General features: G+C 73.0%; 49 protein-coding genes and 1 riboswitch. Of the genes, 31 read left to right on the top strand and 18 right to left on the bottom strand.

All coding sequences use genetic code 11. The annotated features are described in order from the left end of the window. Positions 1-116: 116 nt before the first annotated feature. From ABZ340_RS27750 to ABZ340_RS27740, 3 genes are all read left to right on the top strand, one after another. The gene (locus ABZ340_RS27750) at positions 117-1,004 is read left to right on the top strand and encodes an FCD domain-containing protein (RefSeq protein WP_358784560.1); all 888 of its coding nucleotides are present in this window, start codon (positions 117-119) and stop codon (positions 1,002-1,004) included. A gap of 423 nt (positions 1,005-1,427) precedes the next feature. Then, positions 1,428-2,954, top strand: coding sequence for an RNA polymerase sigma factor (locus ABZ340_RS27745; protein WP_358784559.1), 1,527 nt, complete (start codon positions 1,428-1,430; stop codon positions 2,952-2,954). Positions 2,955-3,110: 156 nt separating this feature from the next. After that, entirely contained in the window at positions 3,111-3,968 is an 858-nt protein-coding gene (locus ABZ340_RS27740; RefSeq protein ID WP_358784558.1) for a serine protease, read from the top strand. 134 nt (positions 3,969-4,102) lie between these two features. Here the strand turns inward: ABZ340_RS27740 and ABZ340_RS27735 are convergent, their stop codons facing one another. Next, positions 4,103-4,333, bottom strand: coding sequence for a hypothetical protein (locus ABZ340_RS27735; RefSeq protein WP_358784557.1), 231 nt, complete (start codon positions 4,331-4,333; stop codon positions 4,103-4,105). Between the two features lie 440 nt (positions 4,334-4,773). Between ABZ340_RS27735 and ABZ340_RS27730 the strand changes: the two genes are divergently transcribed. Next, positions 4,774-6,897, top strand: a complete 2,124-nt coding sequence (locus ABZ340_RS27730; RefSeq protein ID WP_358784556.1) for a DNA topoisomerase IV subunit B — start codon at positions 4,774-4,776, stop codon at positions 6,895-6,897. A 205-nt stretch (positions 6,898-7,102) separates the two neighbouring features. Here the strand turns inward: ABZ340_RS27730 and ABZ340_RS27725 are convergent, their stop codons facing one another. From ABZ340_RS27725 to ABZ340_RS27710, 4 genes are all read right to left on the bottom strand, one after another. Then, positions 7,103-7,783, bottom strand: coding sequence for a response regulator (locus tag ABZ340_RS27725; protein ID WP_358784555.1), 681 nt, complete (start codon positions 7,781-7,783; stop codon positions 7,103-7,105). Further along, complete coding sequence (locus tag ABZ340_RS27720) at positions 7,780-9,456, bottom strand: sensor histidine kinase (RefSeq protein WP_358784554.1); 1,677 nt, start codon at positions 9,454-9,456, stop codon at positions 7,780-7,782. The genes ABZ340_RS27725 and ABZ340_RS27720 overlap by 4 nt, the downstream gene beginning before the upstream one ends. A 107-nt stretch (positions 9,457-9,563) precedes the next feature. Continuing rightward, the gene (locus ABZ340_RS27715; RefSeq protein ID WP_358784553.1) at positions 9,564-10,505 is read right to left on the bottom strand and encodes a sucrase ferredoxin; all 942 of its coding nucleotides are present in this window, start codon (positions 10,503-10,505) and stop codon (positions 9,564-9,566) included. A 200-nt stretch (positions 10,506-10,705) separates the two neighbouring features. After that, positions 10,706-11,989 (bottom strand): citrate synthase, encoded by a 1,284-nt coding sequence (locus ABZ340_RS27710; protein ID WP_358784552.1) that lies wholly within the window; start codon positions 11,987-11,989, stop codon positions 10,706-10,708. Positions 11,990-12,097: 108 nt separating this feature from the next. On the opposite strand from ABZ340_RS27710, the gene ABZ340_RS27705 reads away from it, so the two are divergent. Together ABZ340_RS27705 and ABZ340_RS27700 are read left to right on the top strand one after the other, a co-directional pair. Next, positions 12,098-13,264 (top strand): citrate synthase/methylcitrate synthase, encoded by a 1,167-nt coding sequence (locus ABZ340_RS27705; protein ID WP_358784551.1) that lies wholly within the window; start codon positions 12,098-12,100, stop codon positions 13,262-13,264. Between the two features lie 463 nt (positions 13,265-13,727). Continuing rightward, positions 13,728-14,915: a GTP-binding protein gene (locus ABZ340_RS27700; protein WP_358784550.1), complete on the top strand. Its 1,188-nt coding sequence runs from the start codon at positions 13,728-13,730 to the stop codon at positions 14,913-14,915. Between the two features lie 42 nt (positions 14,916-14,957). On the opposite strand, the gene ABZ340_RS27695 is transcribed toward ABZ340_RS27700, so the two are convergent. Further along, positions 14,958-17,414 (bottom strand): DNA topoisomerase IV subunit A, encoded by a 2,457-nt coding sequence (locus ABZ340_RS27695; protein ID WP_358784549.1) that lies wholly within the window; start codon positions 17,412-17,414, stop codon positions 14,958-14,960. 340 nt (positions 17,415-17,754) lie between these two features. On the opposite strand from ABZ340_RS27695, the gene ABZ340_RS27690 reads away from it, so the two are divergent. From ABZ340_RS27690 to ABZ340_RS27675, 4 genes are all read left to right on the top strand, one after another. Beyond that, positions 17,755-19,110 carry a pitrilysin family protein gene (locus ABZ340_RS27690; RefSeq protein WP_358784548.1) on the top strand — a complete coding sequence of 452 codons (1,356 nt, stop codon included), beginning with the start codon at positions 17,755-17,757 and terminating at the stop codon, positions 19,108-19,110. Continuing rightward, complete coding sequence (locus ABZ340_RS27685) at positions 19,107-20,495, top strand: pitrilysin family protein (RefSeq protein ID WP_358784547.1); 1,389 nt, start codon at positions 19,107-19,109, stop codon at positions 20,493-20,495. Before ABZ340_RS27690 ends, ABZ340_RS27685 begins: the two co-directional genes overlap by 4 nt. A gap of 215 nt (positions 20,496-20,710) precedes the next feature. Continuing rightward, positions 20,711-20,876: riboswitch (cyclic di-AMP (ydaO/yuaA leader) on the top strand. Between the two features lie 12 nt (positions 20,877-20,888). After that, complete coding sequence (locus ABZ340_RS27680) at positions 20,889-21,674, top strand: M23 family metallopeptidase (RefSeq protein ID WP_358784546.1); 786 nt, start codon at positions 20,889-20,891, stop codon at positions 21,672-21,674. Between the two features lie 264 nt (positions 21,675-21,938). Next, on the top strand, positions 21,939-22,634 hold the full coding sequence (locus ABZ340_RS27675) for a GntR family transcriptional regulator (RefSeq protein WP_358784545.1): 696 nt from the start codon (positions 21,939-21,941) through the stop codon (positions 22,632-22,634). Between the two features lie 504 nt (positions 22,635-23,138). Here ABZ340_RS27675 and ABZ340_RS27670 read toward each other — a convergent pair. After that, positions 23,139-23,420, bottom strand: coding sequence for an HPr family phosphocarrier protein (locus tag ABZ340_RS27670; protein WP_358784544.1), 282 nt, complete (start codon positions 23,418-23,420; stop codon positions 23,139-23,141). 179 nt (positions 23,421-23,599) lie between these two features. Between ABZ340_RS27670 and ABZ340_RS27665 the strand changes: the two genes are divergently transcribed. The 4 genes from ABZ340_RS27665 to ABZ340_RS27650 all read left to right on the top strand — a co-directional run bounded on the left by ABZ340_RS27665 (position 23,600) and on the right by ABZ340_RS27650 (position 29,346). Then, positions 23,600-26,644: a GNAT family N-acetyltransferase gene (locus tag ABZ340_RS27665; protein ID WP_358784543.1), complete on the top strand. Its 3,045-nt coding sequence runs from the start codon at positions 23,600-23,602 to the stop codon at positions 26,642-26,644. A gap of 105 nt (positions 26,645-26,749) precedes the next feature. Further along, the gene (locus tag ABZ340_RS27660; RefSeq protein ID WP_358784567.1) at positions 26,750-27,346 is read left to right on the top strand and encodes a DUF5998 family protein; all 597 of its coding nucleotides are present in this window, start codon (positions 26,750-26,752) and stop codon (positions 27,344-27,346) included. Then, positions 27,346-28,593 (top strand): nucleotide pyrophosphatase/phosphodiesterase family protein, encoded by a 1,248-nt coding sequence (locus ABZ340_RS27655; RefSeq protein WP_358784542.1) that lies wholly within the window; start codon positions 27,346-27,348, stop codon positions 28,591-28,593. The genes ABZ340_RS27660 and ABZ340_RS27655 overlap by 1 nt, the downstream gene beginning before the upstream one ends. A gap of 102 nt (positions 28,594-28,695) precedes the next feature. After that, positions 28,696-29,346 carry a thymidine kinase gene (locus ABZ340_RS27650; protein ID WP_358784541.1) on the top strand — a complete coding sequence of 217 codons (651 nt, stop codon included), beginning with the start codon at positions 28,696-28,698 and terminating at the stop codon, positions 29,344-29,346. 170 nt (positions 29,347-29,516) lie between these two features. Here ABZ340_RS27650 and ABZ340_RS27645 read toward each other — a convergent pair whose 3' ends face one another. The 3 genes from ABZ340_RS27645 to ABZ340_RS27635 form a co-directional block, all read right to left on the bottom strand. Next, positions 29,517-30,392: a PhzF family phenazine biosynthesis isomerase gene (locus ABZ340_RS27645; protein WP_358784540.1), complete on the bottom strand. Its 876-nt coding sequence runs from the start codon at positions 30,390-30,392 to the stop codon at positions 29,517-29,519. A gap of 329 nt (positions 30,393-30,721) precedes the next feature. Beyond that, complete coding sequence (locus tag ABZ340_RS27640; RefSeq protein ID WP_358784539.1) at positions 30,722-30,937, bottom strand: DUF397 domain-containing protein; 216 nt, start codon at positions 30,935-30,937, stop codon at positions 30,722-30,724. Further along, complete coding sequence (locus tag ABZ340_RS27635; RefSeq protein ID WP_358784566.1) at positions 30,934-31,875, bottom strand: helix-turn-helix transcriptional regulator; 942 nt, start codon at positions 31,873-31,875, stop codon at positions 30,934-30,936. The genes ABZ340_RS27640 and ABZ340_RS27635 overlap by 4 nt, the downstream gene beginning before the upstream one ends. A gap of 245 nt (positions 31,876-32,120) precedes the next feature. On the opposite strand from ABZ340_RS27635, the gene ABZ340_RS27630 reads away from it, so the two are divergent. Next, the gene (locus ABZ340_RS27630) at positions 32,121-32,627 is read left to right on the top strand and encodes an ATP-binding protein (protein ID WP_358784565.1); all 507 of its coding nucleotides are present in this window, start codon (positions 32,121-32,123) and stop codon (positions 32,625-32,627) included. A gap of 59 nt (positions 32,628-32,686) precedes the next feature. Here the strand turns inward: ABZ340_RS27630 and ABZ340_RS27625 are convergent, their stop codons facing one another. Both ABZ340_RS27625 and ABZ340_RS27620 read right to left on the bottom strand, forming a co-directional pair. Next, positions 32,687-33,385 (bottom strand): response regulator transcription factor, encoded by a 699-nt coding sequence (locus ABZ340_RS27625; RefSeq protein WP_358784538.1) that lies wholly within the window; start codon positions 33,383-33,385, stop codon positions 32,687-32,689. Between the two features lie 10 nt (positions 33,386-33,395). Then, positions 33,396-34,571, bottom strand: coding sequence for a histidine kinase (locus ABZ340_RS27620; RefSeq protein WP_358784537.1), 1,176 nt, complete (start codon positions 34,569-34,571; stop codon positions 33,396-33,398). Positions 34,572-34,707: 136 nt separating this feature from the next. Between ABZ340_RS27620 and ABZ340_RS27615 the strand changes: the two genes are divergently transcribed. Beyond that, on the top strand, positions 34,708-34,914 hold the full coding sequence (locus ABZ340_RS27615) for a hypothetical protein (protein ID WP_358784536.1): 207 nt from the start codon (positions 34,708-34,710) through the stop codon (positions 34,912-34,914). Positions 34,915-34,984: 70 nt separating this feature from the next. Here the strand turns inward: ABZ340_RS27615 and ABZ340_RS27610 are convergent, their stop codons facing one another. Then, the gene (locus ABZ340_RS27610; RefSeq protein ID WP_358784535.1) at positions 34,985-35,788 is read right to left on the bottom strand and encodes a VOC family protein; all 804 of its coding nucleotides are present in this window, start codon (positions 35,786-35,788) and stop codon (positions 34,985-34,987) included. Between the two features lie 292 nt (positions 35,789-36,080). On the opposite strand from ABZ340_RS27610, the gene ABZ340_RS27605 reads away from it, so the two are divergent. Then, a complete protein-coding gene (locus ABZ340_RS27605) occupies positions 36,081-36,932 on the top strand; it encodes a sulfurtransferase (RefSeq protein WP_358784534.1) in 852 nt (283 codons plus the stop codon). Between the two features lie 96 nt (positions 36,933-37,028). Here ABZ340_RS27605 and sepH read toward each other — a convergent pair whose 3' ends face one another. Further along, positions 37,029-38,060 carry a septation protein SepH gene (gene sepH / locus ABZ340_RS27600; protein ID WP_358784533.1) on the bottom strand — a complete coding sequence of 344 codons (1,032 nt, stop codon included), beginning with the start codon at positions 38,058-38,060 and terminating at the stop codon, positions 37,029-37,031. Positions 38,061-38,660: 600 nt separating this feature from the next. On the opposite strand from sepH, the gene ABZ340_RS27595 reads away from it, so the two are divergent. Continuing rightward, entirely contained in the window at positions 38,661-39,467 is an 807-nt protein-coding gene (locus ABZ340_RS27595) for a hypothetical protein (protein WP_358784564.1), read from the top strand. Here the strand turns inward: ABZ340_RS27595 and ABZ340_RS27590 are convergent. Beyond that, on the bottom strand, positions 39,391-40,722 hold the full coding sequence (locus tag ABZ340_RS27590; RefSeq protein WP_358784532.1) for a D-arabinono-1,4-lactone oxidase: 1,332 nt from the start codon (positions 40,720-40,722) through the stop codon (positions 39,391-39,393). The genes ABZ340_RS27595 and ABZ340_RS27590 overlap by 77 nt on opposite strands. Then, a complete protein-coding gene (locus ABZ340_RS27585; protein ID WP_358784531.1) occupies positions 40,670-41,920 on the bottom strand; it encodes an MFS transporter in 1,251 nt (416 codons plus the stop codon). Before ABZ340_RS27585 ends, ABZ340_RS27590 begins: the two co-directional genes overlap by 53 nt. 217 nt (positions 41,921-42,137) lie before the next feature. Here ABZ340_RS27585 and ABZ340_RS27580 point away from each other — a divergent pair, with 217 nt between their 5' ends. Together ABZ340_RS27580 and ABZ340_RS27575 are read left to right on the top strand one after the other, a co-directional pair. Continuing rightward, the gene (locus ABZ340_RS27580) at positions 42,138-43,265 is read left to right on the top strand and encodes a ferrochelatase (protein WP_358784530.1); all 1,128 of its coding nucleotides are present in this window, start codon (positions 42,138-42,140) and stop codon (positions 43,263-43,265) included. A gap of 8 nt (positions 43,266-43,273) precedes the next feature. Then, the gene (locus ABZ340_RS27575) at positions 43,274-44,089 is read left to right on the top strand and encodes an inositol monophosphatase family protein (protein ID WP_358784529.1); all 816 of its coding nucleotides are present in this window, start codon (positions 43,274-43,276) and stop codon (positions 44,087-44,089) included. A 174-nt stretch (positions 44,090-44,263) separates the two neighbouring features. On the opposite strand, the gene ABZ340_RS27570 is transcribed toward ABZ340_RS27575, so the two are convergent. Beyond that, positions 44,264-44,437, bottom strand: a complete 174-nt coding sequence (locus ABZ340_RS27570) for a hypothetical protein (protein WP_358784528.1) — start codon at positions 44,435-44,437, stop codon at positions 44,264-44,266. 453 nt (positions 44,438-44,890) lie between these two features. On the opposite strand from ABZ340_RS27570, the gene ABZ340_RS27565 reads away from it, so the two are divergent. The 4 genes from ABZ340_RS27565 to ABZ340_RS27550 all read left to right on the top strand — a co-directional run bounded on the left by ABZ340_RS27565 (position 44,891) and on the right by ABZ340_RS27550 (position 48,445). Then, positions 44,891-45,544 (top strand): response regulator transcription factor, encoded by a 654-nt coding sequence (locus tag ABZ340_RS27565; protein ID WP_010353034.1) that lies wholly within the window; start codon positions 44,891-44,893, stop codon positions 45,542-45,544. 6 nt (positions 45,545-45,550) lie between these two features. Next, positions 45,551-46,783 (top strand): HAMP domain-containing sensor histidine kinase, encoded by a 1,233-nt coding sequence (locus ABZ340_RS27560; protein WP_358784527.1) that lies wholly within the window; start codon positions 45,551-45,553, stop codon positions 46,781-46,783. Positions 46,784-47,199: 416 nt separating this feature from the next. Next, positions 47,200-47,496 carry a DUF4193 domain-containing protein gene (locus ABZ340_RS27555; RefSeq protein ID WP_003993510.1) on the top strand — a complete coding sequence of 99 codons (297 nt, stop codon included), beginning with the start codon at positions 47,200-47,202 and terminating at the stop codon, positions 47,494-47,496. A 13-nt stretch (positions 47,497-47,509) separates the two neighbouring features. Next, on the top strand, positions 47,510-48,445 hold the full coding sequence (locus ABZ340_RS27550) for a hypothetical protein (protein WP_358784526.1): 936 nt from the start codon (positions 47,510-47,512) through the stop codon (positions 48,443-48,445). Positions 48,446-48,874: 429 nt separating this feature from the next. Here the strand turns inward: ABZ340_RS27550 and ABZ340_RS27545 are convergent, their stop codons facing one another. Next, a complete protein-coding gene (locus ABZ340_RS27545; RefSeq protein WP_358784525.1) occupies positions 48,875-49,366 on the bottom strand; it encodes a DUF3093 domain-containing protein in 492 nt (163 codons plus the stop codon). A gap of 58 nt (positions 49,367-49,424) precedes the next feature. Between ABZ340_RS27545 and ABZ340_RS27540 the strand changes: the two genes are divergently transcribed. The 7 genes from ABZ340_RS27540 (at position 49,425) to ABZ340_RS27510 (ending at position 56,439) form a co-directional block, all read left to right on the top strand. Continuing rightward, complete coding sequence (locus tag ABZ340_RS27540; RefSeq protein WP_358784524.1) at positions 49,425-50,009, top strand: PaaI family thioesterase; 585 nt, start codon at positions 49,425-49,427, stop codon at positions 50,007-50,009. Beyond that, entirely contained in the window at positions 50,006-50,575 is a 570-nt protein-coding gene (gene dut, locus ABZ340_RS27535; RefSeq protein ID WP_358784523.1) for a dUTP diphosphatase, read from the top strand. The genes ABZ340_RS27540 and dut overlap by 4 nt, the downstream gene beginning before the upstream one ends. A gap of 1 nt (position 50,576) precedes the next feature. Further along, positions 50,577-51,338, top strand: coding sequence for a DUF3710 domain-containing protein (locus ABZ340_RS27530; protein WP_358784522.1), 762 nt, complete (start codon positions 50,577-50,579; stop codon positions 51,336-51,338). Between the two features lie 466 nt (positions 51,339-51,804). After that, on the top strand, positions 51,805-54,357 hold the full coding sequence (locus ABZ340_RS27525) for a sensor histidine kinase KdpD (RefSeq protein ID WP_358784521.1): 2,553 nt from the start codon (positions 51,805-51,807) through the stop codon (positions 54,355-54,357). Next, complete coding sequence (locus tag ABZ340_RS27520; RefSeq protein ID WP_358784520.1) at positions 54,354-55,037, top strand: response regulator; 684 nt, start codon at positions 54,354-54,356, stop codon at positions 55,035-55,037. The genes ABZ340_RS27525 and ABZ340_RS27520 overlap by 4 nt, the downstream gene beginning before the upstream one ends. Before the next feature lie 127 nt (positions 55,038-55,164). Beyond that, positions 55,165-55,563, top strand: a complete 399-nt coding sequence (locus tag ABZ340_RS27515; RefSeq protein ID WP_164395001.1) for an OB-fold nucleic acid binding domain-containing protein — start codon at positions 55,165-55,167, stop codon at positions 55,561-55,563. Between the two features lie 3 nt (positions 55,564-55,566). Continuing rightward, complete coding sequence (locus tag ABZ340_RS27510) at positions 55,567-56,439, top strand: DUF3159 domain-containing protein (protein WP_358784519.1); 873 nt, start codon at positions 55,567-55,569, stop codon at positions 56,437-56,439. The last annotated feature ends 292 nt before the right edge of the window (positions 56,440-56,731 follow it).

The raw sequence follows: 56,731 nt of genomic DNA, 5'->3' as shown, positions 1-56,731 counted from the left end.
GGAAAGTCCATTTCTTTCCGATAAGGCGTCAATTGCGACGGGGTGAGCGATCACCCTTTCGTGTGCTTTTCACCAAAGACCTCAAGGGAGTTGGGGGCACCGCCGACAAAGGATGCGTGAGTACCCTTGCGCAGACCATGATGACCGCCGCCCGCTCCGCAGACTCCGGCCTCACGAGCCCGGGCGAACTCGATCGCTACCCCTACGCCGAGACGCCCGCCGTCGACCGCGTCGGGCCCCCCGCCTGGGAGGGGGCGGATCCCGAGCTCGGCCGCGTGAGCCGGCGCGCCGCGGGCAGCCGCGGACGCGGACTGCACGGGCAACTCGTCCAGCAGCTGGGTCAGATGATCGTCTCCGGTGACCTGGGTGCCGACCGTCCGCTGGTGCCCGAGGAGATCGGGCAGCGTTTCGAGGTGTCCCGCACCGTCGTCCGCGAGTCGCTGCGCGTCCTGGAGGCCAAGGGTCTGGTCAGCGCCCGTCCGAACGTCGGTACGCGCGTGCGTCCCGTGAGCGACTGGAATCTGCTCGACCCCGACATCATCGAGTGGCGGGCGTTCGGACCGCAGCGCGACGACCAGCGCCGTGAGCTCAGCGAGCTGCGCTGGACGATCGAGCCGCTCGCCGCCCGCCTCGCCGCCGGGCACGGGCGGGAGGACGTCCAGCAGCGTCTGGCCGACATGGTCGAGATCATGGGCCACGCCATGGGGCAGGGCGACGCGCTCACCTTCTCGCGCGCCGACTCCGAGTTCCACACCCTCCTCATCCAGATCGCGGGCAACCGCATGCTGGAGCACCTGTCCGGGATCGTCTCCGCCGCCCTCCAGGTCTCCGGCGGCCCGGTCACGGGCTGTGACCGGCCGAACGAGGCGTCGCTGGCGCAGCACGGCAGGATCGTCGACGCCCTCGCCGCCGGTGACGGCGCGGCGGCCGAGGCCGCCATGCGCCAACTGCTCACGGTCCACCCCGAAGTGGAACGCGTGGTGCCCGCCCCGCGCGAGCACTGACCGCGTTCCGCGCAGCGGCGCGGCCGGGACCGCCAGCCCCTCCTCTGGCCATGCCCGGCCGGTGCGCCGTCGCCCGCGGGCCCCGCAGGATCCCCGTGATTCTGCGGGGCCCGGTGGCCTGGCGAGACGGCGACGTCCTCTCCGGCGGCGGAACAGCGCCACGGATGACCTCTTTCGTTCATATCTGGCAGCTTTTGAACGCTTACGGGGTGTGACTCGGGCCACGCGGATTGGGCGTAACACTCGTGGAAGCAGCGCGATGACCTAAGAGGTGACAGCCGCGGAGGAATACGGACGCCGTTCACGGCGCTGTGCATCTCCCGGCCCCCGCCCGCGCCGTCGGCCCATCCCCAAGCCGGCGGTCGGCTCCTGTCCGCCCGGACGGGGCCGGAAGCCGTTTTCCAACGTTCCGAGAGGTTGTTCGTGTCGGCCAGCACATCCCGTACGCTCCCGCCGGAGATCGCCGAGTCCGTCTCTGTCATGGCGCTCATTGAGCGGGGAAAGGCTGAGGGGCAGATCGCCGGCGATGACGTGCGTCGGGCCTTCGAAGCTGACCAGATTCCGGCCACTCAGTGGAAGAACGTACTGCGCAGCCTCAATCAGATCCTCGAGGAAGAGGGTGTGACGCTGATGGTCAGTGCCGCAGAGCCCAAGCGCACCCGCAAGAGCGTCGCAGCGAAGAGTCCCGCCAAGCGCACCGCCACCAAGACGGTCGCGGCCAAGGCGGTGACCACCCGGAAGGCCACCGCGACCGCCTCCCCGGCGGCGCCCGCCGGTGACCCCGCCACCGGGGAGGAGGCGCCGAAGAAGGCTGCCGCCAAGAAGACGACCGCCAAGAAGACGGCGGCGAAGAAGACCACCGCCAAGAAGACGGCGGCGAAGAAGACCACCGCCAAGAAGGACGACGTCGAGCTGCTCGACGACGAGGTGCTCGAGGACACCAAGGTCGCCGACGAGCCCGAGGGTGCCGAGAACGCGGGCTTCGTGCTGTCCGACGAGGACGAGGACGACGCGCCGGCCCAGCAGGTCGCCGCGGCCGGTGCCACCGCCGACCCGGTCAAGGACTACCTCAAGCAGATCGGCAAGGTCCCCCTGCTCAACGCCGAGCAGGAGGTCGAGCTCGCCAAGCGCATCGAGGCGGGTCTGTTCGCCGAGGACAAGCTGGCCAACTCCGACAAGCTGGCGCCGAAGCTCAAGCGCGAGCTGGAGATCATCGCCGAGGACGGCCGCCGCGCCAAGAACCACCTCCTGGAGGCCAACCTCCGTCTGGTGGTCTCCCTGGCCAAGCGCTACACGGGCCGCGGCATGCTCTTCCTGGACCTCATCCAGGAGGGCAACCTCGGTCTGATCCGCGCGGTCGAGAAGTTCGACTACACCAAGGGCTACAAGTTCTCCACGTATGCCACCTGGTGGATCCGTCAGGCGATCACCCGCGCGATGGCCGACCAGGCCCGCACCATCCGTATCCCGGTGCACATGGTCGAGGTCATCAACAAGCTCGCGCGCGTGCAGCGCCAGATGCTCCAGGACCTGGGCCGCGAGCCCACCCCGGAGGAGCTGGCCAAGGAGCTCGACATGACCCCGGAGAAGGTCATCGAGGTCCAGAAGTACGGCCGTGAGCCGATCTCGCTGCACACCCCGCTGGGCGAGGACGGCGACAGCGAGTTCGGTGACCTCATCGAGGACTCCGAGGCCGTCGTCCCGGCCGACGCGGTCAGCTTCACGCTCCTGCAGGAGCAGCTGCACTCCGTGCTCGACACCCTGTCCGAGCGCGAGGCGGGCGTCGTCTCCATGCGCTTCGGTCTCACCGACGGTCAGCCGAAGACCCTCGACGAGATCGGCAAGGTGTACGGCGTGACGCGTGAGCGCATCCGCCAGATCGAGTCCAAGACGATGTCGAAGCTGCGCCACCCGTCGCGCTCCCAGGTGCTGCGCGACTACCTCGACTAGGTCACCCGGCCCTACGGCCGGCCGGGCCCGGTTCCCCGCGGGGGGAACCGGGCCTTCGTGCTGCCGCGAGGCGGTGGCGCCGCGTGGCGCGGTGCGGGACGCGGCGAAGTCGATCACTCTGGGTGTTCCATGACCATCCCAGAGTGAGGAGACTGCATGCGTCGCCGCGTTGTCCGGGCGCTGGCCCGGTCACTGGTCCTGGCCGCCACAGCGACCGCCGTACCGCTGGGATCCACCGCCCCCGCGACCGCCGGCAGCGTCGTCGTCGGAGGCTTCCCGGTCGACGCCTCCGCCAGCCCGTGGGTCGTGGCGCTGTCCAGCCGTGAGCGGTTCGGGGGCACCCGCGCGGGCCAGTTCTGCGGGGGAGTGGCCGTGGGCCGGACCACCGTGCTCACCGCGGCCCACTGCCTGGGCGGGAAAGTCCTGGGGGTGCCGGTCGAGCGGGTGCGCGACCTGAAGATCGTGACGGGCCGCACGGACCTGCACACGGACCAGGGACGCGAGATCGCCGTCCGCGACGTCTGGGTGAACCCGGCCTACGACGACGCCGGCAACGCCGGGGACTACGCCGTGCTGACCCTCGCCGAACGTCTCCCCGCCGGGTCGTCCCTGGCGATGGCTCCCGCCGGCGACGCCGCGTACGCGCCGGACACGGACGCCCTCGTCTACGGGTGGGGGGACACCTCGGGCGCCGGGAACTATGCCGGCAGCCTGCGGGCGGCACGCGTGCGCGTGCTGCCGGACACGGTGTGCGAGAAAGCGTATCCGGGCAGTGCCGAGGGGAAGTACCACAGCGGCAGCATGCTGTGCGCGGGGGAGATGTCCGGTGGCCGCGACGCGTGCCAGGGGGACAGCGGCGGTCCGCTGGTTGCCCGCGGGAAGCTGATCGGGCTCGTCTCGTGGGGGAGCGGGTGCGGACGCTCGGGCAGCCCCGGGGTGTACACGCGGGTCTCGGCCGTCCTGCGCGCGCTGGGCTGGGAGGCCGCCGCGGCGGGACGGCGCGAGGGCGCCTGACGGGCCTCGGCGACACCGGCCGGGACACGAGCACGGGCGGCTGCCCCTGTGGTCCACAGGGGCAGCCGCCCGTTCCCCGGCCTGTGCCGGGCTGGCTCGTCGTCTAACGCGAGGTGGTCGTCTGGCGCGAGGTGTCAGCGCTCCTCGTCGGAGGCGTTTGCCGGAACGGAGGTCAGGCGCTCGGTCTCGTCCTGTATCTCAGCGGCGATCTTCTTGAGTTCCGGCTCGAACTTGCGCCCGTGGTGGGCGCAGAAGAGCAGTTCTCCGCCGCTCAGCAGGACGACGCGCAGGTATGCCTGGGCGCCGCAGCGGTCGCATCGGTCAGCGGCCGTCAGCGGGCTTGCGGAAGTCAGAACAGTAGTCACGTCGCCTCTTCTCTAGCTCGACGAGCTGTCGTACCAGGGTCAACATCCAACCAGCCCCAAACGTTCCCGCTCGTGGCTTTTCCTCGAAAAAATCTTCCGGGGAGGCTGGCTGCTGCCGGTTGGCGGCGAATGTGCCGTATTGCGTGTCAGTCGTGTCGTACGGGTTCGCGCGGTCGGTCAGGGTCGGTCCTGCCGGCTGGGTTGCCGGTTGTTCATGAGGACGTGCCCGGAGCCTAAATGGTTCATGCCTCGATGGGAACGTGATGTGTGCTTCACTCCGTCGAGGGATCGAACGTGTATGCGATCCTGGACTAGTCTGAGTTCCTGGTGAGGGTGGCGTTACAACGGCTCTACCAGGCATCGGTACCCTCTCACCGGTGACTGACGCCGTGCCCTTACCCAGAAGGGCCCCATCTGAAATTCAGCGAGGAGCGAACCGCGTGACCGCCGAGACGTCCGTGCCGTCCACAGCGCTGCTGGCAGGAGCAGACCGGGACGGTTCCAACTACACCGCGCGGCACCTGCTCGTCCTCGAGGGGCTCGAGGCCGTACGCAAGCGCCCCGGCATGTACATCGGCTCGACCGACAGCCGTGGTCTGATGCACTGCCTGTGGGAGATCATCGACAACTCCGTCGACGAGGCCCTGGGCGGGTACTGCGACCACATCGAGGTGATCCTCCACGACGACGCGTCGGTGGAGGTCCGCGACAACGGCCGCGGCATCCCGGTCGACGTCGAGCCCAAGACCGGCCTGTCCGGCGTCGAGGTCGTCATGACCAAGCTGCACGCCGGCGGAAAGTTCGGCGGCGGCTCGTACGCCGCCTCCGGCGGCCTGCACGGCGTCGGCGCCTCCGTGGTGAACGCCCTGTCCGCCCGGCTGGACGTCGAGGTCGACCGTGGCGGGCACACCCACGCCATCAGCTTCCGGCGCGGCGTCCCCGGCGCCTTCTCCGGCAACGGCCCGGAGGCGAAGTTCGAGGCCGGGAGCGGCCTGCGCAAGACCAAGAAGATCCCCAAGAGCCGCACCGGCACGCGCGTGCGCTACTGGGCCGACCGCCAGATCTTCCTCAAGGACGCCAAGCTCTCCCTGGAGAACCTGCACCAGCGCGCCCGCCAGACCGCGTTCCTGGTGCCCGGCCTGACGATCGTCGTCCGCGACGAGTTCGGCCTCGGCGAGGGCGGCAGCAAGGGTGAGGAGTCCTTCCGCTTCGACGGCGGCATCAGCGAATTCTGCGAGTTCCTGGCGAGCGACAGGCCCGTCTGCGATGTCCTCCGCTTCTCCGGGCAGGGCACGTTCAAGGAGACGGTTCCCGTCCTGGACGACCACGGCCAGATGACGCCCACCGAGGTCACGCGTGAGCTCGGCGTCGACGTCGCGCTGCGCTGGGGGACCGGCTACGACACCACGGTCAAGTCGTTCGTCAACATCATCGCCACCCCCAAGGGCGGCACCCACGTGGCCGGCTTCGAACAGGCGGTCGCGAAGACGATGAACGAGGTGCTGCGCGCCAAGAAGCTCCTGCGCGTCGCCGAGGACGACATCGTCAAGGACGACGCCCTGGAGGGCCTCACGGCGGTCGTCACGGTCCGTCTCGCCGAGCCCCAGTTCGAGGGGCAGACCAAGGAGGTCCTCGGCACCTCGGCGGCCCGCCGCATCGTGAACAACGTCGTCTCCAAGGAACTCAAGGCGTTCCTGACGTCCACCAAGCGGGACGCCGCCCAGCAGGCCCGTGTCGTCATGGAGAAGGCCGTCGCCGCGGCCCGTACCCGTATCGCCGCCCGCCAGCACAAGGACGCGCAGCGCCGCAAGACGGCCCTGGAGTCCTCCTCGCTGCCGGCGAAGCTCGCCGACTGCCGCAGCGACGACGTCGAGCGCAGCGAGCTGTTCATCGTCGAGGGGGACTCCGCGCTGGGCACGGCGAAGCTGGCCCGGAACTCCGAGTTCCAGGCGCTGCTGCCGATCCGCGGCAAGATCCTCAACGTCCAGAAGTCGTCCGTGTCGGACATGCTGAAGAACGCCGAGTGCGGCGCGATCATCCAGGTCATAGGAGCCGGTTCCGGCCGGACCTTCGACATCGACGCGGCCCGCTACGGCAAGATCATTATGATGACCGACGCCGACGTGGACGGCTCCCACATCCGCACCCTGCTCCTGACCCTGTTCCACCGCTACATGCGGCCCATGGTCGAGGCGGGCCGGGTCTTCGCCGCGGTGCCGCCGCTGCACCGCATCGAGCTGGTCCAGCCGAAGAAGGGGCAGGACAAGTACGTCTACACGTACTCGGACCGCGAGCTGCGCGACAAGCTCATGGAGTTCCAGAGCAAGGGCATCCGCTACAAGGACTCCATCCAGCGGTACAAGGGCCTCGGCGAGATGGACGCCGACCAGCTGGCCGAGACCACCATGGACCCGCGTCGCCGCACCCTGCGCCGGATCAACCTCACCGACCTGGAGGCCGCCGAGCAGGTCTTCGACCTGCTCATGGGCAACGACGTCGCGCCCCGCAAGGAGTTCATCTCCAGCTCGGCGGCGACGCTGGACCGGTCGCGCATCGACGCGTGAGGCGACGCCGTGCCCGGACCGGTCCCGGTCCGGGCACGCCCGGCCGGCCGTACGTCCCGTCGCGTTTCTCCGCCGTGCCGACCGCGCGGGGCACCACGGTCACCTCGGCGAAGGCCCCGAACGTGGCCGAGTACGCGGAGACCGGGGGTGCGGCCGCCGACGAGGGCGGACACCGCCCTGCGCGGCTCATGCGGCGGACCCGTCCTCAGGCCCGGGTCGCCCACACGTAACGGTGTTCCGGGCGGCCCGCGTCGCCGTACTTGAGGGTCAGCCGGGCCCGTCCCGTGCGTTCCAGGAGCTTCAGGTAACGCTGGGCGGTCTGACGGCTGACGCCGGTCCGTTCGGCGATCTCCTGGGCCGAGAGGGGGCCGTCGGCCTTCATCAGGGACTGCCGCACCAGCTCCGCGGTGGTGGGGGAGTGCCCCTTGGGCAATCCCGGCTCGGACGACGCCGACAACGCGCCGAAGATCCGGTCCACCTCGGCCTGTTCCGCCTCGCCGCCGCCGTCCAGGGTGCGGCGCAGCTCCGCGTACGCCTCCAGCTTGGCGCGCAGCCCCGCGAAGGCGAACGGTTTGACCAGGTACTGCAGCGCGCCGTGCCGCATCGCCGCCTGCACGGTCGACACGTCCCGCGCGGCCGTCACCATGATCACGTCGGCCTGGTGGCCGCGCCGGCGCATCTCCTGGACAACCGTCAGCCCCGTGCGGTCGGGCAGGTAGTGGTCCAGGAGGACCAGGTCGAGACGGGGCAGCGTCTCCAGGCAGCGCAACGCCTCCGCCGCGCTGTGCGCCTCGCCGGCGACGTGGAAGCCCGGCACCTTCCCGACGTAGGCGGCGTTGACCCGCGCGACCCGCGTGTCGTCGTCCACGACCAGGACCTCGATCATCGTGTCTCCTCCTCGGCGGTGGTGTCCGCGGGGGCGGTCAGGGCGGGTGCCGGGGCCCGGTCCGGCTCCGCCAGCGCCTCCGGCAGGACGACGGTGAACTCCGCGCCCCCGCCGTGCGTCTCGCCGACCGTCGCGCTGCCGCCCTGCCGTTCGGCCAGCCGGCGCACCAGGGACAGCCCGATGCCGCGCTGCCGGTGCGCCGGCGGTTCCTTGGTGGACCACCCCTCCATGAAGACCGACTCCCGGTGTTCCGGCGGGATGCCGGGCCCGGTGTCGCGCACCCTGAGGACCGCGGTACGGCCTTCCGCGCGCAGTTCGACCTCCACGCGCGCGTGCCGTGTTCCGGCGACGGCGTCGAGCGCGTTGTCCACCAGGTTGCCGACGATCGTGACGAGCCCCCGCGCGTCGACCAGGCGGTCCGGGAGCCGGGTCCGGTCCGAGACCCACAGGGCCACGCCGCGCTCCGCCGCCACGGTCGCCTTGCCGACCAGCAGGGCGGCGAGCAGGGGATCCCGGATCCGCTCGGTGACCTGCTCCGAGGTGGCCCGGTGGTTGCCGACCACCTCGCCCACGAACTCCACGGCGTCGTCGTACATCTCCAGCTCCAGCAGCCCCAGCAGCGTGTGCATGCGGTTGGCGTGCTCGTGGTCCTGGGCCCGCAGGGCGTCGATCAGGCCGCGCGTGGAGTCCAGCTCCCGGCCGAGCTGCTCCAGCTCGGTGCGGTCGCGCAGGGTGGCGACGGCGCCGCCGTCGCCGGTGGGCATCCGGTTGGCGACCAGGACCCGCCGGCCGCGCACGGTGAGCAGGTCGGTGCCGGTCACCCGGCCGGCCAGCACGTCGGCCGTACGCCCCTCGCCGAGTGCCTCGCCGGGGGAGAGGCCGACGGCTTCGCCGCCGATGCCGAGCAGGCGCTGCGCCTCGTCGTTGAGGAGGCGGATCCGGCCGGCGCGGTCCAGGGCGACGACGCCCTCGCGGATGCCGTGCAGCATGGCCTCGCGTTCCGCGAGCAGCGCCGCGATGTCCGAAAAGGCCAGGTCCCGGGTCTGCCGTTGCACACGGCGCGAGATGAGCCAGGCGGCCAGCGCGCCGACGGCCAGGGCGCCGCCGGCGTACGCGAACAGCCCCGGGATCGCGTGGAGCAGCCGGGCCCGGACGCTGTCGTACGCGATGCCGACGGAGACGGCCCCCACGATCTCGCCGCCGCTGTCGCGCAGCGGCACCTTGCCGCGGGCGGAGCGGCCGAGCGTGCCGTCGTCGATCTCCATGACCTCCCGCCCGGCGAGGGCCTGCCCCGGATCGGTGGAGACGACGCCGCCGATCCGCCGCGGATCGGTGTGCGACCAGCGCACGCCCCGCGCGTCCATGACGACGACGTACTCCGCCCCGGTGGCCTTCCGGATCCGTTCCGCCTCCCGCTGCACCGGGCCGCCCGGCGACGGGCGGGTGCCGCGCAGATCCCGCGCGATCTGCGGCTGCTGCGCCGTGGTCTGCGCGATCGCGAGCGCCCGGCGCATCGCCTGGTCGTCCAGCTGGTCCCCGAGCGGCGCCAGGAACAGCCCGGTGGCGAGCACCGCGACACCCGCCGCGATCGCCAGCTGCATGAGCAGCACCTGCGAGAACACCCGCCGAGGCAGTCCGAGGCGCAGGCGGCGTGCGGGGGGAGTGGGGCTCATACCCCGACGGTACGCGGCGGTGCGGGGCGTGCCGTAGAGGGGTGTGGCGCGGATCTCCCCGCCCCGCCGAGGGCCTGGCCTGTGCCGACGCGTGCCGCCCGGTGCGGTCAGCTCGCGAGCGCCGCCACCGTCAGCTCGCGGACCGCCCGCACGTCCATGCGGGCCGGCGCGCCCAGCACCGACGTCCCGCAGCTCTCCGGGCGCGGCGGCAGCGCGGTCCCCTGCGCCACGACGACCCGCCAGCGCCTGCCGTCGGAGTGGGCGACGGTCACCTCCCAGCGCGGTGCCGCGCCCTCGGTCCGTACGACGCTCAGCGCGTCCGCCGCGTGCTCGCCCGTCGCCGTGCGCACGGCCAGCTCGGCCGCCTGGCCGGGCCTCTCCCACGCCGAGCTCCCGCGGCAGCCGTCGACGACGATCCGCCCTTCCCGCACGCCGTGCAGGATCTCCTTGACGGCGTGGGCCCCGACCCGGCCGTACGCGTAGCCGTAGGGCAGCACCAGCAGCGTGGGCGAGAAGCGGTGGCCACCCAGATGGGTGACCTCCCAGATGCCCTCGACTCCCGAGGCGGCGAGTTCGGCGGCCAGTGGCCGGCCGAGGAGGGCGCAGCAGCGGTCGCGCTTGCCGTTGGTGCAGACCAGCGTGAGCGGGCCACCCGTGTGGGGGCGGCCGTCGAGCGCGGCGCCGAAGGTGCGGTGGTCGCCCCGGCCGAGGGCTGCGAAGTCGAGGCCGAGCAGCTGGTGCGGGTCGGTGATCGTGGCGCCGTGCACCCAGGCATTGCCCGGAACGGTGTGGGCGGCGTACACCCGTCGCTCGGCGGAGGCGTCGCAGTCCGCGTGGCGGCCGGGGCGGCGGATGAGCGCGATCCGCACTCCCGTGCCCTTGGCGGCCTTCTCCAGGGCGCGGCCGAGCGCGGGGTCCAGGTGGCTGGACGTGAGGGCCTTGGCCCCCCACGGACCGGACTGCTCCAGCAGCAGCCAGGTCCTCGCGGTGGCCGCGGTGCCCGCGAGGGGCTCCTCGAGGTCCCGGGAGACGGTTGAGCACGTACTCACAGAGGTGAGCCTAACCTGACTTGAGGGGCGGCGACTTCCAGCCGCGCCCGGGCGTGGCACCGGGAGCCGTCCCGGGCGCCGGGATGCTGTGGCACAGGGGTTCCCCGGGACCGTGCGTCCATACCTCACGGCCCCCGGGAAGCGCACCCTCCGCAAACGTCTCCGTCTGTGCCGTCCCGCGGCGGACGCCGCCGCCGTCCTCATCCGCCGTGTGCCTCTTCACCCGGTCCCGGCAGCGGCCGTGGCGGTCGCGGGCCCACGTACGTCCCGCTCGGGCGCATGCGCAGCGGGCGTTCCCCGTACTCCTCCAGGGCGTGGGCGATCCAGCCCGCCGTACGGGCGACGGCGAAGATCGTCTCCCCTGCCGCGGCCGGCATCCCGGAGGAGACCGTGAACACGGCCAGCGCCAGGTCGACGTTGGCGTGCAGCGGAGCGTGGCGGGCGGTGGTGGCGACGATGTCGCGGGCCGCGGCGAGGGCGGGCGCCGCCGCGGGGATCTCCTCCAGGAGGGCGAACAGGGCACGCGCGCGCGGGTCCTCACCGGCATAGAGCCGGTGGCCCAGTCCCGGGATACGGCGGCCGGCGCGCAGTTCGTCCGCGATCACCGGCGCGGCGCTGCCCTGGTCGAGCACCTCCAGCAGCAGCCGGTGGGCGAGCCCGCCGGCCGCACCGTGCAGCGGACCCTCGATCACGCCGAGCCCGGCGGAGACGGCGGCGTAGGCGTGTGCCCTGGCCGACGCGGCGACGCGCACGGCGAGCGTCGAGGCGGCCAGGTCGTGGTCGGCGAGCAGGGACAGCGCCCGGTCCAGGACCTTCAGCGACGCCTCGTCGGCGGGCCGCCCGCTCAGCCGCCCCCACAGGCGGCGGGCCAGCGGCCCTTCGTCGCGGTGACCGGGGGACACCGGTGGCAGGGCGGCGACCAGGGTGGGGACGAGAACGCGGGCGGTGCCGAGCACGGCGGCCTCGGAGAGGTCGAAACGCAGCGGGTCCGCGGTCGCCGCGGCCGCCGCCGCCACCCGCAGCCGGTCCACGGGGCCGGCGTGCTCGGGCAGGGCGTCGACGGCCCGGCGGGCGGCCGCGACGGAGGCGTCGGGGGCGTGGAACGCGGCGCCGGGCCGCAGCCTTCCCGTCCACAGCCACTCGGCGACCTCCTCGTAGGGGTGGCGGGCCGCCAGCTCCACCGCGTCGACGCCCCGGAAGTAGTACCGGTCCGTGTCGATGAGCGTGATGCGGGTGTGGACGGACGACTCGGTGCCGGGCACCGTCCCGGTGCCGCTCTCCCTCCTGTTGCGCCGGGCGAGCGCCTCCACCTCTGCGGCGGCGAAGGTGCTGCCCCGCCCGCCGGGCTCGCGCCTGCTGCTGAGCTGGCCGCGGCTGACGTACGCGTACACGGTCTCGGGCTTCACGCCGAGGAGTGCGGCGGCCTCCTTGGTGCTCAGGCGCCGCTCCGCGCCGACGGGCCGGCCAGATTCTCGATCACGCATGGGACCACCGTATCCATCCTGTCTTTGTATTGATTCAATCAATATTGACGGGTGTAGCGTCAAGTGTGGATAGTCGAATCAATCAGGGAAGAGTGCCGGGAGGAAGACATGCCGGACAACAGGCCCGGAGCCACGCTCGTCGACGTACCGCGGGGGCTCGCGGGCGTCGTGGTCACCGACACCGAGATCGGTGACGTCCGAGGGCACGAAGGCTTTTACCACTACCGCCAGTACTCGGCCGTGGAGCTCGCGCGGACCCGCTCCTTCGAGGACGTGTGGCACCTGCTGTTCCACGGGGAGCTGCCCAACGCGCGGCAGAGCGCCTCCTTCGCCGCGCAGGCCGCCGCGCTGCGGCGGCTGCCCGGCCAGGTGCGGGCGGCCCTGCCCGCCATCGCGGCGGCGAGCGGGCGCTCCGGCCCGCTCGCCGGAATGCGGACGGCGCTGTCGCTGCTCGGCGCCGCGCAGGGCTTTTGCCCGGTGTACGACATCGGCGCCGGCCGGCGCCGCCGGGACGGCCTCGTGGCGGCAGCGGCGGTGCCGACACTGCTCACCGCGCTGCACCGGCTGAGACGGGGACTGGAGCCGGTGGAGCCGCGCGAGGATCTGTCGTACGCCGCGAACTATCTCTACATGCTGACGGGGTCCGAACCGGACGAGGAGCGGACCCGTGCCATCGAGCAGTACCTGATCTCAACCATTGATCACGGGTTCAACGCGTCGACGTTCACGGCACGGGTGATCGCGTCGACGGGGGCGGACATGGCCGGGTGTCTCACGGGGGCGGTGGCGGCGCTGTCGGGGCCGCTGCACGGGGGAGCGCCCAGCAGGGCGCTGGACACGCTCGACGCGATCGGCACGCCGGACCGCATCGACCCCTGGATCCGTGAGCGAGTCCTCGCGGGTGAGCGCATCATGGGCTTCGGTCACGCCGTCTACCGCACCGAGGACCCTCGCTCCAGGATGCTGCGTGAGGTGGCCCGGCGGTTCGGTGGTCCGCGGGTCGAGTTCGCCGTCGAGGTCGAGCGGCGCGTCGAGGCGATCCTCGCGGAACTGAAACCCGGCCGGGAGCTCCACACCAACGTCGAGTTCTACGCGGGCGTGGTGATGGAACTGTGCGGCCTGCCACGGGAGATGTTCACTCCGACGTTCGCGGCGGCGCGGGTGGTGGGCTGGAGCGCGAACGTCCTGGAGCAGGCGGAGGACAAGAAGATCATCAGGCCGGTGGCGCGGTACGTGGGGCCGAAGGCGCCGGTGGCCGTCCCCCGGGCGACCTGACCACGGAGCCCGGCCGCCGGTGCCGGGCTCCGCCGCCGGTGCCGGGCTCCGCTCCGGCTTTCACGCGGACGGCTTTTCGCCGGTGCCGTCGCGCCCGCGGACCGCCGCAAGGCCGCGATCACCGCAGTCGTACCGCCCGGGCGTCCGCTGGAGCGCCCACCGCGGTGTCCGCTGGGGCGCCCACCGGGGTGTCCGCTGGGGCGCCCACCGGGGTGTCCGCTGGGGCGCCCACCGGGGTGTCTGCTGGGGGCACCTGCGCACCGGACCGTCTCGGGCACCGGGAACGTCCCCCTCGGGCCGTACGATCCGGCGCCTTGCCCAGGTGTCTGGCCGGCCAGAGCCGCTGACGCTCGTCCCCCTCGGAGCGATTCCCGCGGCTCGTATCCTGGGACGGCATTCCGGTTTCGTTCCCGCACCGGCGCCGTGTGCCGGTGCGCGCGGCGGCGTGAGAGAGGTCGTACACGTGGGGCAGAGCCCGAGTCCGCAGATCCCGGTCGTCGTCCTCGCCGGTTTCCTCGGCTCCGGGAAGACGACCCTCCTGAACCATCTCCTCCACCGCAGCGGAGGCAGCCGCATCGGCGCCCTCGTCAACGACTTCGGGGCGATCGAGATCGACGCGATGGCGGTGGCGGGGGCGCTCGGCGACTCCACCGTCTCCCTCGGCAACGGGTGCCTGTGCTGCGCCGTCGACGCCGGCGAGCTGGATCTCTACCTGGAGCGCCTGGCCGCGCCCGCCGCCGGCATCGACGTCATCGTCATCGAGGCCAGCGGTCTCGCCGAGCCTCAGGAGCTGGTGCGCATGGTCCTCGCCAGCGAGCACCCCCGGGTCGTCTACGGCGGGCTCGTCGAGGTCGTCGACGCCGCCGAGTTCGACGAGACCCGCGTGAGGCATCCCGAGATCGACCGGCATATCGCCCTCGCCGACCTGGTCGTGGTCAACAAGCTCGACCGGGCGGCGGACGGCGACCGGGTGCTCGGCCTGGTCCGTTCCCTCACCGACCGCGCCGCCGTCGTCCCGGCCACCTACGGCCGGATCGACCCCGAGTTCCTCTTCGACTGCAAGCCGAGCGAGGAGCGCATCGGGCAGCTCTCGTTCGACGACCTCCACGACCACTCCGGGGAGGGGGACGAGGAGCACGCCGGCCACCTGCACACCGGCTACGACAGCCTGTCCTTCGTCTCCGACGCCCCGCTCGACCCGCGCCGGCTGATGGCCTTCCTCGACAGCCGGCCCGAGGGGCTGTACCGGATCAAGGGGTACGTCGACTTCGGCCCGTACGACGTCCGCAACCGGTACGCCGTCCACGCCGTCGGACGCTTCCTGCGCTTCTATCCGGAGCCCTGGGCCCCGGGCGAGGCGCGCCGCACCCAGCTGGTGCTCATCGGCTCCGGTATCGACGCCTCCGCTCTCGGCGGGGAACTGGAGGCGTGCAAGAGCGACGCCCCGCACGCCGACGAGCACGGCATGTGGGGCGTCCTGCGGTACGTCCAGGACCCGGATGATCCGGACCCGGACGGTCCGGACTCGTACGGTCTGGACCCGGACGGTCCGGACTCGTACGGTCTGGACCCGGACGGACCGCACCCGGACGATCCGGCTCCGGGTGCGGCCCCGGAACCGGTCGCGAGCCTGGAGAGCCCGGCGCTCTAGACGGCCCCGGGCTCCGGCGCAGACGCCCCGGGCGCCGGCGCTCTAGACGACCGGCCCCGCCACCACCGCGACCGTCTTCGGCAGGGACACGCCGGACCCGTCGCGGCGCGGGTCGATCTCCGGGAGTTCGGCGGGCGAGCCGTTCTTCTGGGCGGCGCGGGCCGGGGCGGTGCCCGCCCAGGCCAGGGACAGGCAGTCCTCACCCTTCAGGAACCGCTGGCAGCGCACACCACCGGTGGCGCGGCCCTTGCGCGGGAACTGGTCGAACGGGGTCAGCTTGGCCGTGGTCTGCACGGAGTCGTCCAGCGTGCCGCGCGAGCCCGCGGCCGTGAAGACGACCGCGTCCGCCGCCGGGTCGATCACCGTGAACGAGATGACCTTCGCGCCCTCGGCGAGCTTGATGCCCGCCACACCACCCGCCGGCCGGCCCTGCGGACGCACCTGGGCGGCCTGGAAGCGCAGCAGCTGGGCGTCGTCGGTGATGAAGACCAGGTCCTCCTCGCCGGTGCGCAGCTCGGCCGCGCCGACGATCCGATCGCCCTCCTTGAGGGTGATGACCTCCAGCTCCTCCTTGTTGGCCGGGTAGTCGGGCACCACCCGCTTGACGACGCCCTGCTCCGTGCCGAGCGCCAGGCCGGGGGAGGACTCGTCGAGCGTGGTGAGGCAGACCACCGTCTCGTCGTCCTCCAGGGAGACGAACTCCGCGAGCGGCGCACCGCCCGACAGGTTCGGCGCCGCCGCCGTCTCCGGGAGCTGGGGGAGGTCGACGACGTTCAGGCGCAGCAGGCGGCCCGCCGACGTGACCACGCCGACCTCGCCGCGCGCCGTGGCCGGCACCGCCGAGACGATCACGTCGTGCTTGACGCGCCTGCCGCCGGCGTCCGCGGGGAACGGCTCGGCGTTCACCGTGCGGGCCAGCAGCCCCGTCGAGGACAGCAGCACCCGGCACGGGTCGTCCGCCACCTGGAGCGGCACGGCGGCCGGGGCGCCCGCCGACTCCAGCAGCACCGTACGGCGGTCGGTGCCGAACTTCTTGGCGACCGCGGCCAGTTCGGAGGAGACCAGCTTGCGCAGCTCCGCGTCCGACTCCAGGATCCGGGTCAGCTCCTCGATCTCGGCGTTGAGCCGGTCCTGCTCGGCCTCCAGCTCGATGCGGTCGTACTTGGTCAGCCGGCGCAGCGGCGTGTCGAGGATGTACTGGGTCTGGATCTCGCTCAGCGCGAAGCGCTCGATCAGGCGCTGCTTGGCCTGCGCGGAGTTCTCGCTGGAGCGGATGAGGCGGATGACCTCGTCGATGTCGACCAGCGCGGTGAGCAGGCCCTCGACCAGGTGGAGGCGGTCGCGCCGCTTGCCGCGGCGGAACTCGCTGCGGCGCCGCACGACGTCGAAGCGGTGGTCGAGGTAGACCTCCAGCAGCTCCTTCAGGCCCAGCGTGAGCGGCTGGCCGTCGACCAGGGCGACGTTGTTGATGCCGAAGGACTCCTCCATCGGCGTCAGCTTGTAGAGCTGCTCCAGGACCGCCTCCGGCACGAAACCGTTCTTGATCTCGATGACCAGGCGCAGGCCGTGCTCGCGGTCGGTGAGGTCCTTGACGTCGGCGATGCCCTGGAGCTTCTTCGAGCCGACCAGATCCTTGATCTTGGCGATGACCTTCTCCGGGCCGACCATGAACGGCAGCTCGGTGACGACCAGGCCCTTGCGGCGCGCTGTCACGTTCTCCACGGAGACCGTCGCGCGGATCTTGAAGGTGCCGCGGCCCGACTCGTAGGCGTCCCGGATGCCGGACAGGCCGACGATCCGGCCGCCGGTGGGCAGGTCGGGGCCCGGGACGTGCTTCATCAGCGCGTCGAGATCGGCGTTCGGGTGCCGGATCAGGTGCCGGGCGGCGGCGATCACCTCGCGCAGGTTGTGCGGCGGCATGTTGGTGGCCATGCCGACGGCGATGCCCGAGGCGCCGTTGACCAGCAGGTTCGGGAAGGCGGCGGGCAGGGCCACCGGCTCCTGCTCCTGGCCGTCGTAGTTGGGGGCGAAGTCGACGGTGTCCTCGTCGATGGACTCCGTCATCAGGCTCGTCGCCTCGGCCATCCGGCACTCGGTGTACCGCATGGCGGCCGGCGGGTCGTCGTTGCCCAGCGAGCCGAAGTTGCCGTGGCCGTCGACGAGCGGCACGCGCATGGAGAAGGGCTGGGCCATGCGCACCAGGGCGTCGTAGATCGACGCGTCGCCGTGCGGGTGCAGCTTGCCCATGACCTCGCCGACGACGCGGGCGCACTTCACGTAGCCGCGGTCGGGGCGCAGCCCCATCTCGTTCATCTGGTAGACGATGCGGCGGTGCACCGGCTTCAGGCCGTCGCGCGCGTCCGGCAGGGCACGGGAGTAGATCACCGAGTACGCGTACTCGAGGAAGGAGCCCTGCATCTCGTCGACGACGTCGATGTCGAGGATCTTCTCCTCGTACGAGTCGTCGGGCGGCGGGGTCTTCGTACTGCGGCGGGCCATCGCTGCCGGCTCCTTGCTGAAGCGTGGACGGGGATCTGACGCGGACCATTGTGGACCGAGGCACTGACAAGGGCCGACGAGGACCCGTCATGGGCTGCCCGGCCCGGTGCTGCCCGCAGGGTACGCCCTCGCCCCCGGCGGCCTCGCAACACGATCACCTTCATGCCGGGGCGGCGGGTCCCGGCGTATGCCCTCGCCCCCGGCGGCCCCGCGACCCCGTGCTCGCTCTCGGCGTACGGCGCCCGGGAACTCCACCGCCGGTCCGCACGCTTGCATACAGTGGCAGGACCGGCAGAAAGACTGCGGTTCACCCGATGATTCCGCGATCGAAGGGACGTACATGCCCATGGGTCACACGGCCACAGCCCAGGCAGGCTCCGGCGGCCTGACAGCGACCGAGCACCGCCTGGCCAACGGCCTGCGCGTGGTGCTCTCCGAGGACCACCTGACCCCGGTCGCCGCGGTGTGCCTCTGGTACGACGTCGGCTCGCGCCACGAAGTCAAGGGGCGCACCGGCCTGGCTCACCTTTTCGAGCACCTCATGTTCCAGGGCTCGGCCCAGGTCAAGGGCAACGGTCACTTCGAGCTGGTGCAGGGCGCCGGCGGTTCGCTCAACGGCACCACCAGCTTCGAGCGGACCAACTACTTCGAGACCATGCCCGCCCACCAGCTGGAGCTCGCCCTCTGGCTGGAGGCCGACCGCATGGGCTCCCTGCTGACCGCCCTCGACGACGAGTCGATGGAGAACCAGCGGGACGTCGTCAAGAACGAGCGCCGCCAGCGCTACGACAACGTGCCCTACGGCACCGCCTTCGAGAAGCTGACCGCCCTCGCCTACCCGGAGGGCCACCCCTACCACCACACGCCGATCGGCTCGATGGCCGACCTGGACGCGGCGACCCTGGAGGACGCGCGGGAGTTCTTCCGCACCTACTACGCGCCCAACAACGCGGTGCTGTCGGTCGTCGGCGACATCGACCCCGAGCAGACGCTCGCCTGGATCGAGAAGTACTTCGGCTCCATCCCGTCCCACGACGGCAAGCCCGCCCCCCGCGACGGCTCGCTGCCCGACATCATCGGCGAGCAGCTGCGCGAGGTCGTCGAGGAGGAGGTCCCGGCCCGCGCGCTGATGGCCGCCTACCGCCTCCCGCAGGACGGCACGCGCGCGTGCGACGCCGCCGACCTGGCCCTCACCGTCCTGGGCGGCGGCGAGTCCTCCCGCCTGTACAACCGGCTCGTCCGCCGGGACCGCACGGCCGTCGCGGCCGGCTTCGGCCTGCTGCGGCTCGCCGGGGCGCCCTCGATGGGCTGGCTGGACGTGAAGACCTCCGGCGACGTCGAGGTGCCGGTCATCGAGGCCGCCATCGACGAGGAGCTCGCCCGGTTCGCCGAGGAGGGCCCGACGGCCGAGGAGATGGAGCGCGCCCAGGCCCAGCTGGAGCGCGAGTGGCTGGACCGGCTCGGCACGGTCGCGGGCCGTGCCGACGAACTGTGCCGGTACGCCGTCCTGTTCGGCGATCCCCAGCTCGCCCTGACCGCCGTGCAGCGGGTGCTGGAGGTGACCGCCGAAGAGGTCCGGCAGGTCGCCGAGGACCGCCTGCGCCCCGACAACCGCGCGGTGCTCGTGTACGAGCCCACCGCCCCCGCCGACACCGGCTCCGACGCCACCGACGAGAACGAGGAGGCGGCCAAGTGACCGAGCTCGCCACGATGGACTTCCACCCGCAGCCGCAGGCCGGCGAGCCCAAGCCGTGGGCGTTCCCCGCCCCGGAGCGCGGGACGCTGGACAACGGCCTGACGGTCCTGCGCTGCCACCGCCCCGGCCAGCAGGTCGTCGCCGTGGAGGTGTCGCTGAACGCACCCCTGGACGCCGAGCCGGCCGGTCTCGACGGCGTCGCCACGATCATGGCGCGGGCCTTCTCCGAGGGCACCGACAAGCACTCCGCCGAGGAGTTCGCCGCCGAGCTGGAGCGCTGCGGCGCCACCCTCGACGCGCACGCCGACCACCCCGGCGTCCGCCTGAGCCTGGAGGTGCCGGCCTCCCGCCTGGCCAAGGCGCTCGGCCTGGTCGCCGACGCCCTCAGGGCGCCCGCCTTCGCCGACAGCGAGGTCGAGCGGCTCGTCCGCAACCGCCTCGACGAGATCCCGCACGAGCTGGCCAACCCCTCCCGCCGGGCCGCCAAGGAGCTCTCCAAGGAGCTGTTCCCGGCCGACTCGCGCATGTCGCGTCCCCGCCAGGGCACGGAGGAGACGGTCGCGGACATCGACTCCGCCGCCGTACGCGCCTTCTACGAGCGCCACGTCCGCCCGGCCACGGCCACCGCCGTGGTCGTCGGCGACCTCACCGGCATCGACCTCGACGCGCTGCTCGGCGACACGCTCGGCGCGTGGACCGGCTCCCCGGCCGAGCCGCGGCCCGTGCCCCCGGTGGTCGCCGACGACACCGGCCGGGTCGTCATCGTGGACCGGCCGGGCGCCGTGCAGACGCAGCTGCTGATCGGCCGCACCGGGCCGGACCGGCACGACCGCGTGTGGCCCGCGCAGGTGCTCGGCACGTACTGCCTCGGCGGCACCCTCACCTCCCGTCTGGACCGCGTCCTGCGCGAGGAGAAGGGCTACACCTACGGCGTGCGGGCGTTCGGCCAGGTCCTCAGGTCCGCGCCGGACGGCACGGGCGCCGCGATGCTCGCCATCAGCGGCTCCGTCGACACCCCGAACACCGGCCCCGCCCTGCAGGACCTGTGGACGGTGCTGCGCACCCTCGCCGCCGAGGGGCTGACCGACGCCGAGCGCGACGTCGCCGTGCAGAACCTGGTCGGCGTGGCGCCGCTGAAGTACGAGACCGCGGCGGCCGTGGCGAGCACGCTGGCCGACCAGGTCGAACAGCACCTCCCCGACGACTACCAGGCCGAGCTGTACCGGCAGCTCGCCGCGACCGGCACCGTGGAGGCCACCGCGGCGGTCGTGAACGCCTTCCCGGTGGACCGCCTGGTGACCGTCCTCGTCGGTGACGCCGCGCAGATCAAGGCGCCCGTCGAGGCCCTCGGCATCGGCGAAGTCACCGTCGTCGCGGCCGAGTAGACCGCCCGTCGGGCGAACCGGCGGCACCACGCGCGCGTGGGGGCCCTGGTGACACGTACGTCACCAGGGCCCCCTTATGCCCGAATTGGGGCGGAGGTTGCCTGTCTGGCCTGTGGGATGCGCAACAAAATCCGTCTTCCGTTTGGGGATTGAAAGCCGCCCCCCTTAGCGTCGTCCAGGCTGTTCGTCAGGCAGTGCGCCGCACCCGCGGCACCGGACAGTCATCGCCGAGTCCCCGTACGGCGCGAGCCAGGGGAGCCGGGGACCCAACCGCAGTCCCTGGGGTGAATCGGACGCCCGCGCGTGCAGCGAGGGGGTCCGTAGGAGACCTTCCTGCTCCGAACCCGTCAGCTAACCCGGTAGGCGAGAGGGAAGGAAAGGACCAGTCTGTCCATGGCGTTCACGCGCGCCACCGGGAAGCACCGTCGTCCCAGCCGGATGCAGCGCACCACCGCCCGCGCGGCGGGTGTCGCGGCGCTCACCACCACCGGTGTCGTCGGCACCGTCGCGGCTCCGGCGTTCGCCGCCGAGCCGGCTCCCGAGCAGACCGGCCTCACCCCGGTCGTCACGATCGGCGACTCCATAGCCGACGAGATAGACGCCCAGGCCGCCGCGCAGGAGCAGGCGGCCGAGGAAGCCGCCCTGCGCAAGATGGCCGAGGAGGCCGCGCGCGAGCGGGCCGCCGAGGCCGCCAAGGAGGCGCAGGCGGCCGCCGAGAAGGCCCGCGAGGCCAAGGACCGCGCCGCCCGCGAGGCCGAGCGCAAGCGCCTGAACACCTTCGTGATGCCGATCGCCGGGTCCTACGTCTCCACCGGTTACCAGGCCGGCAGCTCCCTGTGGTCCTCCGGCAGCCACACCGGCGTCGACTTCCACGCCGCGAGCGGCACCTCCGTCCACGCCGTGGGCGCCGGCACGGTCGTCGCGGCGGGCTGGGGCGGCGCGTACGGCAACCAGGTCGTCCTGAAGATGCACGACGGCACCTACACCCAGTACGGCCACCTGTCCTCCATCGGTGTCGTCGTCGGCCAGACCGTCACGGCGGGCCAGCAGATCGGCCTGTCCGGCGCCACCGGCAACGTCACCGGACCGCACCTGCACTTCGAGGCGCGCACGACGCCCGAGTACGGCTCCGACATCGACCCCGTCGCCTACCTCCGCGCGCACGGCGTGTCCCTCTGACGCCCCGGACGCCCCGCGCGTCCGTACGCCCCGGCCGCTTCCCGGCCGGGGCTTTTCGGCGTTCGAGGCCTCGCCGACCGGCGTTTCGATACCTCACCGCACATTGTTCCAAGGTCTCACCGCCCACCCGCCGGCCAAATCCCCGTTGACCAAAAAATACCCATGGATTACGGAGCGCCGTCGGAATTTCCGGCCCGCTGCCATAGAGTCGATCGCCATGCGTCCATCGTCGGCGTTTCACGGTGATCAAGGCGGAGGTCGGTCATGCGCATTCCGGCGCATTCGGTGTGCACGGCGATCCGGGACGACATCGTCGCCGGTGTCCACCAGCGCGGCAGCCGGCTCACCGAGGAACTCCTCGCCCGCCGCTACGGAGTCTCCCGCGTCCCCGTCCGCGAGGCCCTGCGCACCCTGGAGGCCGAGGGATTCGTGGTGACCCGGCGGCACGCGGGCGCGTGCGTCGCGGAACCCACCGAGCGGGAGGCCGCCGACCTGCTGGAGATCCGCCTGCTGCTGGAGCCGCTCGGCGCCGCCCGGGCCGCCCAGCGCCGCACCGAGGCGCACCTGAAGGTGCTGCGCGGCCTGGTCAGACTGGGTCAGGCGCGTGCCAGGCGGGGCACCGGCGAGGATCTGCGCTCCCTGGACGGGTGGTTCCACGAGACGCTCGTCCAGGCGTCCGGCAGCCCCGCGCTGATCGCGATGCTGACCCAGCTGCGCCACAAGATCGCCTGGCTCTACGCCGTGGAGGCGCCGGCCGGCGCGGTGGAGCTGTGGGCCGGGCACGGCGCGATCGTCGACGCGGTGGCGCGCGGCGACAGCGAGCGGGCACGGGCCCTCATGGCGGCGCACACCGAGCGCTCGACGGCCGCGCACCGGCTGCGCCCGCCCGCCGCGGGCGAGCGGACGGACCCCGTGAGGATCTCGCAACACCGCGTCAACACACCGAGCCTGCCGAATTAACACGGGGGCCGTATACAAAGAAGGGGTATTCGGATGCGGCCTTCTTTCCCACTGCTCTTTTCGCGTGGGCGCCCCTTCGTATGCGCCTGCGACGAAAAAGCGGACGGCCGCGGAGAGAAACACGAACGCCTGTGGCGAGAAAGCGGACGGTCGTGCCGGGGATGCGAATGCTCGCGACGTGAATAGGGATGCTCGCGACGTGAGTACGAATGCTCGCGACGTGAGTACGAATGCTCGCGCCGGGGATGTGAATGCTCGCGGCGGGAACGCGGACGTTCGCGGCGGGAACGCGGACGTTCACGGCGGGAATGCGGGCGTTCACGGCGGGGACGCGGACGTTCACGGCGGGAATGCGGGCGTTCACGGCGGGGACGCGGGCGTTCACGGCGGGGACGCGGACGTTCACGGCGGGAATGCGGGCGGACGCGCGGGAAACGAAAGAGCCGCGCCCCCGGAAAGGGTGACGCGGCTCCGCCGTCAGGTGCACAAGCGGCCGGGGACGGCTCAGACGGTCTCGGGAAGCTCCTCCAGCCCCTCCGCGACCAGCTTCGCCAGGCGGTCCAGGGCGGCATCCGCGCCCTCGGCGTCGGAGGCGAGGACGATCTCCTCGCCGCCCTGCGCGCCCAGGCCGAGGACGGCCAGCATGGAGGCCGCGTTGACGGGGTCGCCGTCGGCCTTGGCGATCGTCACCGGGACGCCTGTGGCCGTGGCGGCTCGGACGAAGATGGAGGCGGGGCGGGCGTGGAGACCCTCGGCCCAGCCGACGTTGACGCGGCGCTCAGCCATGTGATGCTGCCCTTCAGGTGTTCAGGGTTGTCTAGACCAGTTTCCCATATCGTGGAGCATGCCCGGAGCGGCCGCCCGGCCGCCCCCCGGCGGGCGCCGTGCCGCGGCCCCGGCCCGGCCTCCCTCCTCCCACAGCCTGCCCCGCGCCGTTGTCGTACGCGAGCCGTACTCTGGGGCCCATGCAGACCTCGTCGGACCGGCACGAGTATCCCGCCCACTGGGAGGCCGACGTGGTGCTGCGCGACGGCGGCACCGCGCGCGTGCGGCCCATCACCGCCGACGACGCCGAGCGCCTGGTCAGCTTCTACGAGCAGGTCTCGGACGAGTCGAAGTACTACCGCTTCTTCGCGCCCTACCCCCGCCTGTCCGCCAAGGACGTCCACCGTTTCACGCACCACGACTTCGTGGACCGGGTGGGACTCGCGGCCACGGTCGGCGGCGAGTTCATCGCCACCGTGCGCTACGACCGGATCGGCGCCGACGGAGCGCCCGCCTCCGCGCCGGCCGACGAGGCCGAGGTCGCCTTCCTCGTGCAGGACGCCCACCAGGGCCGCGGCGTCGCCTCCGCGCTGCTGGAGCACATCGCCGCCGTCGCCCGCGAACGCGGCATCCGCCGTTTTGCCGCCGAGGTGCTGCCCGCCAACACCAAGATGATCAAGGTGTTCACGGACGCCGGATACACCCAGAAGCGCAGCTTCGAGGACGGCGTCGTCCGCCTGGAGCTCGACCTCGAACCCACCGACCGCTCGCTCGCCGTGCAGTACGCGCGCGAACAGCGCGCCGAGGCCCGCTCGGTGCGGCGGCTGCTCGTGCCCGGCTCCGTCGCCGTCGTCGGCGTCGGCCGCGCCCCCGGCGGCGTCGGCCGCAGCATCCTCGGCAACATCCGCGACGCCGGCTTCACCGGCCGCCTGTACGCCGTGAACAAGGCCCTCCCCGAGGGGTGGAAGGAACTCGACGGGGTGCCCGCCCACCGCTCGGTGCGGGACATCGACGGGCCCGTCGACCTCGCGGTGGTCGCCGTGCCCGCCGAGCAGGTCCCCGAGGCCGTCACCGAGTGCGGAGAGCACGGCGTGCAGGGCCTGGTCGTGGTCTCCGCCGGATACGCCGAGAGCGGCCCCGAGGGACGCGAGCGCCAGCGCGCCCTCGTACGGCACGCGCGCGCGTACGGCATGCGCGTCATCGGGCCCAACGCCTTCGGGGTCGTCAACACCTCCGCCGGGGTGCGGCTCAACGCCTCCCTCGCGCCCGAGCTGCCCCGCCCCGGCCGCATCGGGCTGTTCGCGCAGTCCGGCGCCATCGGCATCGCCCTGCTGTCCCGGCTGCACCGGCGCGGCGGCGGAGTCACCGGCGTCACCGGTGTCTCGACCTTCGTCTCGTCCGGCAACCGGGCCGACGTCTCCGGCAACGACCTGCTCCAGTACTGGTACGACGACCCGGACACCGACGTGGTCCTGATGTACCTGGAGTCCATCGGCAATCCGCGCAAGTTCACGCGCCTGGCCCGGCGCACGGCCGCGGTCAAGCCGGTGGTCGTCGTCCAGGGCGCGCGCCACCGGGCCGCGGCGCCCCAGGGACACGCCGTACGGGCCACCCGGCTGCCCCACGCGACGGTGTCCGCGCTGCTGCGGCAGGCCGGGGTGGTCCGCGTGGACACCATCACCGAGCTGGTCGACGCCGGGCTGCTGCTCGCCCGGCAGCCGCTCCCGGCCGGGCCCCGCGTGGCGATCCTCGGCAACTCCGAGTCCCTGGGCCTGCTGACCTACGACGCGTGCCTCGCCGAGGGGCTGCGGCCGCACCCGCCGCTGGACCTGACGACGGCCGCCTCGGCGCGGGACTTCCACGCGGCGCTCTCCCGCGCGCTGGCGGACGACACCTGCGACGCCGTCGTCGTGACGGCGATACCGGCGGTGGGGGAGGGACCGGCCGGCGACGCGGCACTCGCCGAGGCCCTGCGGTCCGCCGCGGCCCAGGCCCCCGCCAAGCCGGTCCTCGTCGTGCACGTGGAGCTCGGCGGACTGGCGGAGGCCCTGTCGGCGGCGGCGAGCACGGCCCCGCAGACCGCCCCCGGAGCACCGCCCGTCCTCGGCGCGCCGCCTGCCCCTGCCGCGTCTTCCGTCCCCGGCGAGCCGACCGTCCCTGCCACGCCGACCGTCCCCACCGCGTCTTCCGCCCCCAGCGCACCACCCGCCCCCGCCACCCCCTCTGTCCCCGCCACCCCTCCCACCCCCGCGACACCGCCCGGCACCACCGCCCCGGCCCCTCCTGCCGGGCAGCGCCCTGCCGGACAGTCCTCTGCCGGACAACCCCCTGCCGAGCGTCCCTCCGGTGAAGGACCCCCCGTCGACGAGGCCCCCGAGGGAACCCGTCCGATCCCCGCCTACCCCGCCGCCGAACGCGCCGTCCGCGCCCTCGCCGAAGCCGTCCGGTACGCCCAGTGGCGCCGGGACGCCGCCGACCCGGGCAAGGTGCCGGAGTACGAGGACATCGACGAGAAGGGCGCCGCCGGGCTGATCGACCGGCTGCTCTCCCGGGGCCAGGGCCTCACCCTCGGCACGGAGGAGACCTGCGACCTCCTCGGCCGGTACGGCATCCACGTCCGCCGCGCCCTGCCCGCGCCCACCTCCGACGCCGCCGTCGCCGCCGCCCGCGGCATCGGCTACCCCGTGGCCCTCAAGGCCACCGCCCCGCACCTGCGGCACCGCGCCGACCTGGGCGGCGTCCGCCTCGACCTCGCGGACGAGGAACAACTGCGGCGGGCCTACGACGAGTTGACCGGACTGTTCGGCACCCCCCAGGAGCTGCGGCCGGTGGTCCAGGGCATGGCCCCGCGCGGCGTCGACACCGTCGTGCGGGCCGTCATCGACCCGGCGGCCGGAGCGGTGCTCTCCTTCGGGCTCGCCGGGGCCGCCACCCAGCTGCTCGGCGACACCGCGCACCGGCTGATCCCGGTCACCGACCGGGAGGCGGCCTCCCTGGTGCGGTCGGTCCGCACCGCGCCCCTGCTGTTCGGCTGGCGCGGCTCGGCCCCGGCCGACACCCCGGCCCTGGAGGAGCTGCTGCTGCGCGTCTCCCGTCTCGTCGACGACCACCCGGAGGTCGTCGCGGTCACCCTGGAGCCCGTCGTCGTCGCCCCGCGCGGCCTGAGCGTGCTCGGCGCCTCCGTCCGCCTGGCGCCTCCGCCCGCCCGGGACGACCTCGGCCCCCGGACGCTGCCGTCGTACTGACCCAGGCGCTGACCCCCCACGCTGCCCCGCGCTGACCCCCGCCGCCCGTCCCCGGGCGGCCGGACGGCGCCGAGCGGTGCCTCGCAGTCGGTGCGCCCCCGTAGGATGGACGGCATGGCCAAGACCAGTACGACGACCCAGGGGCTGCGTGCGGCGATCGAGCGCAGCGGCTACTACCCGGCCCTCGTGGCCGAGGCGGTGGAGGCCGCCGTGGGCGGCGAGCCCATCCGGTCGTACCTGGTCCATCAGGAGACCACCTTCGACCAGAACGAGGTGCGCCGGCACGTGACCGTGCTGGTCCTCACCGACAACCGCTTCATCGTCAGCCACACCGACGAGCAGGCCGCCGACGACACCTCCCCGACGCCGTACGCCACCACGTCCACGGAGTCCGTCAAGCTCGGCCGGATCTCGTCGATCGTGGTCAGCCGCGTGGTCGCCAACCCCGAGCAGTACAAGCCGGGCCAGCTGCCCCGCGAGATCGTGCTGACCATCGGCTGGGGCGCCGTCTCCCGCATCGACCTGGAGCCGGCCGCCTGCGGCGACCCCAACTGCGAGGCCGACCACGGCTACACGGGCAGCTCGACCGCCGACGACCTCAGCCTGCGCGTCAGCGAGGCCGGCGACGGCCCCGAGACGGTGCGCCAGGCACTGGCCTTCGCCCAGGCCCTCTCCGAGGCGACCGCGGACACCGGCCGCTGATGTCGCACCCGTCTCCCTCCGCCGCCCACGACCGAGGGCGCTCCGTCCCCGCCCCCGCCGGCCCCGCCGCCTGGGACACCGAACCGGAGCCGCTCCCCGTGGCCTCGGCGCCCGTGCCCGAGTACGGCACCGGCTCCCTCGCCGACCTGCTGCCCACGCTCGCCGCGGGCATGGGCGTGCCCGGCCTGACCGCCGCGATCCCGGAGCTGGCCCCCGCCGACCGCGCCTGCGTGTTCCTGATCGACGGCCTCGGCTGGGAGCAGCTGAAGGCGCACCCGCAGGACGCCCCCTTCATGACCTCGCTGCTGCGCACCTCGCGCGGCGGCACGGGACGCCCCCTCACCGCCGGCTACCCGGCGACCACCGCGACCTCCCTCGCCTCCGTCGGCACCGGCCTGCCGCCCGGCGCCCACGGCATGCCCGGCTACACCGTGCGCAACCCCGCGACCGGCGAGCTGATGAACCAGCTGCGCTGGAAACCGTGGACGGACCCGCACGCGTGGCAGCCCCGGCCCACGGTCTTCCGGCTCGCCCACGAGGCGGGCGTGCGCACCGCCCAGGTGTCCTCGCCCACCTTCGCCGACACCCCGCTGACCAAGGTCGCGCTCAGCGGCGGCACCTTCCACGGACGGCTGACCGGCGAGGAGCGCATGGACCTGGCGGCCGAGCAGCTCGCCGCCGGCGACCGCTCCCTGGTCTACACGTACTATGCCGAGGTGGACGGCGCCGGCCACCGCTTCGGCGTCGACTCCGACACCTGGCGCGGCCAGCTCGCCCACGCCGACCGGCTCGTCCAGCGCCTGGCCGAGCAGCTGCCGCCGCGCACCGCGCTCTACGTCACCGCCGACCACGGCATGATCGACGTGCCGTTCGACGAGGAGCACCGGATCGACTTCGACGAGGACTGGGAGCTGCGCGCCGGCGTCGCCCTGCTCGGCGGCGAGGGCCGCGCCCGCCACGTCTACGCCCTCCCCGGCGCCCAGAACGACGTCCTGACCTGCTGGCGCGAGGTCCTCGGCGAGCAGTTCTGGGTGGCCTCGCGGGACGAGGCGATCGCGGCCGGCTGGTTCGGCCCGCACGTCGAGGACCGCGTGTACGACCGCATCGGCGACGTGATCGCCGCCGCCCGCGACGACGTCCTGCTCATCGCCTCCGAGCGGGAGCCGAACGAGTCGACGATGACCGGCAACCACGGCTCGATGACCCCCGCCGAGCAACTGGTCCCCCTGCTCGAAGTACGTACCTGAGAACCCCGGAACCGCGTACGCCCCGTACGACCCCTCCCCCCCCACGCGTGGACGTACCCGACGTCCCGCACGCCCTCCCCTCCGAAAGGTGCTCGTCCCCCCATGCCCGAGCTGGTGTTCTTCTCCGGAACGATGGACTGCGGGAAGTCGACGCTGGCTCTCCAGATCGAGCACAACCGCTCGGCGCGCGGCCTCGTGGGCATGATCTTCACGCGCAACGACCGGGCCGGCGAGGGCAAGCTGTCCTCCCGCCTCGGCCTGGTCACGGACGCGGTCGAGGCGACGGACGGGATGGACCTGTACGCCCATCTCGTCGACCACCTCTCGCACGGCGGCCGCGTGGACTACGTGATCGCCGACGAGGCGCAGTTCCTGGCTCCGGAGCAGATCGACCAGCTCGCTCGCGTGGTCGACGACCTGGAGATCGACGTCTACGCCTTCGGCATCACCACCGACTTCCGCTCCAAGCTGTTCCCCGGCTCCCAGCGCCTGGTGGAACTGGCCGACCGGATCGAGGTGCTCCAGGTCGAGGCCCTGTGCTGGTGCGGAGCGCGTGCCACGCACAACGCCCGGACCATCGGGGGCGTCATGGTCGTCGAGGGCGCCCAGGTGGTCGTCGGCGACGTCAACCAGTCCGCCGACGAGGTCGGCTACGAGGTGCTGTGCCGCCGCCACCACCGCCGCCGCATGACGGCCGCCACGGCCCGCGCGGCGGCGCTGTCACCGGACGTCCTGCCGGTGACCTCCGGCTGACCGCCGACCGATCTCCGTCTGACCGGTGTCCTGACGCGGCCCGTCGACCCGCTTGCTCCTCCGGCCCGGCGCCGTCCGGGCGGAACGGGAGCCGGGGCACCGGAGCGGCAGAGCACTCGTCGACAGCCACGGCCCGCACGGGCGGGGACGGCCGGCCCCGCCCGGCCGGGTCAGCCGATCCGGGCCCCCGCGCCGCCGACCCGGACGCGCGGGTCACCCGCGCGCAGCGTCACCGTGAGCTCGCCGGGGCGGCCCAGGTCCTCGCCCTGGTGCAGGGTGAGGACGGCATCCTCGGGGACCAGGCCGAGCTCACGGGCGTACGCGCCGAACGCGGCGGCCGCGGCGCCGGTCGCCGGGTCCTCGACGACGCCGCCGACGGGGAACGGGTCACGGACGTGGAAGACGGTGGCCGACTCCCGCCACACCAACTGGACCGTGGTCAGGTCCAGGCGGTGCATCAGCGCTTCGAGGCGCGCGAAGTCGTACGCGAGATCCGCGAGGCGGGCGCGTGTCGCCGCCGCGAGAACGAGATGGTGGGCACCGGCGAACGCGATCCGGGGCGGGAAGGCCGGGTCGAGGTCGGCGGCCGGCCAGCCGAGCGCGGCGAGCGCCTCCGCGAGGCCCGCGCCGTCGATCTCCTCGACGTGCGGCTCGACGCTGGTGAGCGTGGCCCTGACCGTCCCGCCCTCCTCGGCCACCTCCACCGGCACGGTACCGGCGCGCGTCGCGAACACCAGCTCCCCGGGGCCGATCCGCTCGGCGAGCGCGACGGCGGCCGCGACGGTGGCGTGCCCGCAGAACGGCACCTCGGCCTTGGGACTGAAGTAACGGATGCTGTACGCCCGCCCCTCCCGGCCGCCCAGGCTCTCCGGGGGCGCGGTCAGGAACGCGGACTCCGAGTACCCGAGACCGGCGGCGACGGCCAGCATGTCGCCGTCGTCCAGGCCGGTGGCGTCCAGCACGACACCGGCGGGGTTTCCGCCGTCGGGGGTGCTGGAGAAGGCGGTGTAGCGCAGTACTTCGGGCCGCGGCGCGTTCGTCGTCATGCCCGCGGCAACACGGGGTGGGGCAGGGCTATTCCGGCCTCGGGGAGCAACCGGGAGGCCGGTGCGCACCCCTTGACGGGACGCGGGTGCCCGCCCGTGAGCGGGGGACCCGCAGGGGCTGCACTGTGGCCCTGGACGGCCGTCACTCACGCGCTCTCATGTGGCGTCGGTCTGCGGGTCGTCGCCCCCGTCGGCCGCCAGTGCGGCGTCACGCAACGGCTTGGCTTTGACCGCCTGTGCCATGAAGGACCGCTGTACCAGACGCTGGGTGAAGTGAGAGCCCTGCCGATCGGCACGAGACCGGCAGGGCTCTCACGGCCGTACGAGGGTCAGACGCGCCGCTCCGGCGAGACCAGCCCGACGAACCCCGCCCACGCCTCACGCGAGACGGTGAGTATGGGTCCGGCGGCGACTTTCGAGTCCCGGACGTGCACGGCTGCCGTACCGTCCGCGACCTCCACGCAGTCGCCGCCCTCGGCCCCGCTGTAGCTGCTCTTGAACCAGGCGAGGCCAGAGGCGACGGTCGAGGACTCAGCATTGTTCATAGCTCTCCCAGCAACCCTTCGATGAACGCCGATGACTCTCGTGGGGTGAGAGCCTGCGATCGGATAATCCCATAGCGGGCGGCGGCGAGGGCCGCTTGATCCGGGTCGGTCTGCAGGGAGCTGGTCCCCTGGGCCTCGGTGTACAGGAACTTCTTGCCGCCCCGCTGTGTGACGACCGTGAACGGCCCGTCCACGCCGGCGCTTTCCTCGCAGCGGAGCGGCATGACCTGAATCTCGACATTGCGCCTCTGCCCGACCAACAGCAGATGCTCCAACTGCCCCCGCAGCACGTCCCTGCCTCCGTAAGGGCGCCGCAGGATCGCCTCGTCGAGCACGAAACTCAACAACGGAGCAGGCCGGCGATCGAAGATGCCCTGCCGGGCCAACCGCGCCGCCACCCGCTGCTCGATCGTCTCCTCGTCCAGCGGAGGACGCCGCATCCCCAGCAGCGCCCTCATGTACTCCTCCGTCTGAAGCAGCCCCTTGACCACCAGGGTGTCGTAGGAGACCAGCTCGATGGCTTCCTTCTCCAAGGCCGCCATCCCCTGGAAGAACACCGGGTACTGAGCCCGCTCCACCTGCTCCTTCCACAGGCACAGCAGCCCGCCCGCCCCCAGTACCTCGTCCGCCCTCTCGATCGTCCGGGGCGTCGGGATTCTCCGCCCCTGCTCGAACGACGCGATCGTGGACGCCGAGTACCCGAGCCGCCTCCCGAACTCCTCGCGCTCCAGCCCCTCCCGCAGCCGCAGCGTCTTCATGGTCTGCCCGAACGCTACGACGACGCTCCGTCCGTCCTCGTCCTCCGGCCGCCGCCCGGCCCCGCCGTCGTTGTCCCACCCGTCCCCGAGACTCACCGCCGCCACTCCCGCTCCGCCGTCGTTCCCGCGCTCCCCGGGAACCGCCTCGTCCCCGGCCGCCGTGCCCCTGTGCTCCGCCATCTCCACCACCGCCTCCCCCGCTCAACGCCGCCGCACGGGACGCCGTAACGGCGCGCGGCGCGTACTCGCGCGGACGTGACGCGTACAACCGCCCCCTGTCGCCGCGTCACCCCTGGTCACACCAGACGGCCATCGAGACCGTGAGGGCCATGACGACGGAGCCCATCAACCCCACCGGAACCACCCAACCCCCCACGTCCTGCGACCCCTTGGAGACGGTCCCGCCACCAGGCCGCACCTTCGGGATGCGCTTCACCTCCACACCCCGCGGCGCCCGCCTCGCCCGCCGTCTCGCGGCTGTCCGCCTGGACGCGTGGGGCATCCCGTACGGGACCGGCCCGCACGACGCGACCGTGCTGATCGTCGCCGAGCTCGCCGCGAACGCCGTGCGGCACGGGCACGTCCCCGGCCGGGACTTCCGCCTCCACCTCCACGTCACCCCCGACGGCCGCACCGTACGCGTCGAGGTCACCGACACCCGCACCGAACGCCACCCCCGCCGCCCCGCCGCCCCCAAGGACGCCGACGGCACCGAGGAGACCGGCCGCGGACTGCTCCTCGTATCGGGGCTCGCGACCCGCTGGGGCTGGCACCCGCGCCCGGACGGCCCGGGCAAGACGGTCTGGGCGGAGTACGCTCTTCCGGCTTCCCGTGGAGCCCTGTGCCCGCCCGGCCACGACCTGGCCGCCCACGAACGGACCGCCCCGGACACCGAACCGCACCGGCGGCTCGGTGAGGCGCAGGCGCGGTGATCGGTGCGCTTCGCCCCGGAGCCCTTGGACGCGGCACGAGCCGCCGCCCCGGCCCGCGCTCAGCGTGCCGCGCCCGCGTCGTACACCACGAGGGCGATCTGCACGCGGTTGTTGAGGTCCAGCTTGGCCAGGATGCGCGAGACGTGCGTCTTGACGGTCGGTACCGACATGTAGAGCTCCGCCGCGATCTCCGCGTTGGTCATGCCCCGCCCCACCGCGACCGCCACTTCCCGCTCCCGGTCGCCGAGCAGCGCCAGTTGCGCCCGCGCCCGTTCGGCCCGAGCCTCGCGCCCGCCCGTCCTCTCCGCCACCTGGGCGATCAGCTGCTGCGTCACCGCGGGCGAGAGCACCGGCTCGCCCGCCGCCACCTTCCGCACCGCCGCCACGATCTCCTGGGGCGGGGTGTCCTTCAGGACGAAACCGGCGGCACCCGCGCGCAAGGCGCGCAGCACGTGCTCGTCGGTGTTGAACGTGGTCAGCACCAGCACCTCGGGCGGACGGGGCGTCCCTTGCGCGAGGCCGCCCGGAGAGCCCGGGCGGGGCCGGGCGCGCAACGCCTCGGTGGCGGCGAGGCCGTCCATGCCGGGCATCCGGATGTCCATGAGCACGACGTCGGGGGAGTGCTCGGCCACCAGCGCCGCCACTTCGGACCCGTCCGCGGCTTCGGCGACCACCTCCACGTCCGGCGCGCCCCCGAGCATCAGCCGCAGCCCGGAGCGCACCAGCGGGTCGTCGTCGACCAGGAGTACTCGGATCATGACAGGCACGTTAGCCGTCCACGGCCTTGGCGTTTCCCCAGGGCAGCCAGGCGCGCAGCACGAACGAGCCGCCTCGCGGGCCGTGTTCCAGCCGACCGCCGGCCAGCCCGGCGCGTTCGCCGAGCCCGATCAGGCCATGCCCGGCTCCGGGGATCGCCGTTCCCGGGCCGTTCGGGAGCGGGTTCGCCACCACCACCGTCAGCCCCTCTCCGGGCCGGCCCGACACGGTGACCGTGACCTCGGTGCCGGGCGCGTGCTTGCGGGCGTTCGTCAGGCCCTCCTGCACGATGCGGTACGCGGTGCGGCCGGTGACAGCGGGCAACGTGCCCGTGTGCCCGGCGTTCCCGGAGTCCTCGGCGTTCCCGGAGTCCTCGGTCTCCTGGCGGTAGGTGACGTCCGCCCCCGCCTCGCGGGACTCCGCCACCAGCCGCTCCACGTCCGCCAGCGTCGGCTGCGGACGCCCCTCGGCCCCGTCCGGGCCCGCCGTCGGCGCCCGCAGGACGCCGATCACCTCGCGCAGGTCCTGCAGCGCCTGGTGCGCGCTGTCGCGGATCACCCCGGCCGCGCGCCGGACATCCGCCGCGGGGGCGCCCGGGTTGAACTCCAGCGCCCCGGCGTGCACGCTCAGCAGCGACAGCCGGTGGGCGAGGACGTCGTGCATCTCCCGGGCCATCTCCTCCCGTGCCTGCCGCCGCGCCTCCTCGGCGGCCCGGGCCGCGCGTTCCTCCAGGGACGCGACCAGCGCCCGCCGGGAGCGGACGTACAGCCCCCAGCCGATGGCGCCCGCCACCAGCGCGAAGTAGGTGAGGGCCGAGCCGGCCGCCTCGGACTCCGTGTCCGGCCCCTGGAGCAGGAACACGAGGAACTGCACCAGCGCGACCGCCGCCACCCAGGCGGTGGTCCGCCGCCTCCGGTGCACCGCGACCGTGAACAACGCCACCAGCGTGGCCCCGGTCAGATGGTGGAAATACGTTCCGGCCGGCATCAGCGCCACGGCCAGCTGCGCCGGCCACCGCCGCCGCAGGAACACCGACGCGCAGGCCAGCCCGCCGGCCACCTGGTCGGCGATCCGCTCGCCACCGGACATGCCTTCGTCCACGTGGACCGAGTCCGCCGTGACCACGGAGAAGACCACGGCGAAGAGGAAGAAGGAGATGTCGACGACCTGGTCGCGGCGGCTGCGCATACCGCCGAATCTATGCCCGCGGCGCAGCCGCCCGGCTCCCGCGTGCCGCGGATCGATACTTTCGGACTACCGGCCCACCGCCCCCGTATACCTCTGCCCGATACGGCTCTGACCTGGGGTTTCTACGGTTGAGGGCATGAAGGGCATTCTCGGGTTCATCAGCTTCGTGCTCCTCGTCGGCGGCCTGCAGGGCATCGTCCACGAGGTCTTCGGCACATGGATCCCGCTCATGGGCTTCATGAGGCACCTGTACATCGACGGCTACGAGCTGTACGTCGGCATCGCGCTCGTCGTCCTGGGCATCGCCGTGAGCACCGCCGCGCGGGAGGCCCCGAAGGAGTAGCGACCGCCCGGGGGCATCCTCCGGTGCCCGAAGCGTGAAGCCTCCGTCGGCGGCTCCTGCCGCCCCCGCGTCACCGCGGACGCTGGAGGAGGGCGAACTGCGCCCCCTCCGGGTCCGCCACCGTCGCGACACGGCCACGGACGCCGTCCCGGGCCGGGACGAGGACCTGGCCGCCCAGGTGCAGGACGTGGTCCACCGCGTCGTCGGTGTCGGCCACGGTGAAGTACGTCACCCAGTGCGGTCCCCGGTCCCGGGGCAGGGCGCCGCCCACGCCGTGGATGCCGGCGACGGCCCGCCCGTCGGCGTGCAGGGTCACGTAGTCGAAGTCCGCGGAGACCACCGCCTCCTGCCGGTAGCCGAACACGGACTCGTAGAACTTGGCGACGGTCGCCGACTCGAAGGTCACCAGCTCGTTCCAGGCGGGCGCCCCGGGCACCCCCGTGACGGCCGCGCCGAGGTGCGCCGCCGCCTGCCAGACGCCGAAGACGGCGCCCGAGGGGTCGGAGCCGATCGCCAGCCGCCCGGCCTCGGCCGCGTCCAGCGGACCCACCCCGATCGTGCCGCCGCAGTGCCGTACCGTCTCGGCCGTCCGGTCCACGTCGTCCGAGGCGAGGTAGGGCGTCCACGCGACCGGGAGCTGCCGGTCCGGGGGCAGTCGGCCGATGCCCGCCACCTCCCGCCCGTCGAGCAGCGCCCGCGCGTACGGGCCGAGCTGCTGGGGGCCCGGCCGGAACTCCCAGCCGAACAGCGCCGCGTAGAACTCCTGGGCCGCGGCCGGTCCGCGTGCCATCAGGCTCACCCAGCAGGGCGTGCCGGGCGCGTGCCGGGCGCTCTTCCCGTCGTTCGGGCCGGCCGGCTCCCGTGCCTCGGTCATCGTCACTCTCTTCTCGGCCCCTCGCGGTGGCCGTGTCGCTTCCGCCTGGACGCACCCCGTGCCGATGCCCGTACCGCTGCGGGGGCCGCGCGCCCCGGGCGTACCCCGCACGGTGTGCCCGCCCGGAGGGCGCCCGGCGCGCGGGTCCTGTCCGATTCCGCGTGGAGGCCGACGGGTGCCGATCGCCGGTACGGCATGTGCCCGATCGCGTACGCGACGTGACCGGTGCCGCCCGGCGGGCAGAGTAGTCCGGCCGGGGCGCGTCGGCCACCCCGTACGTCAGGATGGGGCCATGAACGCCATCATCTCCGCATCCGAACTCGCCGGCGACCTGGCGGGCGGGAACCCGCCGGTCCTCCTGGACGTCCGCTGGCAGCTCAGTACCGCCAAGGCGGCCGGTGCACCGGCCTTCGACGGCCGTGCCGAGTACGCGGCCGGGCACCTGCCCGGCGCGGTCTTCGTCGACCTGGACCGGGAGCTGGCCGCCCCGCCCGGCCGCGAAGGCCGCCACCCGCTGCCCGACCTCGCGGAGTTCGGCGCCGCGATGCGCCGGGCGGGCGTGTCGTCGGACCGGCCGGTCGTCGTGTACGACGGCGGGCAGGGCTGGGCGGCGGCCCGCGCCTGGTGGCTGCTGCGCTGGACGGGCCACCCGGACGTGCGGGTCCTCGACGGCGGACTGCGGGCCTGGGAGGGGCCGCTGTCGACGGAGACTCCCGTTCCGGAGCCGGGGGACTTCGAGCCGGTGGCGGGGACGGCCGGGCTCCTGGACGCGGACGGGGCGGCGGCACTGGCACGGTCCGGGGTGCTGTTCGACGCGCGCGCAGGAGAGCGGTACCGGGGCGAGGTGGAGCCGATCGACCGGATCGGCGGGCACATTCCCGGTGCCGTGTCCGCGCCGACGACCGAGAACGTGGCGGCGGACGGCCGGTTCCTGCCCGCCGAGGAGCTCCGCGCCCGGTTCGAGGCGCTGGGCGCGGCCGGGGGCACCGAGGTCGGGGTGTACTGCGGCTCGGGCGTCTCCGCGGCCCACGAGGTGCTGGCGCTGGCGGTGGCGGGCATTCCGGCGGCCCTGTACGTCGGGTCGTGGTCGCAGTGGTCCTCGGACCCCGAGCGGCCGGTCGCCGTCGGGCCGGACCCCCGGTAGCGCCGCCCGGCCGGGCGACGCCGACGGCGACGCGAGAGGGCCCGCCGCCCCACGGGCGCGGGCCCTCACCGCCGTACGGCCGGTCGCTCCTGCCGCCTACTCCTGCTTCTTCCGGCGCGTGCCGAACACGATCTCGTCCCAGCTGGGCACCGCGGCCCGGCGCCCCGGGCGGACGCCGTCGGCCTCGGCCTGACGGTCGGTGGCGCCGACGAGACGGTCGCGGTGGCTCCCGACGGAGCGGGGCATGAGCACGTCGGCGTAGGCGGAACCGGCCGAGGCCGCGGGGGCCGGGGGTTCCTCCGCCGCGGCTTCGTCCTCCGGCTCCTCGGTGGACTCCGACGGGCGTTCGGGGACGACCAGGTCACCCCGGAAACTCGGCACCGCCTCCAGCAGACTGGTCAGCGAGTCCCGTTCGCCCGTGCTCTCCTCGGCGGGTTCGGACGCCTGCGCGGGCAGGCTCGGGCGTTCCCGGTCGATGGTGCGGTCCAGCGGCCGGTCGCGCGGCAGGCGCGCGATGCGCGGGACGAAGGGGAAGCTGGGCTCGGGCGCGGCGAGGTCGTCGGTCTCGCCGATCAGCGCGCGCGCCTCGTCGTCGACGGCCTGGACGAGCCGGCGCGGCGGGTCGTACGTCCAGCTCGCCGAGTGGGGTTCGCCCGCGACCCGGTAGACCAGCAGCACCTCCCAGGTGCCGTCGTCGCGGCGCCAGGAGTCCCACTGGACGGTGTCCTTCTCCGCGCCGCGCAGCAGCAGCCGCTCCTGCACGGCCTCGCCGAGGGGCGGCCCGGAGTTCTCGCCGGGGCGGCGGACGGGGGTCTTGCGGGCCCGCTCGGCCATGAAGGCGCGCTCGGCCAGGACGGGGCCCTCGAAGCGGCGTACGCGGTCCACCGGGATGCCGGCCAGCTGGGCGACTTCCTCGGCGCTCGCGCCCGCACGTATCCGCGCCTGGATGTCGCGGGGGCGGAGATGGCTCTCCACCTCGATCTCGATCTGGCCGAGGCGGGGACGGTCGCCGCGCACGGCGGCGCGGAGCCGTTCGTCAATCGGAAGCGTGTACTCCGTTGAGTCCGCAGCCTTCAGCACCAGCCGTGTGCCGTCATTCGAGACGGCCACGACACGCAGTTCGGGCATGGGGACCTCCCGGGTGGTGCCTGCCGACGTCACGTGCGTCGCTGCTTCCGCTCTGTCGAGTGTGGCCTGCCCGGGTGCAGCCTGCCACAACCTTGCCGAGTTGCCCGGCGTGTCGGGCGCGGGCCCTGGATCGCCGTTATGGCACGGTTACCTGTTCGCAACGCTAAGTGACCAACTCCGTCACCCTGTGCACCCAGCCCCCTCCCGGCGGTCCGTCGGGGTCCGGTACCCCCTGTCGGGAGACTGGACCCAGGGCTCGCAACAGTACTCCATTCGGGCCATGTGCGTGGATCGGCGCGCCGTCCAACTTCCGGCAAGAGGCGGGACCCGGCCGTCCCCGAGGGTGATTTCCGTGGTGCCGCAAGGGGGTCGGCGTGGCGAACTTCACGCAATCACCAGAAACGGAACTAAAGGTTTCGTCCGTACGTCCCCTTCTCGTGCAGTTGGTTGATCAAGCGGCAAAAGTCGATCAAGTACGGGAAAGGCAGGCAAGGGACGAGGATGCGTGAAAGGCCCGATGTCCTGGCCGTGGCGGAGTCCCGCGGGGAGGGGGAGACCGACGTCCGGGGCGAGGCGGACAAGAAGCGGATCGACCTGAACATGCCCCAGGTCGCGGGCAGCGCGCTCGCGGCGGTGGTGGCCGCCAAGCTCGCCTCCTCCTTCGGCGTCTACGGGACGATCCTCGGCGCCGGTGTCGTCAGCGTCATCGCCACCTGCGGTGGCACGCTCTTCCAGCACTTCTTCAAGCGGACCGGCGAGCAGCTGCGCGGCGCGGCGGTGATCGCGCGCCATCAGGAGCGCCCCCGGGGGCACACGCCGCCCGCGCCCGGCGAGTTCACCGAGGGCACCGTCTACCGCGCCCGCGTGAAGAGCTGGAAACGGCCGGTGATCGCGGCGGCGCTCGTCTTCGGCGTCACGATGGCCGGCATCACCGCCTACGAACTCGCCTCCGGCCACAGCCTGAGCGGCGGCTCCAGCACCACCGTCGGCGGTGCCCTGTCCGGCCACGCCAAGCCGGCCGCGGACCACGGGGACTCCGGGGACTCCGGGGAGCAGGGCGGTTCCGGGGACTCCGAGGACTCCAAGGACCCCAAGGACACCGGGGACTCACGGAACTCCCCGGACTCCGGTACCTCGCAGACCCCGGGCGCCGGCGACGCGCCGACGGGCGGTCCGTCCGGGACCCCGGACGGCGGGACCGGTGCCGGTACGCCGCCGAGCGCCGCGCCGTCGCAGGGCGGCGGCGCCGGGGACGGTGCCACGCCCGCCCCGAGCCCCACCGGGAGCCAGGGCGCCGGCGACACTCCGGGCCCGTCTCCCAGCGGCCCGGCTACGGCCCCAGAACCCTCCGCAGATGGTCGTTCTGGAACCGGCGATCCGGGTCGAGACGGTCCCGCAGCGCCGTGAACTCGCCGAAGCGCGGATACACCCGGGACAGGTACGCGGCGTCCCGGGTGTGCAGCTTCCCCCAGTGCGGCCGGCCCTCGTGCGCGGTGAAGATGCGCTCGGCGGCGGTGAAGTACCCCCGGTAGGGCGTGCCCTTGAACATGTGGACGGCGATGTAGGCGGTGTCCCGGCCGGAGGCGGTGGAGAGCGTGATGTCGTCGGCCGGGGCGGTGCGCACCTCGACGGGGAAGCTGATCCGCAGCCGCGAGCGGTCGACCATCGCCTTCAGCTCGCGCAGCGCGTCGACGACGGCCTCGCGCGGGACGGCGTACTCCATCTCCACGAAACGCACCCGGCGCGGCGAGGTGAAGACCTTGTAGGGGATGTCGGTGTAGGTCCGCGCGGACAGGGCCTTGCTGGAGATCCGCGCGATCGCCGGGACGGTGGCGGGCACCGCGCGGCCGACCCAGTTGGCCACCTGGAAGACGCCGTTGGAGAGGAACTCGTCCTCGACCCAGCCCTTCACCCGCCCCACCGGCTGCTCCGGGCCCGCGCTGCGGTTGTTGCGCTTGGTGGTGGTGTTCCCGGTGTGCGGGAACCAGTAGAACTCGAAGTGCTCGTTCTCGGCCCACAGTTCGTCGAAGTCGGCGAGGACCCGGTCGAACGGCATGGGTTCCTCGCGGGCCCGGAGCAGGAACAGCGGCTCCACGGCGAACGTGATCGCGGTGACGACGCCGAGGGCGCCGAGGCCGATGCGGGCGGCGGCGAAGACGTCCGGATTCTCCCTCTCGGAGCAGGTCAGGAGCGAGCCGTCGGCCGTGACCAGCTCGATCCCCTTGATCTGGGCGGCGATCGAGGCCGAGTCGCGGCCGGTGCCGTGGGTGCCGGTGCCGGTCGCGCCGGCGACCGTCTGCTCCATGATGTCGCCCATGTTCGCCAGCGACAGCCCCTCGCGCGCGAGGGCCACGTTGAGCCTCTTGAGCGGGGTGCCTGCCTCGACCGTGACCGTCATGGCGGCGCGGTCGATGTGGCGTATCCCCGTCAGCAGGTGAGGCCGGATCAGCACCCCGTCCGTGGCGGCTATGGAGGTGAAGGAGTGGCCGGTGCCGACGGCCTTCACCCGCAGTCCGTCCTCGGCGGCCCGGCGCACGGCCTCGGCCAGTTCCGCGGCGGACGCCGGGGCGACCTCCCGCGCGGGACGGGCCGCCGCGGTGCCTCCCCAGTTACGCCAGGTGCCGCTCTTCCCGCCCGTCTTCCCGTTCGCTGTGGTGCTCAACGGTCCCTCCCCGACCCGGAGCCGGCCGCGTGAGCCGGCGGTACCCGAGGAAACCGACCGCGGCCGCGACGGCCCCGGCCACCGCCGGGACCACGTACCCGGCGCGCGCCCCGGCCGTGTCGATCACCCAGCCGGCCGCGGAGGAGCCGAGCGCCACCCCCACCGCGAGCCCGGTGCTGACCCAGGTCATGCCCTCGGTGAGCTGCGCGCGTGGTACGTGCTGTTCGATGAGGGACATCGTCGTGATCATCGTGGGTGCGATGGACAGGCCCGCAACGAACAGCGCCACGGCCAGAAACGGCAGGTTCCCGACCAGTAGGAGGGGGATCATACTCACGGCCATCGCGCACACGCCCAGCAGCCAGCGGCGTTCCGGCGCTCCGGCGAAGTGCAGCAGCCCGAAGACCATGCCCGCCACGCAGGAGCCCGCCGCGTAGAGGGCGAGCACGAGGCTGGCGGCGGCCTGGTGTCCCCGCTCGTCGGCGAAGGCCACGGTGACCACGTCGACCGCCCCGAAGATCGCCCCCGTCGCCACGAACGTGGCGACCAGCACCTGCAGGCCGCGCGAGCGCAGTGCGCTGCCGCCGCCGTGCTGCTCGCGCGGGTGCGGCGCGGGCTCGGTGGCGCGCTGCGCGGTCAGCCAGAAGACGCCGACCGCGAGGAAGCAGGCGGCCAGCAGCGGACCGGCCTCCGGGAACCACGCCGTGGACAGGCCGATGGAGATGATCGGCCCGAAGATGAAGCACACCTCGTCCACCACGGACTCGAAGGAGTACGCGGTGTGCAGCTTCGGGGTGCCCCCGTACAGGGCCGCCCAGCGGGCCCGGACCATCGCGCCGACGCTGGGCACGCAGCCGATCCCCACACAGCACACGAACAGCACCCAGTCCGGCCACCGCCAGTGCGCGGCCGCCAGCAGGGCGGCCGCCGCGACGAGCGACACCAGGGTCGCCGGGCGCAGCACCCGCCGCTGCCCGTACTGGTCGACCAGCCGTGAGATCTGCGGCCCCGCGACTGCCGCGGCGAGCGCGATGGTGGCCGACAGGGCGCCGGCCAGGCCGTACCGCCCGGTCAGCTGCGAGACCATGGTGACCACGCCGACGCCCATCATCGACAGCGGCATGCGGCCGAGGAAGCCCGCGGCGGAGAAACCCTTGGAGCCGGGGGCGGCGAACAGGGCGCGGTAGGGGCTGGGCACGGGGTCTCCGGTGGTCCGGTACGGCTCGGGCGGGACAGGTCCGGCACGGCCGGCCGGCGGATGCGGCAGGTCGCGCGGGGCGACACGTCCGTAAGGTGCGAATACGGCTGATACAGCTTACGGGTTAGGTAACCCTAATACACCCCCCGAGGTCGCGGGGCGTCATATCCCACCCCGCCGTTTCCCGGCTGTCGGTGGCGGGTGGCAGGATCGAGACATGCCAGACGTGCTCGACGCCACCCCCTACGACGCCCTGCTCCTGCTCTCGTTCGGCGGCCCTGAAGGCCCGGACGACGTGGTCCCGTTCCTGGAGAACGTGACGCGCGGGCGCGGCATCCCCACCGAACGCCTGAAGGAAGTCGGGCAGCACTACTTCCTCTTCGGCGGGGTCAGCCCGATCAACGCCCAGAACCGCGCCCTGCTGGACGCCCTGCGCAAGGACTTCGCCGAGCACGGCCTGGACCTGCCGGTCTACTGGGGCAACCGCAACTGGGCGCCGTACCTGACGGACACCCTGCGCGAGATGGTCCGCGACGGCCGCCGCCGCATCCTCGTCCTCGCGACCAGTGCCTACGCCTCCTACTCGGGCTGCCGCCAGTACCGCGAGAACCTCGCCGACGCCCTCGCGGCCCTGGAGGCGGAGGGCCTGGAGCTCCCGAGGATCGACAAGCTGCGGCACTACTTCAACCACCCGGGCTTCGTCGAGCCCATGATCGACGGGGTGATCGAGTCCCTCGCCGACCTGCCGGAGGAGGTCCGGGACGGCGCCCACATCGCGTTCACGACCCACTCGATCCCGAACGCGGCCGCGGACACCTCCGGCCCGGTGGAGGAGCACGGCGACGGCGGCGCCTACGTCAGGCAGCACCTGGACGTCGCGCGGCTGATCGCCGACGCCGTCCGCGAGCGCACCGGCGTCGACCACCCCTGGCAGCTCGTCTACCAGTCCCGCTCCGGCGCCCCGCACATCCCGTGGCTGGAGCCCGACATCTGCGACCACCTGGAGGAGCGGCACGCCGCCGGGGTCCCGGCCGTGGTCATGGCCCCCATCGGCTTCGTCTCCGACCACATGGAGGTCCTGTACGACCTCGACACGGAGGCCAAGGCCAAGGCCGAGGAGCTCGGGCTGCCGGTGCGCCGCTCGGCCACCGTCGGCGCCGACCCGCGCTTCGCCGCCGCCGTCCGCGACCTCGTCCTGGAGCGGGCCGCCACCGAGCGCGGCCAGGAGGTCGCGCCGTGCGCCCTGGGCGCGCTCGGCGCGAGCCACGACCTGTGCCCGGTGGGCTGCTGCCCGGCCCGTGCCCCCCGGCCCGCCGCCGCGGGCGCCGACAGCCCCTACGCGTGAGGAGCCCCGTGACCGACCCCCTGCACTCGGAACTGCTCGCCCTGGCTCAGGAAGCCGCCCGCCGCGCGGGCGAGCTGCTGCGCGACGGCCGTCCGGCCGACCTCGCGGTCCACGCCACCAAGACCAGCCCGGTCGACGTGGTCACCGAGATGGACCTCGCGGCCGAGAAGCTGATCACCGGGCTGATCGCCGAGCGCCGCCCGGACGACGGCGTCCTCGGCGAGGAGGGCGCCGCCACCGAGGGCACGAGCGGCGTCCGCTGGGTCGTCGACCCCCTCGACGGCACGGTGAACTACCTCTACGGCCTGCCGAGCTGGGCCGTCTCCATCGCCGCCGAACAGGACGGCGAGACCGTCGTCGGCGTGGTCGCCGCCCCGATGCGCGGGGAGACCTACCACGCGGTCCGCGGCGGCGGCGCCTGGGCGACAGGGGCCTGGGACGGCGAGCGCCGGCTCGCCTGCCGCCCCGCGCCGCCCCTGGACCAGGCCCTGATCTCGACCGGCTTCGCCTACGTCGCCGAGGTCCGCGCCCACCAGGCCGAGATCGCCGGGAAGGTGATCCCCCGGGTGCGCGACATCCGGCGCGGCGGCTCGGCCGCGATCGACCTGTGCGACGTGGCCGCGGGCCGCCTCGACGGCTACTACGAGCGCGGCCTGAACCCCTGGGACCTCGCCGCGGGCGACCTGATCGCCCGGGAAGCGGGCGCGCTGACCGGCGGACGCCCCTCTCGGCGCCCGTCGCGCGAACTGACGGTCGCGGCCTCGCCGGGCGTCTTCGAGCCGCTCCAGGGCCTGCTGGAGGACTTCGGCGCCTGGCACGACTGAGGGGGCGGTGACGGCCCGCCCTGGGGGCACGGCCCCGGCGCGCCCCCCAGGCGGACGAAAGGAAAAGCGGAAAAGCGGAGGATGCGGAAAGGCGGGAGCCCCGGCGCTGGATCTCGCCGGGGCTCCCCTTGTCCGTCGTACGCGGGCCGGATCGTCCGTCGTACGCGGGCCGGATCAGACGCTGGCCGTGCCGACCTGCACACCGTGCTCGGCGGCGAGGCGGCGAAGGTCGTCGAGCTCGCTCAGCTCGACCTCGACGAGAAAGTCGTCGCCCTCGTCACGGGCCCGCGACAGGTCGGACTCGGTCGCCTTTATGCGCTGCAGAAGTCCTGCGGTGAAAGCGTCCATGCTGCGCCCCCTCGTCCTGGGTCGTGGGTCGGTGGCACGGGGGTGTGCCGTTGCGGGAAAGGTGGCGATCACGTCTCCGACGGGTGCCCTGCGCCGACCGGCCGGGCGGCGACGGTGCCGGACACCCGCGCCGCCCTGCGGGAAGCGGATCGCTGCGCACCGGGTGGTCGTACGGCACGCGCAGAGCGTGATCGCGAGGTGTACAGCCGTCCTCCCCACGCGCCCTTCCGCGGAAACCTCGGCCGGGTAAGAAAATCTCTCACCTTCACTCCCGCGCCGGCCGCCCGGCTTCCGGCGCCCGCCCGGCCCGCGCCCGGCCGCGGGCCCGCGCTCACCCGTCTTACCGCCGACTTATGGCCGAAAAGGGCAGGATGGAGGCAACACACTCACCAAGACCCCTGCCCGCTCGCGCCCCGAGGCGCCACGGGCGTTCCATGAGGAAGGACAAGCGACGTGCGCGTACTCGTCGTCGAGGACGAGCAGCTGCTCGCCGATGCGGTGGCCACCGGACTGCGCCGGGAGGCCATGGCCGTCGACGTCGTGTACGACGGTGCGGCCGCTCTGGAGCGCATCGGCGTCAACGACTACGACGTGGTCGTCCTCGACCGCGACCTCCCGCTGGTGCACGGCGACGACGTGTGCCGCAAGATCGTCGAGCTCGGCATGCCCACGCGCGTGCTGATGCTGACGGCCTCCGGCGACGTCAGCGACCGGGTGGAGGGCCTGGAGATCGGCGCCGACGACTATCTGCCCAAGCCGTTCGCGTTCAGCGAGCTCATCGCCCGCGTGCGGGCCCTGGGCCGGCGCACCAGCGTGCCGCTGCCGCCGGTCCTGGAGCGCGCGGGGATCAAGCTGGACCCCAACCGCCGCGAGGTCTTCCGCGACGGCCGGGAGGTCCAGCTGGCGCCCAAGGAGTTCGCCGTCCTGGAGGTCCTCATGCGCAGCGAGGGCGCGGTGGTCTCCGCGGAGCAGCTGCTGGAGAAGGCGTGGGACGAGAACACCGACCCGTTCACGAACGTGGTGCGGGTGACCGTCATGACGCTGCGCCGCAAGCTGGGCGAGCCGCCCGTCATCGTCACCGTCCCGGGCTCCGGGTACCGGATCTGATCGCCCGTGGCCACGACACCCGCGCCTCCCCAGACGCCCCCCAAGCCCACCTGGGACCCCCGGCCGGCCCCGCCCTTCCCGTGGCTGCGCCCCACCATCCGGATACGGCTCACGCTGCTGTACGGCGGGATGTTCCTGATCGCCGGCATCCTGCTCCTGTCGATCATCTACCTGCTGGCGGCGAACGCGCTGAACGTGGGCAGCGACCTGCCCTTCAAGATCGTTTCCGGACAGGTGTCCAGTGAGACCTGCCACCTGCGGAGCCTGGAGCTGCCCGCGGACGAGCTCAACCGCTCGCTGAACGACTGTGTCAACGAGCAGCGCCAGCACGCCCTGGACAGCCTGCTCAGCCGCTCCCTCCTGGCCCTGCTCGGCCTGGCCGTGATCGCCTTCGCCTTCGGCTACGCCATGGCCGGCCGGGTGCTGTCGCCGCTGGGCCGGATCACCCGCACGGCGCGCGCGGTGGCCGGTTCCGACCTCTCCCGCCGGATCGAGCTGGACGGCCCGGACGACGAGCTGAAGGAGCTGGCGGACACCTTCGACGACATGCTGGAGCGGCTCCAGCGGGCCTTCACCGCCCAGCAGCGCTTCGTCGGCAACGCCTCGCACGAGCTGCGCACCCCGCTGGCGATCAACCGCACTCTCCTGGAAGTGCACCTGTCCGACCCGAACGCCCCGGTGGAGCTCCAGCAGCTCGGCAAGACCCTGCTGGCCACCAACGAGCGCAGCGAGCAGCTGGTGGAGGGCCTGCTGCTGCTCGCTCGCAGCGACAACCAGATCGTCGAGCGCAAGCCGGTGGACCTCGCCGAGGTGGCCACGCAGGCCATCGACCAGGTGCACGCCGAGGCGGAGGCCAAGGGCGTGGAGATCCGCGGCCGGCGCGGGCCCGCGGTGGTCCAGGGAAACGGCGTGCTGCTGGAGCGGATCGCCCTGAACCTGGTGCAGAACGCCGTGCGCTACAACGTGGCCGAGAACGGCTGGGTCGAGGTCACCACCGAGGTCGAGCACGGCCAGGCGGTCATGGTGGTGAGCAACACGGGGCCGGTCGTGCCGGCGTACGAGATCGACAACATCTTCGAGCCGTTCCGGCGGCTGCGCACCGAGCGTACGGGCAGCGACAAGGGAGTGGGCCTCGGCCTGTCCATCGTCCGGTCCGTGGCCCGGGCGCACGGCGGGCACATCTCCGCCCAGCCGCGAGAGGGAGGAGGGCTCGTGATGCGGGTCACCCTGCCGATCTGAGATCATGGCGCCGTTCGCCTGGCCGACCCGCGGAGATGTTCGCTTTGCGCTGAATTTCCGGGCCGCAGAGCCGTCGGCCGGTCAGAGATCGCATGTGTGATCGATCACAGCGGCACTTTTCCGGTCATTCACTCTCCGTGATCCATCAATCCCGTGAAACGCCCGGAAAATCCGGGTTTTCAGGGGTCTTGATCACGGGAAGTACACGGGGAGGCGGCTTTGTAGTGCGGCTATGCGACCGTGTACGGTCCCCATCGCCATCCAAGCCGATCACTCATGCGGAGTCCGGTTGGGTGTCGATTGAGTAACAGACCTTGATGTGAGGCAAAATCTCCGCCTCAGGTCGGGCACAAGTCCGGCCTCTCACGCGTTACGTGCGCGGAAGACACCGCAGACACCCAGAGGGGGAGAGCGACATGGCAACCGATTACGACACTCCACGCAAGACCGACGACGACGTCGACTCGGACAGTCTCGAAGAGCTGAAGGCCCGGAGGAACGACAAGTCGGCCTCCGCGGTGGACGTCGACGAGTTCGAGGCCGCGGAAGGCCTCGAGCTTCCCGGCGCCGACCTCTCGAACGAGGAGCTGGCCGTCCGGGTGCTCCCGAAGCAGCAGGACGAGTTCACCTGCATGAGCTGCTTCCTGGTGCACCACCGCAGCCAGCTGGCCCGGGAGAAGAACGGCCAGCCGATCTGCCGCGACTGCGACTGAGGACCGGTCGGCCGTGACTGGCTCGACCCCTCCTTGGAAGCGCCGCTTCCCCAAACGGGGAGCGGACCGAGGGCCGTACGACGGCCCACACCGCGCGCGTGACGCGGAGCGAGGCCCGGCCGGCACAGGAGGGGCCTCGCTCGAACCGGCGGCCGAACGCAGCGATCTCCCGGCATCCGTGGAGGTCCCCGCGCCGGCCGCCCGACGCCGGGTGGCGGTGATCCGGGACAAGGCCCGGCAGGGCGCCCGCACGGGCGGCGACCGAGCCCGGGCCGCCCTGGGTCACCTCGCCGACCGGATCATCGAGCTCGCCCCGCGCGTCCCCGTACGGGACCTGGCCACGCTCCGCCGGCAGTTCCCGGGCCTCGGACCCGAGGAGCTCGCCGACAAGCTGGTGGCGGGCGCCATGAGAGGCACGGCGACGGTCGGCGCGGGCATCGGCGCGGCCGCGATGCTGCCCGTGCCGCCCGCGATGCCCACGGAGCTGGCCGCCGAGGTCACCGGCGTCGCGGCGATCGAGCTGAAACTGATCGCCGAACTCCACGAGGTCTACGGCGTACGCCCGCCCGGCAGCCTCAAGCAGCGCAGTACCGCCTATCTGAACTCCTGGTCGTCGGAGCGCCGGGTCGACGTGAGCAGACCGTCGACGCTGAGCACCGCGCTGAACGGGCACGCCAAGCGCGAGCTGCGCCAGCGGATCATGAAGCGGATGGTCCGCAACCTGCCGAACCTCACGCCGTTCCTGGTCGGCGCGGCCGTCGGCGCGGCCATGAACCGGCGGGAGACCAGAAAGCTCGCCGAACGGATCCGCGCGGACCTGCGCAAGGTCCAGGTGCCGTGGGACGCGCTGGAGGAACTCCCCGCCCTGGAGCACCCGGCGGACGCCCTGGAGATGGGCGATGTCACGAAGGAACCCGATCACCACCGCCCCGGAGACGGCGGCCACTGAAACCACCGCCCGGCGACGGGCGTGCGCCGGTACGCCGTGTCCCGGCCGGTCGTTGGTGACGGCCACCCACGGCCTTGCCGCCCCGGCCGACGGCCGTGGCGGACGATCCCCGGCGACGAGGGCCCCGACGGGAGCGCGCCCGGCGCCGGACCTGCCCCGGCCGGGGCGCTCAGGGTCTTCACGGACCACGGCGTCCACGTGGGACGGCGCCCGGGTCACCGCAGCCCGTGGCGGTCCCGTCCGTGCGGACAGGCACCCGCAGCGGCGCGGCGCCTGCGGATGCGGGCCTTCGGGCACCCCACTCCGCGGCGGGCGTCCGCGGCCCGGACCGGCCCGTCCTGCCCCGGCGGGCCGGCGCAGGCGGTGCCGCCGGAGCCCGGAGGGCGTCCGTGACGGTGCTCCGCGTGGTTCTGCCTGGTCTACATGGTCCTATGCGGTCCTACGCGGTTCTGCGCGGTTCTGTGCGGCTGCCTTCGCCGCGCGCAGGGCCTCCGCCAGGCGCTCGGGCTCGCGGGTCGACAGGTACAGGTACGGGGTCGGGTCCTGCGGGTCCGTGACCTCGACGCGCACGGCCGTGGGGATGTAGGCGCGCAGCAGCAGGAAGGCGCGGGTGTCGGCCTTGTGGGTGCGCCAGGCCCGGGCCTCCTCGGGGTCGAGGATCTCCGCCTCGCCCAGCGCCGCGACCGGCACCTTCGCGTCGCCCGCGATCAGCGAGTCGCCCACCACGCGGATGCGGACCGAGCCGTAGGCGCTGGCCGCCACCGCCGCCACCGCCGTGCCGCCGGCGAGACCGCCGAGCATCGGCAGCGTGCCGAACGGCAGCAGGATCAGGGCGGCCGAGACTCCCACCAGGAAGGAGATCAGCCACCAGGAGCGGGGCGCGGTCAGGCGTTCTTCGTACGGGGCGGCGGCAAGCTGCATGACGTCAAGCTTGGCACGGTATCCGGGTATCACCCGCGCGCGGGTAAGGTCTGCGCCTGTGAGTGGTACTTCCGCGGCTCTTCAGCCCCCCGCCGACGCGGTGCGCCCCGTGCGCCATCCCGACGCGCCCGCGCCCGGTGAACTCCTCGGCGCGCACTACGGCCAGTGCTTCGGCTGCGGCGGCGAGCAGCCCCACGGACTGCACCTGCAGGCGCGGGCCGGCGAGGGCGTGTCGATCACCGCCGAGTTCGAGGTGCGCCCCGCCCACCAGGGCGCCCCCGGCCTCGCCCACGGCGGGGTGCTCGCCAGCGCCCTCGACGAGACCCTCGGCTCGCTCAACTGGCTGCTGCGCACCATCGCCGTGACCGGACGGCTGGAGACCGACTTCCTGCGGCCCGTGCCCGTCGGCACGACGCTGCACCTGGAGGCCGAGGTGACCGCCGTGGCCGGACGGAAGATCTACTCCACCGCCACCGGCCGCATCGGCGGCCCGGACGGTCCCGTCGCCGTCCGCGCCGACGCCGTCTTCATCGAGGTCAAGGTCGACCACTTCGTCGAACACGGCCGCGAGGAGGAGATCCGCGCCGCCATGGACGACCCGGACCAGGTACGCCGCGCACGCGCCTTCGAGGTGAACCCGTGACCGCCGCCGGCCGCGGCCCCGTGGAGGTCCTGATCCGCCGCGTCGATCCGGACGTACCGCTTCCGACCTATGCGCACCCGGGTGACGCGGGCGCCGATCTGCGCACCACCGTCGCCTGCGAACTCGCCCCCGGCGAGCGGGCCGTCCTGCCCACGGGGGTGTCTGTGGCGCTCCCGGAGGGGTACGCGGCCTTCGTGCACCCGCGTTCCGGTCTCGCCGCCCGATGCGGTGTCGCCCTCGTGAATGCCCCGGGGACGATTGATGCCGGGTACCGTGGGGAGATCAAGGTGATCGTGGTGAATCTCGATCCGCGCGAGCCGGTGCGGTTCGAGCGCTTCGACCGGATTGCCCAACTGGTCGTCCAGCAGGTCGAGAGGGTCCGCTTCCGCCAGGTCGCGGAACTTCCCGACTCGGCGCGGGCCGAAGGGGGCTTCGGGTCCACCGGCGGCCATGCGGCGGGGGACCGGACAGACGGCACGAGCGGCACCAGCGGTCAGGCCGCCGCAGGCGGCACGACGGGTGGGAATCGATACGCTTCGGTCGTATCCGACCGGGAAGGACAGTGACGTGTTCGGACGTCGCAAGAAGAAGGGTGCCGCCGAGGACGCGGCCGGCGAGGCCGAGCAGGTCGTCGACAGCGTCGACACCGAGGCGGACGACGAGGGCGGGCGCGAGCGGCTGCGGCTCGAACCCGGACCGCGGCCCGACGGGCCCTGGGACAGCTCCGAGGTGCGCGACCCGGCCGAGGGCCGGGTGGACCTCGGCGGCCTGTTCGTACCGGGCGTCGACGGCATGGAGCTGCGGGTGGAGGTCGCGGGCGACGCGATCGTCGCGGCGACGGTCGTCCTGCGCGACAGCGCCATCCAGCTCCAGGCCTTCGCCGCGCCCAAGCGCGAGGGCATCTGGGGCGAGGTGCGCGAGGAGATCGCGGCCGGCATCACCCAGCAGGGTGGCATCGTCGACGAGGTCGAGGGTCCGCTCGGCTGGGAGCTGCGGGCCCAGGTGCCCGTGCAACTGCCCGACGGCACGGGCGGTTTCCAGGTCGTGCGGTTCGTCGGTGTGGACGGTCCCCGCTGGTTCCTGCGCGGTGTGATCTCGGGCCAGGGCGCGGTGCAGCCGCAGGCCGCCGGGCTGCTGGAGCAGATCTTCCGGGACACGGTCGTGGTCCGCGGCGAGGGCCCGATGGCGCCTCGCGACCCGATCGTCCTGAAGCTGCCGAACGACGCGCAGATGGTCCCCGAGGGCGTCCAGCAGGAGGAGGGCGGGTCCCGCTTCTCCGGCGGCATGGGCCAGCTCCAGCGCGGTCCGGAGATCACCGAGGTCCGGTAACGGGCCCGTACCCGTCGGCGTGGACCGGCACGGACGAGGAGGGCCGCGCCCCGCACCGGGGCGCGGCCCTCTGCCTGCGCGGAACTCCGAGGCGTCATGCGCGGGCCCCGGCGCGCCGGGAACGCCGCGCGCGGACCGGCGCACGCGAGCGGCGCGCGCCGCGACGTGATGCGACGTGACCGGTGATCCCGGCCGTTCTGCTGTACGTCCCGCCGGCCGGCGGCGGTACGGGCCCCCGCCGGCAGCGCCGCACGTCGCCGACGGGACCACCGGCCGGGGCCGGACGCGGAGACCGGCCGCGCCGTGCCGGAGCCGCCCGAGGACGCGGCCGGCGCGCCGTGCGGACCGGCGGCGTCAGAGTTGCGTCAAAGACGGCCCCGACGCCCTGCCGGGCCCTCCTGCCGGCGATCGCCGGCCGTAAGGTCGACGCTGCGCAGTGGGCGGGAACCGGAAAGACGATGAGGCCATGGCACGCGGCAAGCTACGGATCTACCTCGGCGCGGCACCGGGCGTCGGCAAGACGTACGCGATGCTGTCGGAGGCGCACCGCCGGGTCGAGCGGGGCACGGACTGCGTGGTGGCGTTCGTGGAGCACCACGGCCGGCCGCGCACCGAGGTGATGCTGCGCGGCCTGGAGCAGGTGCCCCGCAGGGAACTGGAGTACCGCGGGACGGTCTTCACGGAGATGGACCCGGACGCGGTGCTCGCCCGGCGCCCCAAGGTGGCGCTGGTGGACGAGCTCGCCCACACCAACGTCCCCGGCACCCGCAACACCAAGCGCTGGCAGGACGTGGAGGAGCTGCTGGCCGCCGGGATCGACGTGATCTCCACCGTCAACATCCAGCACCTGGAGTCGCTCGGCGACGTCGTGGAGTCGATCACCGGCGTACGGCAGCAGGAGACCGTGCCCGACGAGGTGGTGCGGCGCGCCGACCAGATCGAACTGGTGGACATGTCGCCGCAGGCGCTGCGCCGCCGCATGGCGCACGGCAACATCTACCGCCCGGACAAGGTCGACGCGGCCCTGTCGAACTACTTCCGCCCCGGCAACCTCACCGCGCTGCGCGAGCTGGCCCTGCTGTGGGTGGCGGACCGGGTCGACGCCTATCTCCAGCAGTACCGCAGCGAGCACCGGGTGTCGAAGATCTGGGGCTCGCGCGAGCGGATCGTGGTCGGCCTGACCGGCGGACCGGAGGGCCGCACCCTGATCCGCCGCGCCGCGCGGCTGGCCGAGAAGGGCGCCGGCGGCGAGGTCCTCGCCGTCTACATAGCCCGCAGCGACGGGCTGACCTCCGCCTCCCCGAAGGAACTGGCGGTGCAGCGCACTCTGGTGGAGGACCTCGGCGGCACCTTCCACCACGTCGTCGGCGACGACATACCGGCCGCCCTGCTGGACTTCGCCCGCGGCGTCAACGCCACCCAGATCGTCCTCGGCTCCTCGCGCCGCAAGAGCTGGCAGTACGTCTTCGGCCCCGGCGTCGGCGCCACCGTCGCCCGCGACTCCGGGCCCGACCTCGACGTGCACATCGTCACCCACGAGGAGGCCGCCCAGGGGCGCGGGCTGCCGATCGCCCGGGGCGCGCGCCTGGGGCGCTCCCGGATCGTCTGGGGCTGGCTCGTCGGCCTCGGCGGCCCGCTGCTGCTGACCCTGCTGCTCAGCCACGTCCACCTCGGCCTCGCCAACGACGTGCTGCTCTACCTGGCGCTGACGGTCGCGGCGGCCCTGCTCGGCGGGCTGTACCCGGCGCTCGCCTCGGCGGCGGCCGGCTCCCTGCTGCTGAACTGGTTCTTCACGCCGCCGGTCAACCGCATCACCATCGCCGACCCGAAGAACATGCTCGCCCTGGCCATATTCGTCGGCGTCGCAGTGTCCGTGGCGTCGGTGGTGGACCTGGCGGCCCGGCGCACCCACCAGGCCGCCCGGCTGCGCGCCGAGTCGGAGATCCTCTCCTTCCTCGCCGGTGACGTCCTGCGCGGCGAGACCAGCCTGGAGGCGCTGCTGGAGCGGGTCCGGGAGACCTTCGGCATGACCTCGGCCGCTCTGCTGGAGAGACAGGACGACCTGGCGCCCTGGACCTGCGCCGGCCGCGTCGGCACCGGCCCGCCGCTCGCGCGGCCCGAGGACGCGGACGTGGACATGCCGGTGGGGGACCACATGGCGCTCGCGCTGACCGGCCGGGTGCTGCCCGCCGAGGACCGCCGCGTGCTGGCCGCGTTCGCCTCCCAGGCCGCCGTCGTCCTGGACCGGCGGCGCCTGCGCGCCGAGGCCGACCAGGCCCGCGCGCTGGCCGAGGGCAACCGCATCCGCACCGCCCTGCTGGCCGCCGTCAGCCACGACCTGCGCACCCCGCTGGCCGGGATCAAGGCGGCGGTCTCCTCGCTGCGCTCCGACGACGTGGCCTGGTCCGAGGAGGACCGGGCGGAACTGCTGGAAGGCATCGAGGAGGGCGCCGACCGCCTCGACCACCTCGTGGGCAACCTGCTCGACATGTCCCGGCTGCAGACCGGCACGGTCACCCCGCTGATCCGGGAGATCGACCTCGACGAGGTGGTGCCGATGGCGCTCGGCGGCATCCCCGAGGACTCGGGGGCCGGTGTCGAGCTGGACATCCCCGAGACGCTGCCCATGGTCGCCGTGGACGCGGGACTGCTGGAGCGGACGGTGGCCAACGTGGTCGAGAACGCCGTCAAGTACAGTCCGCCGGGAGAGACCGTCCTGGTCGCCGCGAGCGCCCACGCGGACCGGGTGGAGCTGCGGGTCGTCGACCGCGGGCCCGGCGTCCCCGAGGAGGCCAAGGACCGCATCTTCGAGCCCTTCCAGCGCCACGGCGACGCCCCGCGCGGCGCCGGCGTCGGGCTGGGGCTGGCCGTGGCCCGCGGCTTCGCCGAGGCCATGGGCGGCACCCTGGATGCCGAGGACACCCCCGGCGGCGGCCTCACCATGGTCCTCACCCTCCGCGCGGCGGGAGCCCGGCCCGGGCCCCTGCCGTCCGCACCGACCGAAAGGCAGGCTTCATGACCCGGGTGCTCGTGATCGACGACGAGCCGCAGATCGTGCGCGCCCTCGTGATCAACCTCAAGGCGCGGCACTACGAGGTCGACGCCGCCCACGACGGCGCCACCGCCCTGAAGCTCGCCGCCGCCCGCCATCCCGACGTCGTCATACTCGACCTGGGCCTGCCCGACATGGACGGCGTCGAGGTGATCAAGGGCCTGCGCGGCTGGACCCGGGTGCCGATCCTGGTGCTGTCCGCCCGGCACTCCTCCGACGAGAAGGTCGAGGCGCTGGACGCAGGCGCCGACGACTACGTCACCAAGCCGTTCGGCATGGACGAGCTGCTGGCCCGGCTGCGGGCCGCCGTCCGCCGCGCCGAGCCGGTCCGGGAGGACGAGCGGGACGTGATCGTGGAGACCGGGACGTTCACCGTCGACCTGGCCGCGAAGAAGGTCCACCGGGACGGGAAGGACATACGGCTGACACCCACCGAATGGCACCTGCTGGAGGTGCTGGTGCGGCACCCCGGCCGCCTGGTCGGCCAGAAGCAGCTGCTGCAGGAGGTGTGGGGGCCGTCGTACGGGACGGAGACGAACTACCTGCGCGTCTACATGGCGCAGCTGCGCCGCAAGCTGGAGGCGGACCCGTCGCACCCGAGGCACTTCGTCACCGAGCCGGGGATGGGGTACCGGTTCGAGCGCTGACGCGGCGTCCGGGTGCGCGTGCGGGGGTGCACGGGTGCACGGGTGTACGCGTGTTCGGGTGGTGGCGCGTTCGAGTGCCGGGGTCAGGGGCTACGTACCTGCCGGTGCGCCCCGGTACGCTTCAGGTATGAGTGCTGTTCCTCGTTCCGACAAGCCGGTGGGCCGGTTCCGGCGCATGTTCGACCGGCTCTCCTCGTCACAGGAGGACCTGGAGTCCGAGGAACTGCGGGAGGACGCCGACACCGCCGGCTGCACGCCGATCGGTGACTGCCAGGACCGGCAGATCGTCACGGTTACTGGTACTTTGCGCACGGTCACCCTGCGACCGCGCGCGGGCGTTCCGGCCCTGGAGGCCGAGCTGTTCGACGGCTCGGCCGCCCTGGACGTGGTGTGGCTGGGCAGGCGCTCCATCGTGGGCATAGAGCCAGGGCGCAAGCTCATCGCATCGGGCCGGATCTCGATGAGCCGGGGCCGCCGGGTGCTGTTCAACCCGAAGTACGAACTGCGACCCCTCGGACGGGAGTAGCCGGTGACGTCCCTCGACAAGCCGACCGAAGACACCGAGAACACCGGAGACAACGAAGCGGACCACGCCCGGGCGGTGACGGAGGCCGCGCTGTTCGAGGCGTTCGGCGGGGTCCGGGGCATGATCGAGACGGTGCTGCCCGGCCTCCTCTTCGTCACCATCTACACGATCGACAAGGACCTGCACCTGTCGGCGATCGCGGCGCTGGCCGTGTCGCTGGTGCTGGTCGTGGTCCGGCTGGTGACGAAGGACACCGTCAAGCACGCCTTCAGCGGCGTCTTCGGCGTCGCCTTCGGCGTCGTCTTCGCGATGATGACCGGCAACGCCAAGGACTTCTACCTGCCGGGCATGCTCTACACGCTGGGCCTGGGGCTGGCGTACATCATCACCACCCTGGCCGGTGTCCCGCTGATCGGGCTCATCCTCGGGCCGGTCTTCAAGGAGAACCTCTCCTGGCGCACCCGCAACCCGGGCCGCAAGAAGGCGTACGAGAAGGCGAGCTGGGCCTGGGGCCTGATCCTGCTCGCCAAGTGCGCGATCCTCTTCCCTCTGTACTGGTGGGCGGACACCACCCAGCTCGGCTGGGTCCTGGTCGCCCTGAAGATCCCGCCCTTCCTGCTCGCGGTGTGGCTGACCTGGGTCTTCCTGGCGAAGGCGCCCGCCCCCATCGACGTGTTCGCGGAGATGGAGGCCGCCGAGAAGGCCGAGAAGGCCGAGAAGGAGGCCAAGGAGGCGAAGGAGGCGGAAGAGCGCCGGCGGACGGCCGGGAGCTTCGAGGAGGTGATGGAGCCGCTGGTCGACGAGACGCTCCAGCGGCTCGCGGACGGCGAGGACCGGCCCGCCGCCGACTCCCGGGGCCGGCACCGGAAGGGCTGACGGCCCGCCGCGGCACGAGGGGGACGGCGCCGACGCCACGCGTGGTACCGCGTGGTGTCGGCGCGGAGCGTGAGGCGTACGACGCCGAGTACTCCAGGGCATGCGAGCCGGGTACTTCGGGGCATGTGAGCTGGGTACTTCGGGGCATGTGAGCGGGGTTCGCCGAGGCATACGGCGCGGGGGCGCCCGGAGATCTCCGGGCGCCCCCCCCCCGGGCCCCTAGGGAGATCAAAACGCAGAAAAACCAAAACAAAAAAAAGAAAAGGAGGTGTGGGGGGGGGGTGGTGTTGTT

The organism is Streptomyces sp. NPDC006134 (assembly GCF_040628835.1).
Taxonomy (GTDB): Bacteria; Actinomycetota; Actinomycetes; order Streptomycetales; family Streptomycetaceae; genus Streptomyces.
This window is presented reverse-complemented; position numbering and strand designations above follow the sequence as displayed.

Bases quoted from the DNA above. Each gene is read 5' to 3' on its own strand.
- ABZ340_RS27545 (WP_358784525.1), bottom strand. From the start codon at position 49,366: ATGCAGCTTGCCGCCGCCCCGTACGAAGAACGCCTGACCGCGCCCCGC.
- ABZ340_RS27695 (WP_358784549.1), bottom strand. From the start codon at position 17,414: ATGGCCCGCCGCAGTACGAAGACCCCGCCGCCCGACGACTCGTACGAG.
- ABZ340_RS27740 (WP_358784558.1), top strand. From the start codon at position 3,111: ATGCGTCGCCGCGTTGTCCGGGCGCTGGCCCGGTCACTGGTCCTGGCC.
- ABZ340_RS27725 (WP_358784555.1), bottom strand. From the start codon at position 7,783: ATGATCGAGGTCCTGGTCGTGGACGACGACACGCGGGTCGCGCGGGTC.
- ABZ340_RS27690 (WP_358784548.1), top strand. From the start codon at position 17,755: ATGCCCATGGGTCACACGGCCACAGCCCAGGCAGGCTCCGGCGGCCTG.
- ABZ340_RS27675 (WP_358784545.1), top strand. From the start codon at position 21,939: ATGCGCATTCCGGCGCATTCGGTGTGCACGGCGATCCGGGACGACATC.
- ABZ340_RS27555 (WP_003993510.1), top strand. From the start codon at position 47,200: ATGGCAACCGATTACGACACTCCACGCAAGACCGACGACGACGTCGAC.
- ABZ340_RS27595 (WP_358784564.1), top strand. From the start codon at position 38,661: ATGCCCCAGGTCGCGGGCAGCGCGCTCGCGGCGGTGGTGGCCGCCAAG.
- ABZ340_RS27670 (WP_358784544.1), bottom strand. From the start codon at position 23,420: ATGGCTGAGCGCCGCGTCAACGTCGGCTGGGCCGAGGGTCTCCACGCC.
- ABZ340_RS27660 (WP_358784567.1), top strand. From the start codon at position 26,750: ATGGACGGCATGGCCAAGACCAGTACGACGACCCAGGGGCTGCGTGCG.
- ABZ340_RS27515 (WP_164395001.1), top strand. From the start codon at position 55,165: ATGAGTGCTGTTCCTCGTTCCGACAAGCCGGTGGGCCGGTTCCGGCGC.
- ABZ340_RS27605 (WP_358784534.1), top strand. From the start codon at position 36,081: ATGAACGCCATCATCTCCGCATCCGAACTCGCCGGCGACCTGGCGGGC.
- ABZ340_RS27650 (WP_358784541.1), top strand. From the start codon at position 28,696: ATGCCCGAGCTGGTGTTCTTCTCCGGAACGATGGACTGCGGGAAGTCG.
- ABZ340_RS27635 (WP_358784566.1), bottom strand. From the start codon at position 31,875: ATGGCGGAGCACAGGGGCACGGCGGCCGGGGACGAGGCGGTTCCCGGG.
- ABZ340_RS27625 (WP_358784538.1), bottom strand. From the start codon at position 33,385: ATGATCCGAGTACTCCTGGTCGACGACGACCCGCTGGTGCGCTCCGGG.
- ABZ340_RS27655 (WP_358784542.1), top strand. From the start codon at position 27,346: ATGTCGCACCCGTCTCCCTCCGCCGCCCACGACCGAGGGCGCTCCGTC.
- ABZ340_RS27615 (WP_358784536.1), top strand. From the start codon at position 34,708: ATGAAGGGCATTCTCGGGTTCATCAGCTTCGTGCTCCTCGTCGGCGGC.
- ABZ340_RS27520 (WP_358784520.1), top strand. From the start codon at position 54,354: ATGACCCGGGTGCTCGTGATCGACGACGAGCCGCAGATCGTGCGCGCC.
- ABZ340_RS27705 (WP_358784551.1), top strand. From the start codon at position 12,098: ATGCCGGACAACAGGCCCGGAGCCACGCTCGTCGACGTACCGCGGGGG.
- ABZ340_RS27680 (WP_358784546.1), top strand. From the start codon at position 20,889: ATGGCGTTCACGCGCGCCACCGGGAAGCACCGTCGTCCCAGCCGGATG.
- ABZ340_RS27720 (WP_358784554.1), bottom strand. From the start codon at position 9,456: ATGAGCCCCACTCCCCCCGCACGCCGCCTGCGCCTCGGACTGCCTCGG.
- ABZ340_RS27645 (WP_358784540.1), bottom strand. From the start codon at position 30,392: ATGACGACGAACGCGCCGCGGCCCGAAGTACTGCGCTACACCGCCTTC.
- ABZ340_RS27640 (WP_358784539.1), bottom strand. From the start codon at position 30,937: ATGAACAATGCTGAGTCCTCGACCGTCGCCTCTGGCCTCGCCTGGTTC.
- ABZ340_RS27580 (WP_358784530.1), top strand. From the start codon at position 42,138: ATGCCAGACGTGCTCGACGCCACCCCCTACGACGCCCTGCTCCTGCTC.
- ABZ340_RS27665 (WP_358784543.1), top strand. From the start codon at position 23,600: ATGCAGACCTCGTCGGACCGGCACGAGTATCCCGCCCACTGGGAGGCC.
- ABZ340_RS27620 (WP_358784537.1), bottom strand. From the start codon at position 34,571: ATGCGCAGCCGCCGCGACCAGGTCGTCGACATCTCCTTCTTCCTCTTC.
- ABZ340_RS27710 (WP_358784552.1), bottom strand. From the start codon at position 11,989: ATGCGTGATCGAGAATCTGGCCGGCCCGTCGGCGCGGAGCGGCGCCTG.
- ABZ340_RS27610 (WP_358784535.1), bottom strand. From the start codon at position 35,788: ATGACCGAGGCACGGGAGCCGGCCGGCCCGAACGACGGGAAGAGCGCC.
- ABZ340_RS27630 (WP_358784565.1), top strand. From the start codon at position 32,121: ATGCGCTTCACCTCCACACCCCGCGGCGCCCGCCTCGCCCGCCGTCTC.
- ABZ340_RS27525 (WP_358784521.1), top strand. From the start codon at position 51,805: ATGGCACGCGGCAAGCTACGGATCTACCTCGGCGCGGCACCGGGCGTC.
- sepH (WP_358784533.1), bottom strand. From the start codon at position 38,060: ATGCCCGAACTGCGTGTCGTGGCCGTCTCGAATGACGGCACACGGCTG.
- ABZ340_RS27570 (WP_358784528.1), bottom strand. From the start codon at position 44,437: ATGGACGCTTTCACCGCAGGACTTCTGCAGCGCATAAAGGCGACCGAG.